The 56816-nt window shown below is 70.1% G+C and carries 52 protein-coding genes and 1 pseudogene (2 of these 53 only partly in view); 6 read left to right on the forward strand and 47 right to left on the reverse strand.

All coding sequences use genetic code 11. The features are described 5' to 3' along the window. From ACZ6A9_RS02990 to tsaB, 15 genes and pseudogenes are all read right to left on the reverse strand, one after another. On the reverse strand, positions 1 to 6526 hold the 5' portion of the coding sequence (locus ACZ6A9_RS02990; RefSeq protein ID WP_468977071.1) for an RHS repeat-associated core domain-containing protein. It extends 392 nt beyond the left edge of the window; 6526 of the gene's 6918 nt are visible here — the first part of the coding sequence; it begins with the start codon at positions 6524 to 6526; its stop codon lies beyond the left edge, outside the window. Between the two features lie 90 nt (positions 6527 to 6616). Next, entirely contained in the window at positions 6617 to 10273 is a 3657-nt protein-coding gene (locus tag ACZ6A9_RS02995; RefSeq protein ID WP_468977074.1) for a LamG domain-containing protein, read from the reverse strand. Between the two features lie 71 nt (positions 10274 to 10344). Continuing rightward, on the reverse strand, positions 10345 to 11877 hold the full coding sequence (locus ACZ6A9_RS03000; protein WP_468977076.1) for a VCBS repeat-containing protein: 1533 nt from the start codon (positions 11875 to 11877) through the stop codon (positions 10345 to 10347). Positions 11878 to 12132: 255 nt separating this feature from the next. Next, entirely contained in the window at positions 12133 to 12396 is a 264-nt protein-coding gene (locus ACZ6A9_RS03005) for a hypothetical protein (RefSeq protein ID WP_468977079.1), read from the reverse strand. Next, positions 12393 to 12686 (reverse strand): annotated as a pseudogene (locus tag ACZ6A9_RS03010) (tRNA (adenosine(37)-N6)-threonylcarbamoyltransferase complex transferase subunit TsaD); the annotation flags it as partial. The gene ACZ6A9_RS03005 and the pseudogene ACZ6A9_RS03010, both read right to left, overlap by 4 nt. Before the next feature lie 22 nt (positions 12687 to 12708). Beyond that, entirely contained in the window at positions 12709 to 14880 is a 2172-nt protein-coding gene (locus tag ACZ6A9_RS03015) for a GmrSD restriction endonuclease domain-containing protein (RefSeq protein WP_468977081.1), read from the reverse strand. A 63-nt stretch (positions 14881 to 14943) separates the two neighbouring features. Then, on the reverse strand, positions 14944 to 15135 hold the full coding sequence (locus ACZ6A9_RS03020; protein ID WP_468977083.1) for a hypothetical protein: 192 nt from the start codon (positions 15133 to 15135) through the stop codon (positions 14944 to 14946). Positions 15136 to 15145: 10 nt separating this feature from the next. After that, a complete protein-coding gene (locus ACZ6A9_RS03025; protein ID WP_386564322.1) occupies positions 15146 to 15997 on the reverse strand; it encodes a helix-turn-helix domain-containing protein in 852 nt (283 codons plus the stop codon). A 783-nt stretch (positions 15998 to 16780) separates the two neighbouring features. Next, positions 16781 to 18370, reverse strand: coding sequence for a type I restriction-modification system subunit M (locus tag ACZ6A9_RS03030; RefSeq protein ID WP_468977086.1), 1590 nt, complete (start codon positions 18368 to 18370; stop codon positions 16781 to 16783). After that, positions 18367 to 19809 carry a restriction endonuclease subunit S gene (locus ACZ6A9_RS03035; protein ID WP_468977088.1) on the reverse strand — a complete coding sequence of 481 codons (1443 nt, stop codon included), beginning with the start codon at positions 19807 to 19809 and terminating at the stop codon, positions 18367 to 18369. Before ACZ6A9_RS03035 ends, ACZ6A9_RS03030 begins: the two co-directional genes overlap by 4 nt. Continuing rightward, positions 19806 to 23393, reverse strand: coding sequence for a type I restriction endonuclease subunit R (locus ACZ6A9_RS03040; protein ID WP_468977091.1), 3588 nt, complete (start codon positions 23391 to 23393; stop codon positions 19806 to 19808). The genes ACZ6A9_RS03035 and ACZ6A9_RS03040 overlap by 4 nt, the downstream gene beginning before the upstream one ends. Before the next feature lie 176 nt (positions 23394 to 23569). After that, positions 23570 to 23833, reverse strand: coding sequence for a hypothetical protein (locus tag ACZ6A9_RS03045; RefSeq protein ID WP_468977093.1), 264 nt, complete (start codon positions 23831 to 23833; stop codon positions 23570 to 23572). Beyond that, positions 23830 to 24927 carry a tRNA (adenosine(37)-N6)-threonylcarbamoyltransferase complex transferase subunit TsaD gene (tsaD, locus tag ACZ6A9_RS03050; RefSeq protein ID WP_468977095.1) on the reverse strand — a complete coding sequence of 366 codons (1098 nt, stop codon included), beginning with the start codon at positions 24925 to 24927 and terminating at the stop codon, positions 23830 to 23832. The genes ACZ6A9_RS03045 and tsaD overlap by 4 nt, the downstream gene beginning before the upstream one ends. Continuing rightward, positions 24920 to 25480 carry a ribosomal protein S18-alanine N-acetyltransferase gene (gene rimI, locus ACZ6A9_RS03055; protein WP_468977097.1) on the reverse strand — a complete coding sequence of 187 codons (561 nt, stop codon included), beginning with the start codon at positions 25478 to 25480 and terminating at the stop codon, positions 24920 to 24922. The genes tsaD and rimI overlap by 8 nt, the downstream gene beginning before the upstream one ends. Beyond that, positions 25477 to 26130, reverse strand: a complete 654-nt coding sequence (gene tsaB, locus ACZ6A9_RS03060) for a tRNA (adenosine(37)-N6)-threonylcarbamoyltransferase complex dimerization subunit type 1 TsaB (protein ID WP_468977100.1) — start codon at positions 26128 to 26130, stop codon at positions 25477 to 25479. Before tsaB ends, rimI begins: the two co-directional genes overlap by 4 nt. 119 nt (positions 26131 to 26249) lie before the next feature. On the opposite strand from tsaB, the gene ACZ6A9_RS03065 reads away from it, so the two are divergent. Further along, on the forward strand, positions 26250 to 26798 hold the full coding sequence (locus tag ACZ6A9_RS03065; RefSeq protein WP_468977103.1) for a hypothetical protein: 549 nt from the start codon (positions 26250 to 26252) through the stop codon (positions 26796 to 26798). Between the two features lie 133 nt (positions 26799 to 26931). Beyond that, the gene (locus ACZ6A9_RS03070) at positions 26932 to 27054 is read left to right on the forward strand and encodes a hypothetical protein (RefSeq protein WP_468977105.1); all 123 of its coding nucleotides are present in this window, start codon (positions 26932 to 26934) and stop codon (positions 27052 to 27054) included. Between the two features lie 196 nt (positions 27055 to 27250). Here the strand turns inward: ACZ6A9_RS03070 and tsaE are convergent, their stop codons facing one another. The 4 genes from tsaE to ACZ6A9_RS03090 all read right to left on the reverse strand — a co-directional run bounded on the left by tsaE (position 27251) and on the right by ACZ6A9_RS03090 (position 31816). Next, entirely contained in the window at positions 27251 to 27781 is a 531-nt protein-coding gene (tsaE, locus tag ACZ6A9_RS03075) for a tRNA (adenosine(37)-N6)-threonylcarbamoyltransferase complex ATPase subunit type 1 TsaE (RefSeq protein WP_468977107.1), read from the reverse strand. Next, positions 27750 to 28979, reverse strand: coding sequence for an alpha/beta fold hydrolase (locus tag ACZ6A9_RS03080; RefSeq protein WP_468977111.1), 1230 nt, complete (start codon positions 28977 to 28979; stop codon positions 27750 to 27752). Before ACZ6A9_RS03080 ends, tsaE begins: the two co-directional genes overlap by 32 nt. After that, positions 28976 to 30172 carry an alanine racemase gene (gene alr / locus ACZ6A9_RS03085; protein ID WP_468977114.1) on the reverse strand — a complete coding sequence of 399 codons (1197 nt, stop codon included), beginning with the start codon at positions 30170 to 30172 and terminating at the stop codon, positions 28976 to 28978. Before alr ends, ACZ6A9_RS03080 begins: the two co-directional genes overlap by 4 nt. A 201-nt stretch (positions 30173 to 30373) precedes the next feature. Further along, the gene (locus ACZ6A9_RS03090) at positions 30374 to 31816 is read right to left on the reverse strand and encodes an NAD(P)H-hydrate dehydratase (RefSeq protein WP_468977118.1); all 1443 of its coding nucleotides are present in this window, start codon (positions 31814 to 31816) and stop codon (positions 30374 to 30376) included. Positions 31817 to 32026: 210 nt separating this feature from the next. On the opposite strand from ACZ6A9_RS03090, the gene ACZ6A9_RS03095 reads away from it, so the two are divergent. Further along, complete coding sequence (locus tag ACZ6A9_RS03095) at positions 32027 to 33232, forward strand: hypothetical protein (protein WP_468977120.1); 1206 nt, start codon at positions 32027 to 32029, stop codon at positions 33230 to 33232. 66 nt (positions 33233 to 33298) lie between these two features. Here the strand turns inward: ACZ6A9_RS03095 and ACZ6A9_RS03100 are convergent, their stop codons facing one another. The 5 genes from ACZ6A9_RS03100 to ACZ6A9_RS03120 all read right to left on the reverse strand — a co-directional run bounded on the left by ACZ6A9_RS03100 (position 33299) and on the right by ACZ6A9_RS03120 (position 37548). After that, the gene (locus tag ACZ6A9_RS03100; RefSeq protein ID WP_228967190.1) at positions 33299 to 34135 is read right to left on the reverse strand and encodes an RNA polymerase sigma factor SigF; all 837 of its coding nucleotides are present in this window, start codon (positions 34133 to 34135) and stop codon (positions 33299 to 33301) included. A gap of 120 nt (positions 34136 to 34255) precedes the next feature. Beyond that, positions 34256 to 34387, reverse strand: coding sequence for a hypothetical protein (locus ACZ6A9_RS03105; protein ID WP_468977123.1), 132 nt, complete (start codon positions 34385 to 34387; stop codon positions 34256 to 34258). Then, a complete protein-coding gene (locus tag ACZ6A9_RS03110) occupies positions 34384 to 34755 on the reverse strand; it encodes a holo-ACP synthase (RefSeq protein ID WP_228967135.1) in 372 nt (123 codons plus the stop codon). The genes ACZ6A9_RS03105 and ACZ6A9_RS03110 overlap by 4 nt, the downstream gene beginning before the upstream one ends. Positions 34756 to 34801: 46 nt before the next feature. Continuing rightward, positions 34802 to 36649, reverse strand: coding sequence for a glutamine--fructose-6-phosphate transaminase (isomerizing) (gene glmS / locus ACZ6A9_RS03115; RefSeq protein ID WP_468977131.1), 1848 nt, complete (start codon positions 36647 to 36649; stop codon positions 34802 to 34804). Positions 36650 to 36759: 110 nt separating this feature from the next. Further along, entirely contained in the window at positions 36760 to 37548 is a 789-nt protein-coding gene (locus ACZ6A9_RS03120; protein ID WP_468977135.1) for a hypothetical protein, read from the reverse strand. 207 nt (positions 37549 to 37755) lie between these two features. On the opposite strand from ACZ6A9_RS03120, the gene coaA reads away from it, so the two are divergent. Both coaA and ACZ6A9_RS03130 read left to right on the forward strand, forming a co-directional pair. Next, positions 37756 to 38724 carry a type I pantothenate kinase gene (gene coaA / locus ACZ6A9_RS03125; protein ID WP_468977138.1) on the forward strand — a complete coding sequence of 323 codons (969 nt, stop codon included), beginning with the start codon at positions 37756 to 37758 and terminating at the stop codon, positions 38722 to 38724. A 28-nt stretch (positions 38725 to 38752) separates the two neighbouring features. Continuing rightward, entirely contained in the window at positions 38753 to 39697 is a 945-nt protein-coding gene (locus ACZ6A9_RS03130) for a DUF389 domain-containing protein (RefSeq protein ID WP_468977141.1), read from the forward strand. A gap of 476 nt (positions 39698 to 40173) precedes the next feature. On the opposite strand, the gene glmM is transcribed toward ACZ6A9_RS03130, so the two are convergent. From glmM to ACZ6A9_RS03150, 4 genes are all read right to left on the reverse strand, one after another. After that, positions 40174 to 41532, reverse strand: coding sequence for a phosphoglucosamine mutase (gene glmM / locus ACZ6A9_RS03135; RefSeq protein WP_468977143.1), 1359 nt, complete (start codon positions 41530 to 41532; stop codon positions 40174 to 40176). Positions 41533 to 41853: 321 nt separating this feature from the next. Then, a complete protein-coding gene (rpsI, locus tag ACZ6A9_RS03140; protein WP_004927169.1) occupies positions 41854 to 42366 on the reverse strand; it encodes a 30S ribosomal protein S9 in 513 nt (170 codons plus the stop codon). Positions 42367 to 42408: 42 nt separating this feature from the next. Then, the gene (gene rplM, locus ACZ6A9_RS03145) at positions 42409 to 42852 is read right to left on the reverse strand and encodes a 50S ribosomal protein L13 (protein ID WP_019526965.1); all 444 of its coding nucleotides are present in this window, start codon (positions 42850 to 42852) and stop codon (positions 42409 to 42411) included. A gap of 244 nt (positions 42853 to 43096) precedes the next feature. Further along, positions 43097 to 44347 (reverse strand): glycosyltransferase family 87 protein, encoded by a 1251-nt coding sequence (locus ACZ6A9_RS03150; protein WP_468977147.1) that lies wholly within the window; start codon positions 44345 to 44347, stop codon positions 43097 to 43099. A 74-nt stretch (positions 44348 to 44421) separates the two neighbouring features. On the opposite strand from ACZ6A9_RS03150, the gene ACZ6A9_RS03155 reads away from it, so the two are divergent. After that, positions 44422 to 45303, forward strand: coding sequence for a hypothetical protein (locus tag ACZ6A9_RS03155; protein WP_468977149.1), 882 nt, complete (start codon positions 44422 to 44424; stop codon positions 45301 to 45303). Positions 45304 to 45321: 18 nt separating this feature from the next. Here the strand turns inward: ACZ6A9_RS03155 and truA are convergent, their stop codons facing one another. The 19 genes from truA to rplX form a co-directional block, all read right to left on the reverse strand. Continuing rightward, positions 45322 to 46179: a tRNA pseudouridine(38-40) synthase TruA gene (gene truA, locus ACZ6A9_RS03160; RefSeq protein ID WP_468977155.1), complete on the reverse strand. Its 858-nt coding sequence runs from the start codon at positions 46177 to 46179 to the stop codon at positions 45322 to 45324. A 147-nt stretch (positions 46180 to 46326) separates the two neighbouring features. Further along, entirely contained in the window at positions 46327 to 46833 is a 507-nt protein-coding gene (rplQ, locus tag ACZ6A9_RS03165) for a 50S ribosomal protein L17 (RefSeq protein WP_468977160.1), read from the reverse strand. 215 nt (positions 46834 to 47048) lie between these two features. Next, positions 47049 to 48071, reverse strand: coding sequence for a DNA-directed RNA polymerase subunit alpha (locus tag ACZ6A9_RS03170; protein ID WP_003966937.1), 1023 nt, complete (start codon positions 48069 to 48071; stop codon positions 47049 to 47051). 153 nt (positions 48072 to 48224) lie between these two features. Next, a complete protein-coding gene (gene rpsK / locus ACZ6A9_RS03175; protein ID WP_003956432.1) occupies positions 48225 to 48629 on the reverse strand; it encodes a 30S ribosomal protein S11 in 405 nt (134 codons plus the stop codon). A gap of 64 nt (positions 48630 to 48693) precedes the next feature. Beyond that, the gene (gene rpsM, locus ACZ6A9_RS03180; RefSeq protein ID WP_006140893.1) at positions 48694 to 49074 is read right to left on the reverse strand and encodes a 30S ribosomal protein S13; all 381 of its coding nucleotides are present in this window, start codon (positions 49072 to 49074) and stop codon (positions 48694 to 48696) included. Between the two features lie 192 nt (positions 49075 to 49266). Continuing rightward, positions 49267 to 49380 (reverse strand): 50S ribosomal protein L36, encoded by a 114-nt coding sequence (gene rpmJ, locus ACZ6A9_RS03185; RefSeq protein ID WP_003948619.1) that lies wholly within the window; start codon positions 49378 to 49380, stop codon positions 49267 to 49269. 59 nt (positions 49381 to 49439) lie between these two features. Further along, positions 49440 to 49661 (reverse strand): translation initiation factor IF-1, encoded by a 222-nt coding sequence (gene infA / locus ACZ6A9_RS03190; RefSeq protein ID WP_003948620.1) that lies wholly within the window; start codon positions 49659 to 49661, stop codon positions 49440 to 49442. Positions 49662 to 49939: 278 nt separating this feature from the next. Continuing rightward, the gene (map, locus tag ACZ6A9_RS03195) at positions 49940 to 50776 is read right to left on the reverse strand and encodes a type I methionyl aminopeptidase (RefSeq protein WP_468977173.1); all 837 of its coding nucleotides are present in this window, start codon (positions 50774 to 50776) and stop codon (positions 49940 to 49942) included. A gap of 149 nt (positions 50777 to 50925) precedes the next feature. Continuing rightward, entirely contained in the window at positions 50926 to 51579 is a 654-nt protein-coding gene (locus ACZ6A9_RS03200; RefSeq protein WP_468977180.1) for an adenylate kinase, read from the reverse strand. Then, complete coding sequence (gene secY, locus ACZ6A9_RS03205) at positions 51579 to 52892, reverse strand: preprotein translocase subunit SecY (protein ID WP_190098389.1); 1314 nt, start codon at positions 52890 to 52892, stop codon at positions 51579 to 51581. Before secY ends, ACZ6A9_RS03200 begins: the two co-directional genes overlap by 1 nt. Before the next feature lie 244 nt (positions 52893 to 53136). After that, entirely contained in the window at positions 53137 to 53592 is a 456-nt protein-coding gene (rplO, locus tag ACZ6A9_RS03210; protein ID WP_024883206.1) for a 50S ribosomal protein L15, read from the reverse strand. A 2-nt stretch (positions 53593 to 53594) separates the two neighbouring features. Then, on the reverse strand, positions 53595 to 53777 hold the full coding sequence (rpmD, locus tag ACZ6A9_RS03215) for a 50S ribosomal protein L30 (protein WP_003974250.1): 183 nt from the start codon (positions 53775 to 53777) through the stop codon (positions 53595 to 53597). 2 nt (positions 53778 to 53779) lie between these two features. Then, positions 53780 to 54385 (reverse strand): 30S ribosomal protein S5, encoded by a 606-nt coding sequence (gene rpsE / locus ACZ6A9_RS03220; RefSeq protein WP_004927232.1) that lies wholly within the window; start codon positions 54383 to 54385, stop codon positions 53780 to 53782. A 41-nt stretch (positions 54386 to 54426) separates the two neighbouring features. Then, complete coding sequence (gene rplR / locus ACZ6A9_RS03225; protein WP_190098388.1) at positions 54427 to 54810, reverse strand: 50S ribosomal protein L18; 384 nt, start codon at positions 54808 to 54810, stop codon at positions 54427 to 54429. A gap of 3 nt (positions 54811 to 54813) precedes the next feature. Next, positions 54814 to 55353, reverse strand: a complete 540-nt coding sequence (gene rplF, locus ACZ6A9_RS03230; RefSeq protein WP_189558417.1) for a 50S ribosomal protein L6 — start codon at positions 55351 to 55353, stop codon at positions 54814 to 54816. 24 nt (positions 55354 to 55377) lie between these two features. Then, on the reverse strand, positions 55378 to 55776 hold the full coding sequence (gene rpsH / locus ACZ6A9_RS03235) for a 30S ribosomal protein S8 (RefSeq protein ID WP_004927242.1): 399 nt from the start codon (positions 55774 to 55776) through the stop codon (positions 55378 to 55380). A gap of 234 nt (positions 55777 to 56010) precedes the next feature. Further along, the gene (locus ACZ6A9_RS03240) at positions 56011 to 56196 is read right to left on the reverse strand and encodes a type Z 30S ribosomal protein S14 (protein WP_003948630.1); all 186 of its coding nucleotides are present in this window, start codon (positions 56194 to 56196) and stop codon (positions 56011 to 56013) included. Positions 56197 to 56201: 5 nt separating this feature from the next. Then, positions 56202 to 56759 carry a 50S ribosomal protein L5 gene (rplE, locus tag ACZ6A9_RS03245; protein ID WP_006130773.1) on the reverse strand — a complete coding sequence of 186 codons (558 nt, stop codon included), beginning with the start codon at positions 56757 to 56759 and terminating at the stop codon, positions 56202 to 56204. Further along, positions 56759 to 56816 carry the 3' portion of a 50S ribosomal protein L24 gene (gene rplX / locus ACZ6A9_RS03250; protein ID WP_053674523.1) on the reverse strand. It continues 266 nt past the right edge of the window, so only the last 58 of its 324 coding nucleotides appear in the window; its start codon lies beyond the right edge, outside the window — the gene reads right to left on this strand; its stop codon occupies positions 56759 to 56761. Before rplX ends, rplE begins: the two co-directional genes overlap by 1 nt.

Raw genomic sequence — 56816 nt, forward strand, 5'->3', positions numbered from 1 at the left:
CCGTGAGGTCGTTCGTGCGCTGGCGCTGTTCGAAGTGGCGGAGGCCGGTGAGGGTGGCGGTGTCGCCGGACGGGGTGCGGAGGGTCATGCCCGGCTGGAGTTCACCGGCGTCGATCCACTGGTCCTCCGACTCGACCCAGAAGGGGTGGGTCGTGGTGGAGATCAGGGCCGCGGCGCCCTCGTCGGTGGCGACGGTGAGGTCGACGAAGTGCTTGTCGTCCTCGGTGACGATGGTGCCGACGACCTCGCGGACCGTGGTCTCACCCGTCTCCGGATCGGTGACGGTGACCTCGTCACCGAGCTCGACCTCCTCGATCGGCTTGCTGGTGCCGTCGGCGAGCAGGACCTCGGTGTCGGGCAGGAAACTGTGTTTCTTCTCAGCCGGACAGCTCGTGGCCTCTTCTTCCTTGCCCTTGCCCCGGTTCTTCTCCGCCTTCTTCTTGGCCGCCGCCAGTGCGTCGTCGGCCTCGTCGAGGGCTCCGGAGTCCTTCCACGTCCGTCGGGCCCCGCCGATCAGGTCGTCGAGGAGACCCCAGACCCTCTTGGCCAGCGCGGCACCCTTCTTCCAGTCCCAGGGAGCGCCGTACTTGACCAGCAGCTTGCCCACCACGCCTCCGGCGAAGGAGCCCGCCACGTTCAGCGCCGTCTCCCCGCATGAGCCAAGGTCGCCGCTGGAGAAGCAGTCCAGGGCCGCGTCGATGCCCAGTTCGTCCTTGGCTATCTTGACGAGCTCCTTGGCGGCCTGCTTCGTCTGCTGCTTCGCGGTGTTGTACCGCCGCTCCGCGCTGTTCTTCTTCTGCTGGGCCGCCTTCACGTCGTGGTAGGAGTTGCCGTACCTGGCGCGGGCGATCTGGCTGAACACCCAGGTGATCGCCTTGATGAGGCCGTAGAAGCCCACGAACAGGCCCGAGGGGTCGGAGAGGGTGACCGGGCTGTTGTTGGCGTAGGCGTAGCCGTTGATCTGCTGGGGCTGGGTGAAGTCGACGACGGGGTCGACGGAGATGAACTTGCCCAGCTTCGGGTCGTACTCGCGTGCCCCGATGCTCGTCAGGCCGGTCTGCGCGTCGAGGGTGCCGCCGACGAAGCCCTTCTCCCCCGGCCAGCTGCCGGTCGCCTTGCCCCGCTCCACACCGTAGGGGTCCTGGCGGCGCTGTCCGGTGATCGCGCCGGTGACCGCGTCGATGGCCAGCTCGCCCGTGCCGTGGTGATCGGCGGCCAGCCAGGACAGTCTGCCGTCATCGGTGCGGACGGCGACGGTCTGGTCGGCGAAGGAGTAGTAGCGGGTGGCCTCCACCTTGCCGCCCGCCTTGGGGAGGCGCAGTTCCATCCCGGGCAGGTAGACCGTGGTGGCGGTGGCGTCCTCGCGCATGACGCGGTTGCCGGTGGCGTCGTACACGTAGGTGGCCTCGCGGCCGTCCGCCTCGACCGTCTTCGTCAGCCGGCCCTCGGCGTTCCAGTCGAGCTTCTGGGTGTCGCCGCCCAGAACCCGCTCGGTGGTGTTGCCGGAGGCGTCGTAGGCGTAGGTGGACTGGGAGTCGCCGGTCGGGGTCTCCTCCACGACCTTGGTGACGGCGTGCGGTCCGGCGCCGTTCTCGCCGTAGGTGTAGGTGCGGGTGACGTCCTTGGCGGCGTCCAGACCGGTGTCGTGGACCACTTCCTTGAGCCGGTTGCCGAGGGCGTCGACGGTGTAGGACTTCCAGTACGGCGCCGGGCCGCCCAGTGCCTTCTCGCCCGGCGCACCGTCGCACGCGGCCGGCGCCGAGCCGTTCAGCCCTCCGCCGATCGTGCCGGAGCCCGTGGCCTGCCCGGCGGTGGCCGCCGGGGTCCAGGCGTCGGTCAGCCGCTGTCCGGTGTCGTAGGCGAAGCACTGCACGTCCGGAGCTGCGCCCGCGGTGTCGGAGATGGAGCGGACGTTGCCGGCCTGGTCGTAGGAGTAGTGCGCCTCCTTCAGCGGGGCGGTCGCGCCTTCGGTCCTGACCAGCGAGCGGGTCAGCCGGTCGGTGCCCTTCTCGTGGTCGAAGTTCTGCCAGGTCTTCTTGCCGCTGCCGGTGGAGAGTTCGAGCTGCTGGAGCAGGCTGGTGGTGGAGTAGCGGGTGCCGGTGACGTAGTCGGAGAGGGTGCTCTTCATCGACACCGGACGCTGCAGCTCGTCGTAGCCGAACTCGAAGGCCTCCGCCGCGAGTCCGCCCGCCGCGGGCATGCCCATGCCCCGAAGGGTGCCGTCCTGGTTGAAGGTGGAGGTGAAGACGTAGAGGCCGGCCAGGTCACCGGTCGAGGACGGCACCGAGTAGGCCGTCTGCAGCGGCTGGTAGAACTCGTCCACGGTCTGGACGACCGCGGCGAAGGACTGCCCGTCGCCGGTGTACCGGTAGGAACCGTAGGCGTGTCCCAGCCGGCCGGTCCGGTCGTACTTGGTCTCGGTGAGCTTGGTGCCGGTGTCCGGCTCGCCCTCCCAGGTGGTGGTGACCCGTCCCAGCTTGTCGTAGACGGTGGAGTGGACCGTGCCGCGCGCGTCGGTGCTCCGGACGGGCCGGTCCGCGGCGTCGTAGGCCGTGGTGGTGGTGCCGGTGTCCGGGTCGACGGTCTTCACCTGGCGGCCCTGCTGGTCGTACTCGTAGGCCCAGGCGTTGCCCTCGGCGTCGGTGACCGTCTTCGTCCTGCCGGCCGGGGTGTACGTGTACCGGGTGGCGTCGTAGCCGTTGCCGGGGCCCTCGGCACCGTCCGGGTTCGGGCTCTCGCCCTGGTAGTGGCGCAGCTCGGTCAGCCGCCCGGCCGCGTCGGTGATCGTGGTGACCGGGACTCCGCCCTTGGGCGGGTCGATGTGGGTGCGGTCGCCCTCGTGGACCGTGGTGGTGCGCCACTTCTCCAGGCCGGCCACCGCGAAGATCTCCGCCGTGACGCGGCTGAGACCGTCGTACTCGTACAGCGTCTGCGCGCCGACCTCGCCGTTGGTGACGGTCAGCAGCTCGTCCGACGGCGCCTGGGAGGCGTTGTACGTCGCGTTGGTCTTCCTGATGTCCCCGGTGCCGTCGTAGAAGGTGTCGGCGACCATGCGGGAGCCGTCCGGCCCTTCGGTCTGCTTCTGCCGCGGACGCAGGAGGCTGTCGTAGAGCTCGTACTCGATGCCGTAGGTGCCGCCGATCTCGATCTTCTCGGTGCTGACGGCGACCGTCTTGTCCTTGCGGACGTGGTAGCCGTACTTGATGCTCGGCGTCTGCGTCTTCCGCCGGTCCGGCAGCCAGACCGAGGTCAGCCGGCCCAGCGCGTCGTACGCCAGGTCCGTGCGCCGGCCGTTGGGGTCGGTCTGACCGGTCGCCTGGCCCCGGGCGGGGTCGTGGTCGGTGGTCGTGGAGTGGCCGAGCGCGTTGGTGACCTTGGTCCTGGAGATCAGCCCGTTGGCGTCGGTGTACGTGGTGCGGGTGGTGGCGCCGGCCGCGTCGGTCTGCAGGGTGGGGCGGCCGATGGCGTCGTACTCGGTGGTGCCGGTGACCTGGTAGGTGCCCTTGGTGCCGTCGTGGGAGGCCAGCCGCTCGGTCCTGGTGGCGTCGCCCCGGGTGGGCGCGGCCCCGAAGGCACCGCCGTCGTAGGAGGTGCGCTCGTCGGCGACGACCTGCGTACGGCGGTCGGGGGTGGCGGCGCAGTCGACCGAGACCGACTCGCTGCGGGAGGGCAGCTCGTAGATGTTCAGCGCCGGATTGTCGGCGTACCACATGCGGACGCAGCGGTCGTCCGCGTCCGTGGCGAGGTCGCCGAGTTCCTCGGTCCTGAGCAGCCGGCCCGTGGTGGTGTCGGTGTCGTAGGTGGACTCGGATTTCGTCTTCCGCCAGGTGCCGTCGGACAGCAGCTCGTATCCGCGGGTGGTCTTCAGCTGGACGACGGTGGCCTTGGTGGTGGCCCAGGACTTGGTCTGGGTGGCGGTGTCGTGCTTCCAGGGTTCGGTGAGGACCTTGGAGACGACCTTGCCGCCCGTCCCCTTGTCGTAGGTGGCGGCCTCCAGTTCGAAGCCGGCGAACTCCCTGTGGTCGGTGTGCTCCACGCCTGTGGAGTCGGTGACCTTCACCGAACGGGTGCCGCCGTCCGGGTCCTTGTCGCCGTGCATGCCCTGGAGGTAGGTGTAGTCGACGCGGGTCTCCGTCACCTCGCCGTTGCCCGCGGTGACGGTGACCTTGCCGTAGCCCTGCCACTGGCCCCAGGTGAGGTACTTCTCCTGGGTGATGCCGTCGGGTTCGGCGTGCCGCCAGGCCGCCGGTCCCTTGTACTCGTAGCGGGTGACCAGGTCCTCGCCGCCGCCGGTGCGGTCGGTCTGGGTGATCTGGGCCACGACGTACTTGTGGAACCAGTCGGTGATGGGGTCGATGTGGCCGGGCGGTGCCCATTTCACCGGGTAGCAGCGTTTGGTGGACCTACCCGGCTGGGGCAGCGTGTCCGCGGTGCACTCGGTGGGTGCGTAGGTGATGTCGAGCTGGGCGCCGGTCTCGCTGAGGACGCTGGTCAGACGGTAGCGGTGGAAGGCGTCGATGTTGTCGCCGTCCTTGTCCACCCGGTTCTCCAGCTGGACCCCCTGGAGGTCGACCGTCGGCAGCTGGATGTGGTCGTCGCCGGCCCGGCCCTCGTGCTGGATCTTCGACAGCCACAGCGTCTTGGAGTCGTCGCCGTTGTCGAGGAAGCGGTGGGTGAGGGTCCAGGCGTCGACGTCGTCGTAGCTGCTCGCGCCGGTGCGCATCTGGGTGGTGACGCCGGTCAGCCGTTTCGTGGTCCAGAAGGAGGGCGCCGCCTGTCCGGCCTTGCAGTGGGTGCCGGCCTTGCACTCCAGGTCGACGGGAACATCGGGCCAGTGGGCGGCGTTCGCGGTGGTGCGCTTGTCCTCGGCGCAGGTGAACGAGTCGGTGGGCAGGCAGCGTTCGGCGACGGTGAACTTCACCCGGGCCGGGGCGGCGGACGTGTGGACCTGCTCGTGGCGCTGGCCGTAGTCGATGCGCTCGAGGTGGCCGCCCCGGTGGTACGCGGTGCCGTTGACGTCCGTCTTGCCGTTCAGGGCGTAGTGGTTGGTCTCCGCCTCGTAGTAGTACGACATGACGTTGCCGTGGGTGTCCTTGACGTAGTCGAGGTTCCACCGCCAGGCCTGGTCGCAGTGCGCCTTGGTGAACGTGGCGTCGTGGCAGGGCTCGCCCGGGTCGTCGCCGAAGACGGGGACGGTCCAGGTGGAGTCGGTCTCCTCCTTGCCGGAGGTCCAGCCGGGCAGCCGGTCGAGGCCGAAGTGGTACTCGGTGCCGTCGGGGGTGGTCACCTTCCAGTGCTCACCGTTGTCGTCGCCGTTGGTGGCGCCGGTGAGCTGGTCGATCCGGGCGCCGCTCTCCCCGGTCATGTGCCACTTGCCGGTCTTGTCGTCCTTGATGAGCTGGGCCGAGTTGCCGTCCAGCAGGATGGTGGCGTTGTCGTACGCCCAGCACTGCTCGGCGGAGTCCTTGTGACCGTCGTCGGCGCAGGGCTTGTAGGCGCGTTCGATGTAGCCGGGCTCGTAGGCGAAGCCGTCACCGATCCAGGAGCCCTGGTTGTTGGTGACCGCGGTGCGTCCGTCGGCCGTCTGGGAGGAGTAGCCGAGCCCCATCGTCGGGGTCAGCCCGCCCGGGGTGGGCACCGTGCGGAGCGGATAGCTCCAGGAGAAACCGCCGGAGGAGTTGGCCACCGACCAGCTGGCCGACGGCGACAGCGAGGTCGCCTTGTAGTCGCCCTTGGCGGACTCGGTCCCCGCGACGAGGGCGATCAGCGTGGTCGCCTCGCCGGCCTGGGCGGACAGGCCCGCCTCTTCGGGCTCGGCGGTGACCCGCGCCGTGACCGTCCGCTCGGCCGTGTCGTTCTCCGCGGCCAGCGGTACCGGAAGCTCGGGGCACTCGGCGCTGCCCGGGGCGGCGGTGGCGGCGCAGCCGGGGAGCCGCACCAGGCGCAGCCGGGCTCCGTAGTCACCGCCGAAGCCCTCGGCGAACGCCGAGTAGTCGACGGAGAGTTCGACCGTTCCGGCCTGGTCCGCGCCGTCGGCCCTGCTGATCCCCAGCACCGCGGCGCTGTCCAGGTCCCGGGCCCGTTCGCGGTCCAGGGCGGTGACGCGCACCTTCGCCGGAGCGGCGGCCCGCCCTTCCGCCTTCCGGGCGCCGTCCTTCGTCCTCGCCGGCGATGCGGCCTCGCTGACCGTCACCGGCAGTCCGCCGACTTCGGACTCCGTGGCCTTTCCCGGGGCGCCGACGGTGATCTCGGCGCTGCCGGCCGACGGCCAGTTCGCCTTGTCCAGGGTCCTGACCGCGGCCTTCGCGTTGGGGTCCGCCGGCCGTGGGGCGGCCTTGGCGTCCCGTCCCTCGGCGGGGTCGGGTGACTCCTGGACTCCGGGGCGGCCTCCGCCGGCGTTCCGGTCGGCCGGCGGCACGGCCTCGGCCGTGGTGGTGACCAGGGCCAGGCTCAGGCCCAGCACGATGGCGCCGACGGCGCGTTGGGGTATGCGGCGGCTGAGCAGACGGCCTCTGAAGGGGTTCACCGGGGATTCTCTCCGCAGGTCCGAAGGCGGGTTCAGGTCAGGAGGCTCGGGGGGAGGGGGAGCCGGCCGGCGGCCGGCTCCCCGGGGCGGCTACAGGTCCGGGACGGCGGTGAGCTGACTCATCAGACGGACACCGGAGGCGTCGACCGCCCCGCTGTACACGCGCACCTCGTCGAGGGCGCCGGCGAAGTACTCGCTGCCGCCGTTGCGGGCGGAACGGCCGACCTGGAGTCCGCCGACGGCGGGCCACAGGGTGTCGTCCTCGCCGTACGCGGTGGCGGCCAGCTGACCCTCGACGTACAGGCGCAGCTCGTTGGCGAAGGCGTCGTAGACCACGGCCAGGTGCTGTCCCGCGCCACCGCTGACCGGCAGCTCCTGGTCGTTGGTGCGGACGACGGTGGGCGCTCCCGCCTCGTCCTGTCGCGCCACCTCCAGCTCCCACTGGCCGGTCGACGCCTGGTAGCGCACCACGACGCGGTCGGTGTTCCTCCCGGGCAGGGAGAACACGGTCTGCGACTGCTCGGAGTACTCGTTGGTGAGCTGGGCGCGGGCGGTGAGGGTGAAGCTGCCGTCACCGGTCACCGGCGGTGCGGCGGTGGCGGCCCAGTCGCCGTCGCCGTCCAGCACGAGGTGCCCCTCGCCGACCAGCGCGGGGACGTCCTCCAGCGGGTCGGCCGGCCGGTAGACGGACGCGTCACCGCCCAGGGCCAGTGGCTGGCCGTCCGGCTGGACGTTGCCGGAGCTGCCGGCGGCGGCGTCGTCCACCGGCCAGTAGCCCTTGCGCTCGGGCCTGACCGTGATCAGCTCGGCGACCTGGGCCGCGGGCAGCACCCGGTCGAAGACCCGGACGTCGGCGAGGTCGCCGGCGAAGTGGTCGCGGTAGCCGGACTTGGCCGTGGCCCGCCCGATCTGGAGCGGGCCGTGGGCGGTCCACGGCGAGCGCCGCTCGACGGTCTTCTTCAGCTGCTGGTTGACGTAGATGCTCATCCTCGGGCCGCCGGAGGCGTGCGCGTCGTACACGCCGGTGAGCAGCACCCACTGGTCCTTGAGGACCGTGACGCCCGCCGAGGCCTTCCAGTGGCCGAGGGTGTCGACGTCGTTCACCGGTGTCGAGAAGGCCCACGATCCGACCGCCGCGTCGTAGCCGAGGGTGAAGCCCGGCTCGCCGGTGCCGTCCTGGCTGACCACGACCATGTCCCGGTCGAGTGCGGTGGGCCGGACCCAGGCACTGACGCTGAAGCTGTCCCTGGTGTCGAGCACCCTCGCCCCGGCGTCCAGGTAGGCGTTCTCACTGCCGTCGAAGCGGGCGGCGGTGTCGGCCCCGCCACCGGGGCCGGCCACGCCGAACCGCACGCCGGAGCCGCCGGTCGCCGGGTAGCGGCCGGACTCGTCGTGGGCGTCGGCGGTGCCCTCCTCGTCCGCGAGGTTCCACTGTGCGGTGACCGGACGGCCGTCGGTGACCAGGAACTCGTACTGGGCGGGCACGCTGGAGTTCTTCGCCCGGTCGTACGCCTCGACGGTCACCCAGTGGGGCCCGGAGGACAGCGGTGTGAAGGGCACCGAGGCGGGACCGCCCGGGCTGTCGGCGGGGACCTGCTGCTTGGGCCCGCCGTCGAAGCTGTAGCGGTACTCCACGATGTCGCCGTCGGCGACGTCGTCGTTCGTGTTGGGGGCGAAGGTGAACGTGCCGACCGTGCCCACGCCGTGGTGCCACACGCCGTCGTCCGGGTACTGCTTGGATCCCACCGCGGGGGCTCCGGGCCGGGTCGGGTCGTAGACGATCTCGCAGCGCTGCGCGTCGCCGTCGTGGCTCCAGCCGCCCCAGTCGTCGCCGTCGTGGGCGCGGGCCGACCAGTAGATCACCGAGTTCTGCTGGAGGTCCTTGGTGACGTCGGCCTTCATGGTGTGGCTGAAGGTGGTGCCGACGTTGGGTGCCTTGTGGCCGGTGTCGTAGGTGTAGGAGCGGGCCGTTCCGTCCTTGGCGGTCCAGTCCACCTTGAACTGCACCTTCACCGTGTCCGTGTAGGACGAGGTGTGGTCAGGGTCGCGCGCCTCGGTGCGCAGTTGCGGCAGGATGTCGGTGTAGGGGCGGCCCGCTCCCCACACGCACTTGCCGCCGGGGCTGGTGGACATGTGGCCGGTGCTGATCTGCTTGGGCGGGTTGTTGTACCCGATCTTCAGGTAGGCGTTGCCGCAGATCCGCTTCCAGCCGCCGAATCCGCTCTCGTCCTTCGCCCGCAGGCCCAGCGTCATGGACGTCCAGCCGCCGGCGGCGGCGGCGCTCACCTCGTCGACCAGTTCGCCGCCCTCGAAGTGCAGGTTGGCCTGACTGGAGCACTTCGTCGGGGAGATCTTCTTGTCCACCGTCTGCAGGAAGTCGTCCCAGTGGTCCTTGGTGTTCGACCAGTCGCTGCCGGAGTTGACCGAGTAGTTCTTGCCGCCGATGCGGTAGAGGTCGATCGGTTCCGCGCGGGCGTCGGCCCAGTAGACGTGTTCGACCCGGGCGGAGAAGCTGACGTTCTTGATCTTCTTGTTGGTGTAGAAGGACATCGGCATCGTGAACAGCAGCCGCCGTACGCCGACGCCGTTGCAGGAGACCGGGTTGTAGTCCGTGGGGCACTTGCCCGCGCCCGCGCTGCCCGAGTACTTCCAGTCCTGCTCGCCCGGGATGCCGGACATCACGCCGGTCCAGGCGCTGCGGGACGTGGTGCGCTGGATCGGGTCGATGACCACCGGGTAGACGGTGTCCTCACCCGTCAGCAGTTCCTGGTCGGGGACGAGGACGAGCTTGTCCCCGGTCACCTCGACGTCGACCGGTGCGGTACGGCCGCCCGGGCCCGGGCCTTCGGCCGCCGCGCCGGCGGACGTCTCCCCGGCGGTACGGTCGGCCGTCACGGTGAACGCGGCCCGCTCGGCCCGGCCCGGGACGGTGGACCGCTCCTGATCCGGGCCCGCCGCGCCGGCGGCCGGGTCGGCGGAGTCCCACATGACCGGCTTCCCGGCCTCGAAGACCGTGCCGCCGACCGCCGTGTCCACGGCCTGGAGCGATCCGTCCGCGCTCTCGCGGACTTTCAGTCCTTCGGTCCGCAGACCGAACTCGATGCTCCGCAGTTCCGGGTCGGCGGCCGCCTCGGCCGTCTTGACGACCAGCAGGTGCGCCAGGCCGTCCACTTCGGCACGGGCCACCAGGTCGACCCCGGGGAGCACGTCGGGGTAGGTGGCGGAACCGCCCTCGACCCGCGGCTCGGGCAGCCGTCCGCCCGGCCAGCTCAGGGCGTACTCGCGGCCCGCCTTGCGCATCCGGGCGAACGGCCCGTCCCCGCCCCCGGAGAACTCCACTTCGACGGTGGCGGCCTTCGGCGACCAGGTGCCGTCCGCACGGCGCGCCAGGGTGGTGTCGACGTCGACCCACTTACCGCCGCGGACGGCGTGGACCGGCTCGGTGTACTCGTAGGCGGTGAAGGAGCCGTCGGGGTGGGCGAACACCTCGCGCCGCTCCTGACGCAGCCCGGCGACCTCCACCGGCTCGCCGTTCCCCTCCGCGGCGGCCCGGGCGAGGTCCTCCGTCTGCTGGACCCGCGCGTACGTCCCGGTCGCCGTCCGCACCGGGGCGGCGGACGCCGTGCGCACGGTGTCCCTGACCTCCTCGGTGCCGGGGGGCGCGGTGGGGCCGCTCACCAGCAGCACGGTGAACACGCCGGCGACGGTGGCGGTGCGGCGCGCACGACGCCTCGGCCGTGTCTCCATCACTTTCCTGTCCTCAGTTCTCTCGGGTCCGCCGATTCCGGCTGTCCTCGGCCTGTCAGCTCGTCGCACGGTCACTCGACCACCGCGCCGAAGGCACGTCCGCCGGCGGGTACGCCGTCCTGGCCGGGGCGCACGGTGTCCACCTGGCCGGGCTGACCGGACAGCAGACCCGACCACGGCACGCCGTGGACGCCCCGGTCGCTCTCCGGCCCGTACGGCACGCCGATGAGGAGCCGTTCCCGGTCGGCCGACAGGCCGGTGCCCAGGTACTCCCGCGGTCCGGGCACTCCCGGCAGCCCGGACTGGCCCTTCTCCAGCCAGACGTCCGAGCTGCCCGGTTCACCGACCATGGGGAAGACCTGGACGCCGCCGGCGTCCCGGGCCGCTTCGGCCTCGATGTCCTCTCCGGGGATGCCCACGGCCAGCAGGACGGTCCGGGCCGTACCGACCGAGCCGGGCGCGGTGTTCACGGCGGTGAGGTGCTGTCCGAAGTAGTCGCCGGCGTCACCGACGCCGGCGACGTCGGCGAAGGACTGGTGGATGTCGGCCACCTGGGTCACGTCACCGGCGGCGGTGACCCGCAGGGTGATCACCCGCCCTGCGTCCTCGCCGGTCGTGAGGTCCTCGCCCGGGATGCCCACGGCGAGCAGCGTCTCGTTGGCGGACGAGGCACCTGAAGGGCGGTACGGCACGGCGGCGAGCGCCGCGGCCAGCTGGTCGCCCGCTTCGGCCACGCCGTTGATGCCGGGGGCGTCCTGGTGGATGCCGGCCACCGGGGTGGGGATGCCGCCGGAGTCGAGCGTGTGCTTGAGGATCTGCAGGCCGCCGGAGAAGGCGTGTTCCCCGATGGCCTCGCCCGGGTTGCCGACGGCCACGTGGTGCGGCGAGGCCGCCACCGCGTACCCGAACCGGTCGTTCTCCTCGGCGTCCCCGGACACACCGGCGGTATTCTGGGTGAACCCGGTGTTCGTGCTGCCGCGCAGGTAGTGGGCCATGCCGGCGTCCACGACGGTGCCCACGTCCTCGCCCGGCACGCCGATCACCAGGTACGGCTCGCCGGAGGAGGTCGCTCCGGCGGCCAGGGCGTGGCCGAACCAGTCGCAGGCCTCCGCCGTGGTGCTGCCGATGGTGCCCGAACCGCTGCCCTGGAGGTATTCGCGCACCGCGGTTCCGGTGGCCAGACCGCCGGGCGCTCCGTACAGGATCTGCACGAGGCCGGCGTCGGCCTCGGCGTCCAGGTCCTCGTAGGGAATACCGACGGCCAGGTCGGTGCAGCCGTCCCGGTTGTGGTCGAAGGCCGCGAGAGCGTGACCGTAGCGGTCGCCCCGCTCGGCCGCGCCCGGGATCCCCGCCGTGTCCTGCGAGACCGTGGCGACGCCCTTGTCGCCGCCGTAGACGATGTGGACGGCTCCGGCCTCGTCCCGGCCCGAGACCGCGGCCTCCGGGTCGGCGATCGCGACGTCCCGTGTCCCGTCGCCGTCGAAGTCCGTTTCCTGGCCGGACGTGCATCCGGCCGCGGTCGCGGGCGTCGCGGTGAGCAGACCAGTCGGCAGCGACATCGCGGCCACCAGGGCCAGCCCGGTCATGCCCGTGCGGCTGCGCACCAACCCACTCCCCCCGTGAAGATCCTGCGACGTGTATGAAGCCGCGGTGATCTTTCCGAGGGGCGCGTGAACTCGTCAAGAACCTGACAAATTAGGGGCTGAAAATGATCGGCATATGGCCCCGTCCCGACCCCGGCGGACCGCCGTCACCTGTCGAGCGGCGCGCGGAAGCCCCTGTGGTCGGCCTGGCCGACCGGCCCGGGCCACCGCGCACGGCGTCGCGGACGCCGGCCCCTCACGCGCCGGGGGCAGGGCTCAGTGGGCCCCCAACGACTCGAACCGCCACCGGTGCACCGGACGGGTGGCCAGATCGCCGTCCGGCTCCGGGAGTTCGGGGAGATCGGCGTCGTACGGGGCGTCCCACCAGGTGATGACCAGGACGCGGTCCTGGGGGGCGCGGAAGGTCTCGCGGCGCAGGGGGCTCCGGGCGAGCTCCCGCGCCTGTTCCTCGGCCCAGGCCACCAGGTCCGCGCCCCGGCCGGGAACCGCGCGGGCCTCCCACATCAGCGCGACCGTCATGAGTACAGGTTCTCCCCGGCGGTCTCGTGCACGTGGTCGTGGGTGTGGGCGATGCCCGGCACGTGGGGCTCGGTGACCGGCAGGGAGGAGTCGGCCGACAGGTCCCAGTCGGACGCCGGGCGGCCCCGGGCGACCATCTCCGCGCCCAGCGCGGCCACCATCGCGCCGTTGTCCGTGCACAGCTTCGGGCGGGGCACGCGCAGCCGGATGCCGGCCGCCTCGCACCGCTCCTGGGCCAGGGCCCGCAGGCGGGAGTTGGCGGCGACACCACCGCCGATCATCAAGTGGTCGGCCAAGGGCATACGCCGGCCGTCAGACGAGCCCCTTCTCCAGCGCCTCACGCCTGACCTCGACGAGCCGTGGCTCCCGGTCGTCGAGCCTGGCACGCCAGAAGTTCCATCCGGGGCACGCCTTCGTCTGAAGGACGAATTCCCCGGCTGCGGACAGGGACCCGAAGCTCTCGCCGGAGGCCACCTGGATCCGGCCGTCATCGAGTACCCGGGCGTGGAACTCTTCGCTGCGGCGCCGCCCCACGAGCTGGACCCCCTTGGGAAGAAGACCCTTGGCGATGAGGTCACTGACCGCGACGTCGTATCGAGCCCGGGTCCGTGTACGAGAGCGGTCGGAACGCTGCGCGGGGACGACCGAAGCACCGAAGGAAGCCGCAGGGTTCCAGATGATCTCGCACAGCCGTCGGTAGAGGTCCTGTCGCGTGCGGATCGCTGCCTTGTCGAACTTGGGGAAGCCTCGGAGCGCCCGGTCGAGCTTGTGCTGCTTCACGAACTTGTTGAAGGGGGCGTTCCGCTCCCGGTGCTTGGGGTGCAGCGCGCCGGCGAGGTGGTTCTGCCGCTGGTAGTAGTCGAGCTTCTCCTCGTACGGAAGATCCTGGTAGCTGGCGTTGTCCGACTTCTGGAGCAGAAGCAGCGCGCCGAGGCGGTTGCGGTAGGAGTCGAACTCGGCGTGAGTGGGCGTCTCGGGCTGGTAGCGGTCGAAGTGGTTGGCCCAGATGTGCTCGATCTCGAAGGGCCGTCGGCTGTCGAGGTACCTGCTCATCTCATCGCCCCGTGCGCAGGCCGTCTCGACGTGGCCGGTGAGGCGGGCGAGGAGGTAGCGCACCTGGCGGCGGTTGTTGGAACGTAGGCCGTAGGTGTTCATGCCGGTGAAGTCGTAGTCCAGGGCGGCGACCTCGCGGGCGAGTACCTCCCGGAGTCTGTCGACGCCGACGCCGCCGCGCAGGAGACCGACGAGCCTGACGGCCTCGCGATCGAGGTCGGTACCCGAGGCGGGCAGGTCGTTGACGAGGCGGCGTACGAACACGAGGTCCAGGTAGTCGGCGATGAGCTTCGCCTTCGCCTTGAAGGTGGAGATCTCGTCGCTGGGACCGACCGCGGCCAGGATGGGGGCGGCTTGCATGGAGATGCCGTTGTAGGCGTTGAAGTAGACGCCGCCGAGCTCAGAAACGTAGTTGGTGGCTGCCGAAGCCAGTGTGAGGTACCTCTTGGCGTTCCCCGCCAGATCGTCGATCAGCCTGCGGTGATCCGACGAACGCGTCAGTTCCAGACGGGCCGCGTTGTCCTTGACCCAGGTGTGGAAGGGGCCGTTGATCTTCTCCACATCCTCGGAGAGTTCGTCCGAGTCCTTTCCTGTACCGACCTCCGCGTACCGGCCGATCAGGTAGGTCTTGATGAACTCGCTGGGGGCGTTCACGTCGACGCCGGCCAACTCGGAGATCATCTGACGCCAGACGTTCGCAGCACCGCCCGCGTGCTCGGCGTCGACCTCGGACAGCAGGAAGCTCTTCAGCAGGTCGATGGGGCCGAGTCGTACCCCTCGGTCGTTCATCGACTCGTACATCTCCCACCCCTGTTCCGAGGTGGCGGCCCGGATGCCCACCATGCAGACGCCGTCGAGGAGCCAGTCGACGAAGTAGGGCAGCGCGTCGCCGCGCAGGTCGTCCGGGAACTCCTCGCGGAAGACCCGGGACGCGTCCCACAGCCTGCGCAGGGCACCGGAGGCACCTTCGGGGAGTGCGTAGTCGTTGTCCTTGAAGACCTCGTCCAGGAACTGTCGGCGTTCCGGGATGTCGAGGGTGTGGACGGACTTCCCGAACTTACGGGTCTCGATGAGGCCGGCCAGCCTCGCCGCGTCGTGGTCGAGATCCTGGGCCCGCAGTAGTTCGCGGAGATAGACCAGCATCAGGTGCAGCGTCGTGATGCGCTGCTGTCCGTCCACGAGGTAGGTGACGGACGCGTCCACGTGGTAGACGTACGGGCCCATGAAGTAGGGCTGGTATCGAGCGACGTGTTCCCGGTCGTGTTCGAGCTTCCAGTTCTCCACGAACTTCTTGCGCAGGTCTTCGATGAGGCGGCGCACGTCGGTACGTCCCCAAGTGAAGTCACGCTGGTAGCTGTCCAACTGGTAGCGATGGCCGGTGAACACCTCCTCGATCGTCATTGCCTTGCTCTGGATCAGGTTCTCCAGCAACGCGCCCCCCGGGTTTTCGTGATCGTTCCCCACACCCAGCTTGCACCGGGCGGAACGTCGAGACTAGAGGAGGTGGTCGGCCTTGCCTGCCTTGATGTCCAGGATGAGCCGCGCGAGGGCTTCGCGGGTGTCGGTGAGGGGGTGGTCCTCCTGGCCGGCTATGGCGATGTAGGCGTTGCCTTCGGTGTCGGTGCCTAGGCGGAAGCAGTTGTTGCCTTCGCCGCAGAAGGGGGCTTCCCACTGGATGTCAGTCACGGTTACTCCCTCAGAGTTCCTGCGTAAGCTGCCTGATCAGGTCACGGGAATCGGGTGTCGGTAGCGAGGCCCCGTCCATCCACTCCAAATGGCTACGGTACTTGGCGAGCTGAGCCCCGGCATGCGTGAACTCGGGCCCATGGGCCGAGTCGAGCTGCACCGTGTCGAGCTGGGGCACGGGTCCTTCCGCGTAGAGCAGGGCGTGCCCGGCTCCGGGGAAGCCGCCCACCTTGAATGGAACGATTCTCACTTCGACGTTCTCGCGCTCGGACGCCTCGCACAGGCATTCCAGTTGCCGTCGCATCGTCGTGGGGCTCCCGAAGGGCATGCGCAAGGCAGCCTCATGGACATAGGCGATATAGGGCATCTTGCCGGGGATGTCGAGGACCTGTTGGCGCTCCATGCGGTGGGCCACGCGCAGCTCGATCTGGAGTCTGGTCAGCGGCGGCAGGACCGCATCGAAGACGGCTCGCGCGTATTCCTCGGTCTGCAGCAGTCCTGGCACGTGGACCACTTGGGTGGTGCGGATGCGCATGGCGTGCCACTCGAGTTCAGCGATGTCCAGCAGCCCGGCAGGCAGAGAACCTCGGTGTTGCTCCCACCAGCCACGTTCCTTGTTGGCGGCCATCACTGTCAGCGCCTCGATGTAAGGCTCGTCTGCGCAGGCGTAGTTGCAGGCCAGCGTGCGAACGCGGTCGGCAGAGAAGGGCCGGATACCGGACTCCATGTTGGACAGCCTGGTGCGATCGACCCCCAGGAGTCCTGCGGCGTATTCGGTCGTGCGCTCGGCAGCGAGCCGCAACTTCCGCATCTCGGCGCCGAGTCGCTTCTGCCTCTCGGTCGGCGTGGTTCTGGTCGACATGTCGTCCTTTGTGAGTTGAGGCACCCAGTGTGCCCGGTGCGTGACGCAGCCCTCAACTCCGCAGGGGGTAATTATCTCCGAAAGGTTGGACATAGTGACCCGCTGACTTCTACTGTCAGCAATGAAGCAGCAACAGCGCGCTACTGGAAGTGCATCGCGCGAGCCTGCCCACACGCTCCTGCCCTGGGAGGGGTGGGCCCGCGCCAGGGAGACAGGCCACCGATTGCGCGCGTCCCGACCCGCATCCACCCTCTGCTGTAAGGGGATCCGCCATGTCTGCGACGACAGCCTTCACCCTGTGTCCCATCTCGTCGGACGCACTTCCGGCGACCGAGCCCACGCCCGACACTCTCGCCTACAGCTTCACCCTCCCCGCCGCCCTGAGCAGCGCGGCGATGGTCAGGGCGGCGACTCGTACAGCCCTTGACCTGCACGAACTGAGTGACGTGACCGAGGCAGTGGTGCAGACAGTGAGCGAACTGACCGCTTGCGCCTGCCGTTTCAGCGCCGCCGATGACATCTACGTGTCCCTACGGCACCGTGACGGAACGGTCCGGGTGATCGTCTACGACGGTCACCCTCGCCACACCCATCCCCGTCTCTCCGCGGCGTGCGACGCCCGGCGTAAGGCGACTCTCCGTGTCCTCACAGCGGTCGTCCGCTCTTGCGGGGGTACCTGGGGGCTCGACGCGGCCCGGCAACCGGGCGGCGGTACGCGGATGTGGGCGGTCCTGCCCACATCCGGGGCACGGGCGTACGGGAAGAGGCGATGACCTCGCCGAGTTAGGCCAGCTCCGCCTCGTCCTCGATCACTTCACCGCCGAGTGCCTCGGCGATCGCCTTGAACTCGTCCAGGGCAGCTTGCAAGTCCTGGACGATTTCCTGGGCGATGACCTCCGGTTCGAGGTCGCTGTCCGCGTCCTCCAGCGCCGGGTCCTTCATCCAGGTGATGTCCAGGTTCACCTTGTCGCGCTTGATCAGCTCGTCGTAGGTGAAGACCTGCCAGGGGCCGTCCGGCGACTCGGAGGGCTTGCGGTTCTCAATGTCATCGGCGCGGTACGAGGTAACGAAGTCCTGAAGGTGCGCGCTGGTCAGCGGGCGCTGCTTCAGGGTGAAGTGCTGGCCGGTACGGAAGTCGTAGACCCACGTCTTGGTGGTCTGCGGCTTGCCGTCCGCCCGCGGGAGCTTCTTGTCGAAGAAGAGGACGTTGGCCTTGACGCCACCTGCGTAGAAGATGCCTGTGGGCAGGCGCAGGATCGTGTGCAGGTCGAACTCGTCCAGCAGGCGGCGGCGGATCTTCTCGCCGGCTCCACCCTCGAAGAGAATATTGTCGGGGAGGACGACTGCGGCTCGGCCGTCGACCGCTGTGAGCGACATGATGTGCTGCAGGAAGTTGAGCTGTTTGTTGGACGTGGTCGCCGTGAAGTCGTCGCGGTCGTATTCGACGTCCTCCTTTTCCACCGTTCCGTCCTGACCGATCACATTGATCGCGGACTTCCGGCCGAAGGGCGGGTTCGCAAGGACGAGGGTGGCGTGACGGCCGCTGGGCTTCTCTGCGAGGGCGTCTCCGACCGTGACGAGGCTGGGGCCGTCGCTGGTACCGATGCCGTGAAGCAGCATGTTCATCGCGGCGAGGCGGGCGGTCCCGGTGACGAGTTCGTTGCCGCGGATGTGGTCGCCTCGCTGGAGCGCGGTGCGCTTCTCCTTACTCAGGCCCTTCATTTGGTGCTTACGCAGGTAGGAGTGGGCGGCGATGAGGAAGCCGCCGGTGCCGCAGGCGGGGTCGGCGATGATGTCGTCCGGGGTCGGCCGGGTGACCTCGACGATGGCGTCGATCAGGGCGCGGGGGGTGAAGTACTGGCCTGCGCCGGTCTTCGTGTCGGAAGCACCTTTGTTGAGGAGACCTTCGTAGGCGTCGCCCTTGAGGTCCGTGCCCTGGATCGTCCACTGCTCGCGGCCGATCAGCTCGACGACGAGTTTTTCGAGGAGGGCGGGCTTGGTGATGCGGTTCTGGGCTTCGGCGAAGATCGTGCCGATGGTGGTGCCGGGGCGGCGGCCGAGTTCGTCCAGGACATCCCGGTAGTGGCGCTCCAGTTCCACGCCACGCTTGGTGACCAGTGACTTCCAGTCGTAATCCGGCGGCACGACCTGGGTGATCTCGTCATCTTCCCAGGCCTCCTCAGCCATCTCGTCGACCATCTTGAGGAAGAGGAGATAGGAGAGCTGCTCGACGTACTCGATGGTGGACATGCCGTTGTCGCGGAGGACATTGCAGTAGTTCCAGAGCTTGGCGACAAGGCTGTTCGTCTGCGCGGCCGCCTTGGCCCGCACCTCGGGCGCCGGTTCGGGGATGGTCTCTTCGACGGCGGTCACAGGGGGAACTCCCGCTGATTGGAGGTACGAGGGGTGCCGGTCGGCTTGGGGGCCGGGGCGGTCGCGGCGGCCTTGCGGGCGGCCGGGACCTTCCGCGTGCGCTTTGGTTTGGGCTGAGCGACCCGCTCCGCGCGGATACGGTCGAGTACGGCGGCGGCCGGCTCGTCGTCGGGGTTCTGGGGAACCAGGCGGCCTGAGAAAGCCTTGCGGAGTAGGCCGGAGCGCAAGTTGTCGCCGCGTCGGACGGCCACACTTAGTGGATTTTCGAGACGGGAAACTTGAGCCAGACGTTCCTGCGTCTCTTGAATGACCTTCTGCTGCACATCGAGCGGTGGAACAGGCATCTCTACCCCAGAGATCGTATCCTGGTCGATCTTGGGCATCGAGCCGGCGAGACCTTTCGCACGCACCTTGAAATACCTACGGGTTCGTCGACCTTGCAGTACAAGGGTTGCAAACTCCGGGAGGAGGCAGTCCGCTGTCCTCACCCTAATCAAGAGGTCAGGGTAGATGGCCCATTTTTCCGGACCGTTGAAGAGCGCAGCAGTACCCACGAGGTCAGGCGTATTCGAGCGCTGGATCAGGATGTCTCCGGGCTCCAGCCAAAGGTTGCTGACCTTCGCGGGATCTGCGTCTGTCACCTTGGTGTGATTATTATCAAAGTCGTTCAGGGTAACGGCGGTCAGGGTGAGGGTGCGGATCCCATCTTCCCTTTCTGTAGCTCTGGCCGAGTGGCCATTCCGGAGTGGCTCACGGAGCAGGTCACCAAGGGGTGAGGTGGGATAGGCCGCGCATGCCGAAAGTGCCTCTTGTGTAATTGCGGAACGGAGGGCCTGGAGCTTGGTCGTACTCTTGAGGGCCAAGTCACTCGCTGCAGAGAGATGCGATAGCTGGACTTCCAGAGCCTCGACGATCCGGGCCTGTTCGGCAATGGGCGGAAGCATCAACGGCGTATCCCTCAAAGCTCCCTGCGAAATGTTCCGCATGGAGTCCTTCGTGCCCGAGGCCTTCTCTTCGATATAGGACCGCACCTGAGCGGATCGCAGGGCATAGACGAGCCACCGCTTGTCCACGGCACGGTTCGGGATAAGGCGAAGGCTCTTGTCCGAGAGCAGTAGACGAGGTCGGCAGTCGCCGACCAGCACGGGTGCTCCCACGTAAGCCTTCGTGTTGGCGCGGCTGACAAGAACGTCGCCCGGGGAGATTTCGTACGCCGGATTAACTGCGACTCCCGCCGGAACCGCCTTGTTCTCAGCCTCGTCGAAGCGCCCGTAGGTCATCGCACTGACCTTGACGATGCCCCACGCTCCAGGTTCCGCGGGCCTCGGTTCACACGTGAAGGACTTACCGGCCTCAATGGCGTCGAGAACGTCTCCAAGGCGAACCCGAGCCCACCCCTCCGGAAGCCCAGCCCTCTCGGAAAATTCCGTCCTACTCAAGCCAGTTCCCGATTCAGTTCGCCCAACAGTTCCTGCGCCCTCGTCCTGCCGCCGAACGTGGCTGCGAACCCGCCGCGGCCGCCCTGGGCGGTGAACGGCTCGATGTTCAGCTCGGGTGACTCGATGCCCACGTCGTCCGCGATCACGTCGCGTATCCGTTCCAGCCACCACATCTGTTCGTCGGTGAACTCCACGCCCGCCTGCTTCTGACGCAGCAGCCAGCCCTGGAAGCGCTCCTCGACAACGTTACGGTATGGCTGAAGATGATCATCCGCTCCGAGCTCGTAGCGGATCAGTGCCATCAGGTCACCGAGGCCCGCCTCGCTGCCTGGATGCGCGGCGGCGCGGCCCAGCTGTTCGTAGTGGCCCCACAGTATGGACGGCGTCCACGCCCGAGGCCCGCTCTTGATCTTGCCCTCAAGCTCACGCAGTGCCGCCCGTTTCTCCGCGACCGAACGGTTGCCGCTGCCGGAGCCCAGGGCGACCTGGATGGCGGCGTGACGGTCCCGCTCGGCCTTGGTCAGCACCTCGTGCCAGTCCTTCAGCTCCTTACGGGCACGCTCGGCGCGGTCCACCTCGACCACCTCGGTGACGGCCACGGCCGTGGTTTCGTCGTACGTTAGGTCCTGCTGGTGCCGGATGTCGACGATCAGCCTGCGCAGCTCAGGGTTGCCGGTGAGCGGTGCGATGGCGTCCGTGACGAGCTTGCGCATCGCCTGCTCACCGCCTGTCCTCAGTGCCGCGTCCTGGCGGTCGACGTCGACGGCGTCGGCGAGGCGGCGGGCCAGGGACGTCAACGTGGTGCCGTCGCCCGCGACCTCCTCGATGCGGCGACGCTCGTCGTCGGTGAGCTGGCGGTCGACGCGGGCGAGGCGGCGGGCCAGGGTCTCGGCCTCGTCCGAGCTCAGGGCCAGTGTGCCCGTCTTGTCCAGGAGCTTCTTCAGGGAGACCTGTCGGTCGCCGGCTGGGATCAGGGGCCGGGCGTCGACGAGGGGCGAGTCCGTGACACCGACCGCGTCCACCAGGACGAACCTGTCCTTGGCCAGGTCCCTCGCGGCTTCCGGGGTGACCGCACGCAGTTCGTCCGGGTCGATGGAACGGGCGCCGCGGCCCTTCATCTGCTCGAACAGCACCGGGCTGCGCACGGAGCGGAGGAAGATCACGCATTCCAACGCCTTCACATCCGTGCCGGTGGCGATCATGTCGACCGTGACGGCGACCCGGAGGCTCGGGGAGTTACGGAGGGCGTTGATGAGCTCGTCGGGGTCCTCACCGTTCTGCCGGGACTTGTAGGTGATCTTCTTGGCGAACGCGTCGCCCCGTCCGAAGACCTCCTTGACCTGCTTGAGGACCTCCTCGGCGTGGTCCTCGCCCACGGCGAAGACCAGCGTCTTCGGTACCTCGGCGCGGCCGGGGAACCAGCGGGGCCAGGTGTTCTTGTAGAGGGTGAGGACCTGGCGGATCTCGTCCTCGTTGATCACCGAGCGGCCGAGCTCCCGGGTGCTGTACTCGAAGTCGTCCTCAAGCTCCTCGTACCGCTGGGCGCGGGTCTTCCGGTCGCGGATGCGGACGGTCGTGCCGGCCTCGATGGTGGCGCCGCCGTCGTCCCGCAGATTCGTGTGGACGCGGGCGATGTCGAAGTCGACGTTGACACCGTCGGCGACCGCCTGCTCGAAGGTGTACTCGGATACCAGGTTGTTGTCGAAGAATCCACGGGTCTGTGGGGTGGGGGTGGCGGTGAGGCCGACGAGGTGGGCGTCGAAGTACTCCAGGACGGCACGCCACAGGCCGTAAATCGAGCGGTGGCACTCGTCGACGACGATCACGTCGAAGGACTCGATGGGCACACTCGGCTGGTACTCGACCGACGCGGGGTGGTCCAGCGCGTACGCCTTGTCGCGGTCCTGTTCGGCCTGCTCGTCCTGGGCGTCCGCCGTCGCGTCGTCGTCCGTAAGCGGCTCACCCTTGAGAAGGCTGTACATCTTCTGAATCGTGCAGACGACCACCGCGGACGTCTGCTGGACCCCGGCGGAGCCCAGCCGGTCCACGTTGTAGAGATCGGTAAAGGTACGGCCCTCGTCCGGTGTCCTGTAGCGGCGGAACTCGCCGAGGGCCTGGCGCCCGAGGTTGTTCCGGTCGACGAGGAACAGAACACGCTTGGCGCCCGCGTGCCGCAGCAGCCGGTGCGTGGCGGTCACGGCCGTGAACGTCTTTCCGGCGCCGGTCGCCATCTGGATCAGTGCACGCGGGTGGTCCTGGGCGAGCGACGCCTCCAGCCTGTTGATCGCCTCGAACTGGGCTTCCCGCAGACCGTGCCGCTCCAGCTCCGGTATCCACTCACGCAGCGCCGCGCGGAATGTCACGCCCTCCACTTCCGCGTTCTCGGCGCGACGCATCCACTCGGCGATCGTCTCGGGCCGGTGGAAGGCGAACACCGCGCGGGAACGGGCTTCCGGGTCAAGGCGGTTGACGAAGTAGGTCTCGGTGCCGGTGGTGGCGTACCGGAACGCGAACGGCTCGTCCCGGCGCCACACGCTGAGCGCGTAGTCCCGGTGCACGCCGCGCGCGTACCGTTCGTTCTGTGAGAGTGCACTGCTGAGAGGCGTGCCCTCGCGCTTGGCCTCGATGACGCCGACGATCCTCTGGTCGATGTACAGGACGTAGTCGGCGCGGCCGGTCGCCAGCGTGAACTCCCTTACGGCGACTCCCCGTCCGGCCAGTGGGTTGAGCTGATCGCGGTCCTGGACGACCCAGCCGGCGGCCTCTAGGAGCGCGTCGATACGGACGCGGGCCTGCACCTCGTTGAGCGGCGTCGGACGCTGCGCCCGCTCGACGATCGCTTGCCGGGCGGACACGGCGACCTTGCGGGGCCGCTGTCGCTCCTTCTCGTAATCGGCCTGCTGGGCCTTGCGCAGCTCATCGATCTGCGACTGGAGCTGCTGCAACTGCTCGGCCAGCGCGGCCTGCGACTGCTGCGCGCTGACCATCAGCGCCTGGGCTTCTTCCCGAGCCCTGCGCTCCGCCTCCAGGCGGTTCTCCGTCTCGCTGAGCCGGACGCGCGACTCCGCGAGCGTCGCCCGGTGCCTGTCCAGCGCCTCCCTCAGCGCCCGCGCCTCGGCCGGATCGGTCAGGTCCTGGGGCATGGCGGGCGGCACGAAGGCCCGCACGGTGCGGGAGCCGGTCAGGGCCCGGTCGAAGAAGACACCCAGGTCCCAGCAGAGCCGGACGTTGGCGAGGGCGGCAGTCGTGTCGAAGACATGGGCGTGGACGGCCTGATTGCCGCTTCGGCGCAGCGTGTCGAACGCCTCGCGCACGGGGGCGGTGAGTGCGCCGATGTTGGTCAGTGCGCGCAGGCGGTCGATCTGATGCGTACCGGTGACGCGGATGCCCGTGCGCCGCACCAGCTCCTCGGCCAGTACCTCACCGAACTGGCGCGCGCTGACGGAGGCCGCGTTGGGGTTGGTGAAGACGTTCAGCTCGGCCTGCGAGCCGTAGAGCGCGAGCAGCGGCTCATGCCCGTACAGCATCCCGAAGTTCGGTGAGGCCTTCGCCAACTCGTGCAGGCGGCGGAGCTGTTCGTCCATGCGCGCGTGTCCCCCCGGACTCGACGTGGTCGGCACCGATGACGGCGAACGCCCAGCTTAACTACGTCAGGCCGACTGGACTACGGAACTCCGGCCCTGCCAAAGCCATCGGCACCATCGGATCCCAAGAGCACGCCATGTGATCGATCCGGCGACGGAACGTCGAGTGATTCGAGTCAGACCCCGCCGAGCGACTCGAACCGCCACCGGTGCACCGGACGGGTGATCAGGTCGCCGTCCGGTTCCGGGAGTTCGGGGAGGTCGGCGTCGTACGGGGCGTCCCACCAGGTGATGACCAGGACGCGGTCCTGGGGGGCGCGGAAGGATTCGCGGCGCAGGGGGCTCCGGGCGAGCTCCCGCGCCTGTTCCTCGGCCCAGGCCACCAGGTCCGCGCCCCGGCCGGGAACCGCGCGGGCCTCCCACATCAGCGCGACCGTCATGAGTACAGGTTCTCCCCGGCGGTCTCGTGCACGTGGTCGTGGGTGTGCGTGAGGCCCGGCACGTGGGGCTCGGTGACCGGCAGGGAGGAGTCGGCCGACAGGTCCCAGTCGGACGCCGGACGGTTACGGGCGACCATCTCCGCGCCCAGCGCGGCCACCATCGCGCCGTTGTCCGTGCACAGCTTGGGGCGGGGCACCCGCAGCCGGATGCCGGCCGCCTCGCAGCGCTCCTCGGCGAGGGCCCGCAGGCGGGAGTTGGCGGCCACACCGCCGCCGATCATCAGGTGGTCGACGCCCTCGTCCTTGCAGGCCCGGACGGCCTTGCGGGTGAGGACGTCGACGACCGCCTCCTGGAAGGACGCCGACACGTCGCGCACCGGGACCTCCTCGCCCGCCGCCCGCTTGGCCTCGATCCAGCGGGCCACGGCCGTCTTCAGGCCGGAGAAGGAGAAGTCGTAGGCCGGGTCGCGGGGGCCGGTCAGTCCGCGCGGGAAGGCGATGGCGGCCGGGTCTCCCTCGCGGGCGTAGCGGTCGATGACCGGGCCGCCGGGGAAGCCCAGGTTCAGCACCCGGGCGATCTTGTCGAAGGCCTCGCCGGCCGCGTCGTCGATGGTCGCGCCGAGGGGGCGGACGTCGGAGGTGATGTCGGTGGACAGCAGGAGCGAGGAGTGGCCGCCGGAGACCAGCAGGGCCATCGTCGGCTCGGGCAGCGCCCCGTGTTCCAGCTGGTCGACGCAGATGTGCGAGGCGAGGTGGTTGACCCCGTACAGGGGTTTGCCGAGGGCGTAGGCGTACGCCTTGGCCGCCGAGACGCCGACCAGGAGCGCGCCGGCGAGTCCGGGGCCGGCGGTGACGGCGATGCCGTCGAGGTCGCGGGCGCTCACGCCCGCCTCCTTCAGCGCGCGCTCGATGGTGGGGACCATCGCCTCCAGGTGGGCGCGGGAGGCGACCTCCGGGACGACACCGCCGAAGCGGGCGTGCTCGTCGACGCTGGAGGCGACGGCGTCCGCCAGCAGGGTGGTCCCGCGCACGACGCCGACGCCGGTCTCGTCGCAGGAGGTCTCGATCCCCAGCACCAGGGGTTCGTCAGCCATGGGTCTCGGTTCCTTGTACGCCGTTCCCGGTCTTGTCCGGGTTCACGGAGGTGGACGGGTCGGTCAGCCGCATCACCAGCGCGTCCACGTTCCCCGGCTGGTAGTAGCCGGGGCGGACGCCGATGATCTCGAAGCCGAAGCGCTCGTAGAGCTTCTGGGCGCGCACGTTGTCGACCCGGCACTCCAGCATCACTTCGGTGCACTCGAACGCGGTCGCCGCGTGCAGCAGCTCGGTCAGCAGCCGGGAGCCGAGGCCGGTGCCCCAGTGGTCCCGGGTGACGGCGATGGTCTGGATGTCGGCGGCCGCGGTGGGGCCGCCCTCCTCGGACTCCGCGCCGGAGGTGGTCAGGCCCGCGTAGCCGACGATCCGGCCGTCCTCCTCGGCGACGAAGTAGCGCCGGGTCGCCCCGGGGCCGCGCGCATGGGCCAGCTCGGACCAGAACATCCCGCGCGACCAGGCGTCCTCGGGGAACAGGTCCCGTTCCAGCTCCAGTACGGAGTCGATGTCCCACCAGCGCATCTCGCGCAGCACGGCCGTCTCGCATCCCGTCACTTGGGGGTGACCACCTTGTAGTTCTTGGGGACCTGGGCATCGGGCCGGCGCAGGTACAGCGGCCGGGGCGCGGACAGTTCCCCGCCCGCCGCGAGGCGCTCCGCGGCCAGCCGGGCCAGGGCGGCGGCGCTGACGTGCTCGGGCTCGTGCGCCTGGGGGAAGGTGTCCGGGTAGAGCAGCGCGCCGGCGCCGACGGCGGGCAGACCCGCGACCTGCTCGGCGATGTCGGCGGGCCGGTCCACGGCGGGCTCGGTGAGGCGGGTGCGGGAGTCGGCGTAGCGCGCCCAGTAGACCTCCTTGCGGCGGGCGTCGGTCGCCACGACGAAGGGGCCCTCCAGGTCGGCCGCGTAGGCGAGGCCGTCCAGCGTGCACACACCGTGCACGGGGACGCCGAGCGCCAGTCCGAAGGTGTCCGCGGTCATCAGGCCGACGCGCAGCCCGGTGTAGGGGCCGGGTCCGGTGCCGACGACGATGCCGGTGACGGCGTCCAGCCGCAGGCCTGCCTCGGCGAGCACCCGGTCGACCGCCGGAAGCAGCAGCTCGCCGTGACGGCGGGCGTCGACCTGGCTGGACGAGGCGATGACGTCGTCGCCGTCGTGCAGTGCGACGGTGACGGCGGGGGTGGCGGTATCCAGAGCGAGCAAGAGCACGCAAACAGCCTACGGCTCCCGCGCCCCGGCCACGGCCGCACCGGCCGGTCGGTCACGTACTGCTACGGTCGCGACGGCATATGTACATAACGGAGCGGATCGGGACAGAGGTGACGGCGGTGTCAGGCAGCAGCTCGATGGCCGTGGCGGGGCTGACCGCGGCGGCCCTGGCGACGGTCGGCTTCCTCGGGCACCAGGCGGCGGCGAACGTGCCGCCGGAGCTGCGCCGGCCGGCCGCCGGAGCGGCGGGGGCCGTGCGCAAGGCGCTCCCGGACGCGAACCACCCCGCCGCGCTGCCCGACCCTTCGGGAGCGGGCAGGCGGGTCGTGTACTCGCTGAAGGCCGACCGCGTGTGGCTGGTTGAGGAGAGCGGCAAGGTGCGGCGCACCTTCGGGGTCAGCCCCAGCACGGTGGACCCGGCGCCGGGCTCCTACCGGGTCACGTCCCGCTCCAAGGAGGTCACCGGATCGGACGGCGTGCCGATCGAGCACGTCGTGCGCTTCACCGGCGTCGACGGCACGGCGATCGGGTTCAGCGCGGCGAAGGACGGTTCGGCGCCGGTGCTCGACCCGGGGGAGCGCACGGGCGGCATCCGCGAGACGCGCGCGGACGGCGCGGCGATGTGGGAGTTCGCGACGGTCGGACGGACGGTCGTCGTCGTCCCGTGAGACGGACCCGCCACGCGGCGTCCGTCCTCACGGGACCGGCTGCGCGGCCTCGTGGTGCTCCCGGACCGGCTACGCGGCTGCGCGGTGCTCCCGGACCGGCCCGGAGCGCTGGGGCTCGGGAGCACGGGGCGGGGTGGACACCGCGGCCGCCGCGGCACAGGCGGCCAGCAGGTCACGCATGGGCACCCCGGAGAGCGAACGCGGCTGGGCCGTGGACTCACGAGAGCTGTGGGTGGCCGGCATGGACGCCTCCTGAGGGGCCGGGGGCCGGACGTAGTTAGGTACACCTAACTACGCACTGGATACCATGTGACCACGTCGGAGACTCCGAACGCAACACTTTGCCGACACCATGTCGGAACGATCCCCGGAGCGCGCCGGAAGGCCCCCAGGACGCACGCGGCAACGCGCACGGGAACGCGGAACCCGCACGGGAACAGGTACGGATCCGCTCAGGCCGACAGCACGCTCAGCGCCGCCCCGGCCCACCGCCCGCCCAGGCCCGACACGGTCACGTGCCGCACCTCGTCCGTGGTGTCACCGACCGCCCGGTGGATGACGACGCGCAGCCGGTCGTCGGTCAGCTCCTCGACCTTGCCCTCGCCCCACTCCACGACGATCACCGACTCGGGCAGCGAGACGTCGAGGTCCAGGTCCTCCATCTCGTCCAGCCCGCCGGCCAGCCGGTACGCGTCGACGTGCACCAGCGGCGGACCGTCCCCCAGCGACGGGTGCACCCGGGCGATCACGAACGTCGGCGAGGTGACCGCGCCCCGTACGCCGAGCCCTTCACCGAGCCCCCGGGTGAGGGTCGTCTTGCCCGCGCCGAGCTCACCCGAGAGCAGGACGAGGTCGCCGGCGCGCAACAGCTTGGCGAGCCTACGCCCCAGTTCGCGCATCTGTTCGGGGGAGGTGACGGTCAGCTCGACGGAGTTCACGGCCGGCCCCGTCTCATCCGGGGTGTGCGGTGCTGCTGCTTCCATAACCACCCACCGTAGTCCCCGCCGGCACCGCGCCCACCCGGACGAGCAGATCGGCGAGACGGTCGGTGACCACCTCCGGGTGCTCCAGCAGCACCAGGTGCCCGGCGTCGGGGACCAGAACCAGTTCGGCGTCGGGCAGCAGGTCGGCTATCGCCTCGCTGTGCTCGCTGGGCGTCACCAGGTCCTGGATCCCGGCCAGCACGAGCACCGGCAGCCCGGCGAAGTGGGCGAGGGCCTCGGTCTTGTCGTGGTCGTGGAACGCCGGGTAGTACTCGGCGACCACGTCGATGGGCGTGCCCTCGATCATCCGCTCGGCGAACCGGGCGACGGCCGGATCCACGTCCCGCGACGCGAACGAGTACCGCTTGATGATCCCCGCGAACAGGTCCGCGGTGGCCCGGCGTCCCCGCTCCACCAGCTCGGCGCGCTGCCCCAGCACGTTCAGCACGCCCGGCAGCACCCGCCGCACCGCGTTGACACCGGCCACCGGCAGCCCGAAGTTGACCTCGCCGAGCCGCCCCGACGACGTGCCGACCAGGACGACACCGGCGCACCGCTCCCGGATCAGCTCCGGGTACTGGTCGGCGAGGGCCATCACCGTCATCCCGCCCATGGAGTGACCGGCGAGCACGACGGGCCCCTCGGGTGCCGCCGCGTCGATGACGGCCTTCAGATCGCGCCCCAGCTGCTCGATGGTGACCGGCTCGCCCCGCTCCGCCTGCGCCGCGCCGCGCGCCGAGCGGCCGTGGCTGCGCTGGTCCCAGTACACGGTCCGTACGACGCCCCTGAGCGCGGCCCGCTGGAAGTGCCAGGAGTCCTGGTTGAGGCAGTAGCCGTGGCTGAAGACGACGGTGACCGGGGCCGGGGGCCGGCGGCCGAACAGCCGGCGCCGCCGGGCGGGCGTGGCGTCCGGGTCGGGGTCGACGTCGTCGACCTCGTAGTACAGCTCGGTGCCGTCGTCGGCGTACGCCCTGCCGGGTGTGCCGCGCAGCGAGCCGTAGGGTCCGGTGGAGTCGAGAGCGAGCCTGGCCTTCTTCCGCATGCCCCGGCCGACCGTCATCCGTTCTATGGCGACACCCGCGGCGGCCCCCGTGGCGAGCACGCCTATCGCTACGCCCGCGACACCGGTGGCCCGGCGCCAGCCCCCGCGGGAGACCTCGGCCGCGGCGGCCGCCGCCTCCGCGATGCCCTCGCTCACCTGCCGCTCCCCTCCTCCGGGTCGTTCCCCTCGTTCACATGGACGCGCGGGACGCGGTGTCCGATCCGGGTGACGATCTCGTACGCGATGGTCCCGGCCGCCTGCGCCCAGTCCTCGGCGGTGGGCTCACCGCGGTCGCCCGGGCCGAACAGGACGGCCTCGGCGCCCGGCCCCGGATCGTCCCCGCCCAGGTCGACGACGAACTGGTCCATCGCGACCCGCCCCGCGACCGTGCGCCACTTGCCCTCGACCAGCACGGGCCCGGCGGCGGAGGCGTGCCGCGGGATGCCGTCCGCGTAGCCGAGCGGGACCAGGCCCAGGGTGGTCGCGCCGGGGGTGACGTAGTGGTGGCCGTAGCTGACGCCGTGGCCGCCGGGGACGTGCTTCACCAGGGCCAGTGAGGCGGACAGGGTCATCACCGGCCGCAGGCCGAAGTCTGCGGAGGTGCCGATCTCGGGGCTGGGCGAGACGCCGTACAGCGCTATGCCGGTCCGGACCAGGTCGAAGTGGCTCTCGGGGAGGGTGAGCGTGGCCGGCGAGTTGGCGATGTGCCGCACCTCCGGGTCGACCCCCTGGCCCTCCGCGTACGCCACCATCTCCCGGAACCGGGAGAGCTGGGCGGCGATGGAGGGGTGCCCGGGCTCGTCGGCGCAGGCCAAGTGGGACCACAGGCCGGTGATCCGCAGCAGCCCCTCGGCCTCGGCGCGCAGGGCGCCCGCGACCAGCCCGGCCCAGTCCGCGGGCTGGCAGCCGCCGCGTCCCAGACCGGTGTCGGCCTTGAGCTGCACCCGCGCGGGCCGTCCGGCGAGACGGGCGGCCCGGGTGACCTCGTCCAGGGCCCACGTCCCGCTCAGGGAGACGTCGACACCGGCCTCGATCGCCTCCCGCCAGGGCCCGCCGGGCGTCCACAGCCAGCACATGACCCGTACGTGGTCCGGCACCCCGGACTCCGGTGCGCGCAGCGCGAGCGCCTCCTGCGGGGTGGCGGTGCCCAGCCAGGTCGCCCCGGCCTCGACTGCGGCCCGGGCGCAGGCGGCCGCACCGTGCCCGTAGGCGTCCGCCTTGACGACGGCCATGAGGGCGGCGCCGGGCGCGCGCTCGCGCAGGGTCCGCACATTGGCCCGCAGGGCGGCGAGGTCGATCTCGGCACGGGCCCGCAGCTCCGCGCCGGACGGGGCGACTGTCTCTTTCATCCCGCACAGTCTCTCAGAGCGCCGCAGCCGGTCCGTCCGGCACTTGGACCTGGCCCGCTCCGGGCCCGGAGGGGGTGCCGAGGCCACCGGCCCGCGGGGACGGCGGCGGGACGTCCGCCTCCTGGGACCGGCGGGACGTCCGCCTCCTGGGACCGGCGGCGCAGGCGCGAACCCCGCCCGCGCCCCCGCCCCCGCCCGTACTCACCCCCGCACCACGCTCCGCCACGCCCCCGCGATCCCCTCCGCCACGTCCTGGGCCCCCACCGGCGCACCGTCCGCCGCGAACCGCCCGGCCAGCCCGTGCAGGTACGCCGCCGCACTGCCCGCGTCCACCGCCGACAGCCCCGCCGCCAGCAACGAGCCCGCCAGCCCCGACAGCACGTCCCCGCTGCCCGCGGTGGCCAGCCACGGCGTTCCCGTCGGGTTCACCCGCACCGGCCCCTCACCGCCCGCGCCCGCGACCAGCGTCGTCGACCCCTTCAGCAGCACCGCCGCCCCGTACCGCGCCGCGAGCTCCCGCACCGCGCCCAGCCGGCCCCCCTCGACCTCCTCCCGGTCGACACCGAGCAGTGCCGCCGCCTCCCCCGCGTGCGGGGTCAGCAGCGTCGGCGCCCGCCGGGCCCGGACCGCCGACGCCTCCGCCAGCCGCAGCCCGTCCGCGTCGATCAGCACCGGCACGTCCGCCGCCAGCACCTCCGCGACCGTCGCCGCGTCGTCCCCGGCCCCCGGCCCGACCACCCACGCCTGCACCCGCCCCGCGTGCTCGGGCCCCCGGTCCGACACCAGCGTCTCGGGGAAACGGGCGATCACGGCCTGCCCGGCGGGACCGACGTACCGCACGGCCCCCGCCCCGCCCCGCAGCGCGCCCGCCACCGCGAGCACCGCGGCCCCCGGGTAGCGGCCGGACCCGGCCGCGACGCCGACGACACCCCTGCGGTACTTGTCGCTCTCGGCGGCCGGCACCGGCAGCAGCCGCGCCACGTCGGTGTGCTGCGGCGCCTCCAGTTCCGGCTCGTCGGGCAGCGACAGCCCGATGTCGGCCAGGCGCACCGTCCCCGCGTACTCCCGGGCCGGGTCGATCAGCAGTCCCGGCTTGTGGGTCCCGAACGTCACCGTGAGGTCGGCACGCAGCGCCCTGCCCCGCACCTCGCCGGTGTCGGCGTCGACCCCGCTGGGGAGGTCGACCGCGACGAGCACCGCCCGGGACCGCTCGGCGGCCTCGGCGAGCGGCACGGCGTCCGGGCGCAGCCCGCCCGTGCCGCCGATCCCGACGATGCCGTCGAGGACGAGATCCGCGCCCTCGATCAGCTCCTCCACGCCGTCCGCCCCGGCCGCCCGGACCCGGCCCCCCGCCCGGCGCAGCGCGGCGAGCCCTCCGGCGTGGGCGCGCTCCGGCGCGAGCAGCACCGCGCTCACGCCCGCCCCGCGCCGGGCCAGCCGGGCTCCGGCGTACAGCGCGTCGCCCCCGTTGTCGCCGCTGCCGACCAGCAGCACGACCCTGCTGCCGTACACCCGCCCCAGCACATCCGCGCAGGCCGCGGCGAGCCCGGCGGCGGCGCGCTGCATCAGCGCGCCCTCCGGCAGCCGTGCCATCAGTTCCCGCTCCGCCGTCCTGACCGTCTCCACGCTGTACGCAGTCCGCATGCGTCCGAGTCTCCCGCAGGAACGCGGCCCGCTCCCGTAACCGGCGACTCCCGCAGGAACGCGGCCGACTGCGGCAACCGGCGACTCCCGGATCCGGGCGGGCCCCCGCTTGACTCCCTGCCATGCCCTTGCCAAACTCTCCGGCCCCCACCGCATGAATCGATTCAGTCGAATCGTTTCGACGACACTGACGACAGAGACAGAGGACCCATGCGACGCAGAGCCGCACTTCTCGCAGCCGCCGGCGCCACCGCACTCCTCACCACCGTCGCCACCATGACGGCCCCGGCCACCGCGGCGACGACCACCGCGACCGGCGCATCCACCCCCGCGTCCGGCCCCACCTCCGCCCCGGCCCGCGCCGCCGCCTGCGGCGACGGTTCCTACCAGGCCGAGGCCGTCCTGAACGGCAGTACCTGGACCGCCCGCCGCGGCAGCGGCACGGTCTACACCGGCACCGACATGCGCGCGGCCGTCCAGGCGGCGATCAGCAGCCTGTCCGCCGGCCGTACCAGCAAGGAGCGGGTCGTCGTCCGCGGCTCGGGCTCGATCTCGGCCGGTTCCCGCATCTCCCTGCCGAGCTACACGGTCCTCGACGTCTGCGGCACCATCAACGTGACCGGCAGCGGCACCGGCGACCAGGCCCCGGTCTACTCCCGCGGCACCCGCGACATCGAGGTGCAGCACCTCTACGTCACCGGCGGCCCGCTCTACGGCGTCTTCCTGCGCAACGTGCAGAACGTGGTCCTGGGCCAGATCGACATGCGCCTGACGCGCGGCCTGGGCGTCCGCATCGACAACCGCGGCGACACCAGCCAGTGGACGCGCAACGTGCGCATCGACAACGTGTACGTCTCCGGCGCGTCCAGCCACGCCGTGGAGACCTACGGCGTCGACGGCCTGACCGTCGGCACGGTGACCGCCCGTAACGTCGGCGAGTCCGGCCTGCTGCTGAACCAGACCGTCAACGCCACGGTCGCCAGGGTGGACGCGGAGAACGCGGGCACCGGCACCGGGTACGCGGCCTTCCGCATGGCCAACCGCAACGGCCGCGTCGGCAGTTCGTACGCCACCAACATCCGGGTGGGCGAGGTCGTGGCGCGCGGCGGCGGACGCGGCGTGTTCTGCGTCTCGGAGAGCGGCGGCGCGACGATCGACCGGATCACGCTCTCGGACACCGGCAACAACGCGATCCTGATCGAGAACTGCTACAACGTGAACCTGGCCGCCCAGAGCGGCACGGTCACCGGTGGCGGCGAGATCCGCCTGGCCGCCCGCGCGGAGTTCGCCAACAACCGGGACATCACGGTGCAGAACCTCACGGTGACGAACTCCTCGATCCGCGAGAGTCCCTGCGGCGAGAACACGACCTTCCGCAACAACCGCCTGGTGAACAGCAGCCAGTCGATCTGCTGACGCACGACCGCGGGGTGCGGCTCACCGAGCCGCACCCCGCACCATGTCCGTTCCGCCGCGATCGCCTCAGCTGGTGCTGAGCATGCCCGCCCGCAGCTTCTTCAGCGTCCGGGACAGCAGCCGCGAGACGTGCATCTGGGAGCAGCCGAGCCGCTCACCGATCTCCGCCTGCGTCAGCTCCTCCACGAACCGCCAGTGCACGATCTTCCGCTCGCGCTCGTCGAGGTCGGCGATCATCGGGGCGAGCGCGTGGAAGTCCTCGACCAGTTCGAGGGCCGCGTCCTCGGCGCCGATGAAGTCGGCGAGCACGCTCTCGCCGTCCGGCTCGCTGCCGATGGTGGCGTCCAGCGAGGAGGAGTTGTAGCCGTTGGAGGCGATCCTGGCCTCGTTGACCTCGGCCTCGGTCAGGCTCATCAGCTGGGCGAGCTCGGCGGTCGTGGGCGTACGGCCCAGCCGGCTGCGCAGTTCCTCGGTGGCGCGGGCGAGCTGCACCCGGGCCTCCTGGAGACGCCGCGGGACGTGCACGGACCAGGAGGTGTCCCGGAAGAACCGCTTGATCTCACCGACGATGTAGGGGATCGCGAAGGAGGTGAACTCCACCTCGCGGGACAGCTCGAACCGGTCGATCGCCTTGATCAGACCGATCATGCCGACCTGGACGATGTCCTCCATCTCCTCCGGCCCGCGGCTGCGGAACCGGCCGGCCGCGTAGCGGACCAGGGACATGTTCATCTCGATCAGCGTGTTGCGCGCGTACTGGTACTCGTGCGTGCCCTCCTCCAGCTCCGTGAGCCGGCGGAAGAACTGCTTGGACAGTTCGCGTGCGTCCTGGGGCGCGACCTGGCCGGGATCGACGACCTCCGGCAGCTCGGTCACGCGCTGAGCTCGGTCCGTCCGCGCCATCGTCGACGTCACAGTTAGCCCTCCCAAATCGATCGGCTCCCGGTTCCGGGCGCCGGCTTCCCGCGTGTACCCCCGTTCAGGCGAAGCACGCATCTCTTCTCCGGAACAACCGTACGGGATTCACCGGCGGTGCCTGCGGAGCAGCCGCACGAGGGCGGAGACGACGGTGAGCACGGCGGCGACGGCGAGGAAGACCTCAGCCCACACCGGCAGGCCGACCCCGGTCCCCGGGAACGCGAGCGACGCCCTCACCCCTCGGCGACGACGACCGCCGAGGCGACCCCGGCGTCATGGCTGAGGGACACGTGCCAGGCCCGTACGCCGAGTTCCGCGGCCCGCGCCGCCACGGTCCCCGTCACCCGCAGCCGCGGCTGTCCGCTGTCCTCGCACCACACCTCGGCGTCGGTCCAGTACAACCCGGCCGGCGCCCCGAGCGCCTTGGCCAGCGCCTCCTTGGCGGCGAACCGCGCCGCGAGGGAGGCGACGCCCCGCCGCTCCCCGCTGGGCAGCAGCAGTTCGCTCTCCCGGAAGAGCCGCTGGGCCAGGGCGGGCGTCCGCTCCAGCGAGGCCGCGAAACGGTCGATCTCGGCCACGTCGATCCCGACTCCGATGATGCTCATACGGGCACCCTACGGCGGACCGGAGCCCGCCCCGAGGTGTCGGCGCCTACTCCACCGTCACCGACTTGGCGAGGTTGCGCGGCTGGTCCACCTCGTTGCCCCGGGCGGTCGCCAGCTCGCACGCGAACACCTGGAGGGGGACGGTCGCCACCAGCGGCTGGAGGAGCGTGGGGGTCACCGGGATCCGGATCAGGTGGTCGGCGTACGGCACCACCGCCTCGTCGCCCTCCTCCGCGATGACGATGGTGCGCGCACCGCGCGCCCGGATCTCCTGGATGTTGGAGACGATCTTGTCGTGCAGGACCGACCGGCCCCGCGGCGACGGGACGACGACCACCACCGGCAGGTCGTCCTCGATGAGCGCGATCGGCCCGTGCTTCAACTCGCCCGCCGCGAAGCCCTCCGCGTGCATGTAGGCGAGCTCCTTCAGCTTCAGGGCCCCCTCCAGCGCCACCGGGTAGCCCACGTGCCGTCCGAGGAATAGCACCGTGTTCTTCTCCGCCAGCGACCGGGCCAGCTCCCGTACCGGCTCCATGGTCTCCAGGACCCGGTCCACCGCGCCGGAGACCGAGGACAGGTCCCGCACCACCGCGCGGATCTCGTCGGCCCACTTGGTGCCCCGCACCTGACCCAGGTACAGCGCGACCAGGTAGCAGGCGACCAGCTGCGTCAGGAACGCCTTCGTCGAGGCGACGGCGACCTCCGGTCCGGCGTGCGTGTACAGCACCGCGTCCGACTCGCGCGGGATCGTCGAGCCGTTGGTGTTGCAGATCGCCAGGACCTTGGCGCCCTGCTCGCGGGCGTGCCGCAGCGCCATCAGCGTGTCCATGGTCTCGCCGGACTGGGAGATGGCGATGACCAGCGTCTGCTGGTCGAGGATCGGGTCCCGGTAGCGGAACTCGCTCGCCAGCTCCACCTCGCACGGGATGCGCGTCCAGTGCTCGATGGCGTACTTGGCGATGAGCCCCGCGTGGAAGGCCGTGCCGCAGGCGACGATGACGACCTTGTCGACCTCGCGCAGCGCGTTCGCCGGGATGCGGACCTCGTCCAGGGTGAGCGAGCCCGCGCCGTCGATGCGGCCCAGCAGGGTGTCGGCGACGGCCTTCGGCTGCTCGGCGATCTCCTTGAGCATGAAGTAGTCGTAGCCGCCCTTCTCGGCGGCGGAGGCGTCCCAGTCGACGTGGTACGCCCGGACGTCGGCCGCGCCGCCGTCGAAGTCGGTGACGGTCACCGAGTCCCGGCGCAGCTCCACCACCTGGTCCTGCCCCAGCTCGACGGCCTCCCGCGTGTGCGCGATGAAGGCGGCCACGTCGGAGGCGAGGAAGGCCTCCCCCTCCCCCACGCCCACCACCAGCGGGGAGTTGCGCCGCGCGCCCACCACCACGTCCGGCTCGTCCGCGTGGACGGCCACCAGGGTGAACGCCCCCTCCAGGCGGCGGCACACCAGCCGCATCGCCTCCGCGAGGTCCGCGCAGCCGGAGAACTCCTCGGCGAGCAGATGGGCGACGACCTCGGTGTCCGTCTCGGAGCCGAGCTCGTGCCCGCGCTCGGTCAGCTCCTCCCGCAGGGCGGCGAAGTTCTCGATGATGCCGTTGTGGACGACGGCGACACGGCCCGCGTTGTCGAGGTGCGGGTGGGCGTTGGCGTCGGTCGGACCGCCGTGCGTGGCCCAGCGGGTGTGGCCGATCGCGGTCGTCCCGGCCGGCAGCGGCCGGCCGGCCAGCTCCTTCTCCAGGTTGACCAGCTTTCCGGCCTTCTTGGCCGTGGCCAGTCCGCCGTCGGCCTGCACGGCGACACCCGCCGAGTCGTAGCCCCGGTACTCCAGTCGCTTCAGTCCGGCCGTCACGACGTCCAGCGCCGACTGCGGCCCCACGTAACCCACGATTCCGCACATGCCCGGCAGCCTACGGTCCGTCAGCCGGCGAAAAGGGCCGCTCCGTGCCCGAAATCGGAAATTCCCACCGGTGCACGAAGCGCCGGTGGGAATACGAACGCGGGAGTGCGTCAGGCGAGCTTGCCGAGCTGCGCGTCGGAGACCGCCGTCGGGAACTCGAAGTCCTCGCCGGTGGCGGCGGAGGCGAAGTTGGTGACGGTGAAGGAGGCGACGGTGGCGCCCTTGCGGGCGACGACCAGCTTCATCGGCGCCTTCACGCCCTCCTCCGCGGCCAGCAGCGCCGTGATCGCGACCGCCTCGTCGCCGCCGCCGGGCGCCTCGGTCTTCTCGACCGACTCGATCGTGAGCGCCTCACCCATGGCGTCGTAGGCGAAGCCACCGGCGCACGTGCCGGCGGCGGCCTCGACGTCCTTGATGACCTGCTCGGCGCCACCGTCCTCGTAGGAGGCGAGCGTGACGACCATCTGTTCCACGTCGAGACCGGCGAGCAGGGCCTCCTCGGGGCCGGCGTCCGCGGCCGGCTTCTCCGGCTGGCTCGCCCAGGACCGCTTCACCGTGGCCGCCGGCGAGCCCGCGGGCACGCCCATCTGCAGCTGGGCGAGCGGCTGGCAGGCCGCGTCCTTCGACTTCACCTTGTCGGCGGTGGCGTCGTCCTCGGCGGGCACCTCCGTCACCTTGCCGTCCTTGACGTCCGCCTGCGCCAGCACGGCCTTCTCCAGCTCGGCGGCGGTGAGCGCCTTGGCCGCCGGAGCGGCGGAGGCGGAGGCGGCCGTGTCGGCCTTGCCCTTGCTGTCGCCGGCCTTGTCCTCGTCGCCGGAGCCACCGCAGGCGGTGACGAGCAGGGCGAGCGCGGCGGCGGAAGCGGCGAGCACGGTACGGCGGACGGGGCTGGTTGTCACGAAGGAACTCTTTCTCGAAAGTGTGGAGAAGATCCACAGCACAAAGCCGCACCCTAAACACAGCAGGCACACAGGTGATCACCGATGACTCAGTTGCGTCCCGACTGTGATCACCACGTGACAGGGGCACGCCGAGCGTGACACAGCCCACCTGTCGTCCCGTTCAAACTCCGTTAACAATGGACTGTGATCTCTCCGGTCCCCTCGATGCCCCGGAGCGCCCACCGGCAGCGGCCGGAGGCGACTCCCTACGTCGACCTCACCCGCGCCGAGTGGAGCGCGCTGCGCGACAAGACGCCGCTGCCGCTGTCGGCCGCGGAGGTAGAGCAGCTGCGCGGGCTCGGTGACGTCATCGACCTCGACGAGGTGCGCGACATCTACCTCCCGCTGTCCCGGCTGCTCAATCTCTACGTCGGCGCCACGGACGGGCTGCGGAGCGCGCTCAACACCTTCCTCGGCGAGCAGGGCTCCCAGTCGGGCACGCCCTTCGTCATAGGGGTCGCCGGTTCCGTCGCCGTCGGCAAGTCCACGGTGGCCCGGCTGCTGCGCGCGCTGCTGTCCCGCTGGCCGGAGCATCCGCGCGTGGAGCTGGTCACCACGGACGGTTTCCTGCTGCCGACCGAAGAGCTCCAGAAGCGGGGGCTGATGTCGCGGAAAGGTTTCCCCGAGTCCTACGACCGCCGTGCGCTGACCCGCTTCGTCGCCGACATCAAGGCGGGCAAGAGCGAGGTCACCGCGCCCGTCTACTCCCACCTCATCTACGACATCGTCCCCGGCGAGAAGCTCACCGTGCGCCGCCCGGACATCCTGATCGTCGAAGGACTCAACGTCCTGCAGCCCGCACTGCCCGGCAAGGACGGCCGCACACGCGTCGGTCTGGCCGACTACTTCGACTTCAGCGTGTACGTCGACGCCCGCACGGAGGACATCGAGCGCTGGTACCTCCACCGGTTCAAGCGGCTGCGGGAGACCGCGTTCCAGGATCCGTCGTCGTACTTCCGCACGTACACCCAGGTGTCCGAGGAGGAGGCCCTCGACTACGCGCGCACGATGTGGCGCACCATCAACAGGCCGAACCTGGTCGAGAACATCGCCCCCACCCGGGGCCGGGCCACCCTGATCCTGCGCAAGGGACCCGACCACAAGGTCCAACGCCTCAGACTGCGCAAGCTGTGAACCGGACCACGGCGGCTACGCTGCCGCCATGCTGCACCTGCGCCTGATCACACCCGCCGGGCAGACCGATGAGGTGGTCCGGCTGATCGAGGGGACGATCGGGACGGCGCACCTGTGCGTACTGCCGGGTGCCGCCCGCGACCCCGCCGGGGACGTCGTGCTGTGCGACGTGGCCCGGGAGGCCGGCGACGACCTGCTCAGCGGGTTGCGGCGGCTCGGACTGGACGCGACCGGTTCCATCGCCGTGGAGAACGTCGACCTGTCGCTGTCGCAGCGCGCGGCCGAGGCGGAGAAGGAGGCGCCGGGCGAGAGCGCGGACGCGGTGCTGTGGGAGCACCTGACCGACGCCACCCACGAGGAGTCGACCCTCTCGGTCACCTACCTCGCGTTCCTCACGCTGGCGACCATGATCGCGGCGTGCGGAGTCGTCCTGGACAACGCGGTCCTGATCGTGGGCGCGATGGCGGTGGGTCCGGAGTTCGGCCCGCTGGCCGGCATCTCCACGGCGGTGGTGCGGCGCCGGCCGCGCCTCGCGGCCCGTTCGCTGGTCGCGCTGCTGGTGGGGTTCGCGGTGGCGATGGCGCTGACGGTGGGCTTCAGCCTCTTCATGGACACGGTCGGACTGTTCACCGAGGAGAAGCTGGAGGGCGATCGGCCGCAGACCGGCTTCGTGTACGCGCCCGACTGGTTCTCCTTCGTCGTGGCGGTACTGGCCGGAGCGGCCGGCACGCTGTCGCTGACGTCCGCGAAGTCGGGTGCGCTGGTGGGGGTCGCGATCTCGGTGACGACGGTTCCGGCCGCTGCGAACGCCGCCGTGGCGCTGAGTTACGGGGACACGGTGCAGACGTGGGGTTCTTCCCAGCAGTTGCTGCTCAACCTGCTGGGGATCACCCTCGCCGGGACACTGACCCTGCTGACGCAGAAGGCCCTCTGGTCCAGGCAGCACCAACGCCTGCGCAGACGGCCCGCTTGACGGGGGCGCCGCCCGGCGTCCCCCGCGCCGGTACGGGCCGGGGGGACTGCGCAGCCCGGCGCCTGCGGGGTGCCGTCGCGCCCGCCCTCCCCCATCGCCCCAGCGGCACGACTGCCCGCGGAGAGCGGAGGCGACGGGGTGGCGGGGCGACTGCCCGCGGACGAGCGACGGCGGGTGGGGGCGTGGTCGCACGCGGCGGGGAAGGGACGGGGCGGGGGTGGCCGCCCGCAGTGGCCGGCGCGTCCGCACCCTCACCACCACCGGGCGACACCCTCGCGCCGGCCCGAGGACGGACACCCCCGACGCGGCCCCGCACCACCCACGCACCGCAGGCGCTACCCAAGCCCCCGCCGAAGGGACAGCGGCGCCGCAGGCATCCACCCACCACGCCGCACACGGCACTCCACCCGCACCCCGCCACACCACGCCGCAGGCAACCCGCAGGCGACCCGCAGGCGTAGCCCACCCCTCGTCGGCTACCCCAGCGCCGACTTCACCACGTCGGCCAGACGTCCCGCCACCGACCGCGCCTGGTCGATGTCCGCGGCCTCGACCATGACCCGGACCAGGGGCTCCGTCCCCGAGGACCGCAGCAGCACGCGCCCCGTCTCACCGAGTTCCCGCTCCGCCTCACCCACCGCGGCAGCGAGCTCCGCGGAGGTCTTCACCCGGGACTTGTCCACGTCCGGAACATTGATCAGCACCTGCGGCAGCCGCTCCATCACCGACGCCAGCTCCCGCAGCGGCCGCCCGCTCCCCGCGACCCGCGCGGCGAGCAGCAGCCCGGTCAGGGTGCCGTCGCCGGTCGTCGCGTGGTCGAGGACGATGACGTGCCCGGACTGCTCGCCCCCGAGGGCGTAGCCCTGCTTCTTCATCTCCTCCAGCACGTACCGGTCGCCGACGGCGGTCTGCACCAGCCGGATGCCCTCCCGCTCCATCGCCAGCTTGAACCCGAGGTTCGACATCACCGTCGCGACGACGGTGTCGGACCGCAGCGCGGACCGCTCCCGCATGGCCAGTGCCAGCACCGCGAGGATCTGGTCGCCGTCGACCTCCTCACCGGTGTGGTCGACGGCCAGGCACCGGTCGGCGTCGCCGTCGTGCGCGATGCCCAGCGCGGCCCCGTGCTCGACGACCGCGGCCTTCAGCTGGTCGAGGTGCGTCGACCCGCAGCCGTCGTTGATGTTGAGCCCGTCCGGCTCCGCGCCGATGGTGACGACCTCGGCCCCGGCCCGCGTGAACGCCTCCGGGGAGACCGCGGCGGCGGCGCCGTGCGCCTCGTCGAGGACGATCCGCAGACCGTCCAGCCGGTTGGGGAGAACGCCGACGAGGTGGGCGACGTACGTCTCCAGGCCCTCCTCGTAGTCCCGTACGCGACCGACACCGGCGCCGGTCGGACGGTTCCACGGCGCGCCGGTGCGGTGTTCCTCGTACACGGACTCGATGCGGTCCTCCAGCTCGTCGGCGAGCTTGTGACCGCCGCGGGCGAAGAACTTGATGCCGTTGTCCGGCATGGCGTTGTGGCTCGCGGAGAGCATGACGCCGAGGTCGGCGCCGAGGGCGCCGGTGAGGTGTGCCACGGCCGGTGTGGGCAGCACGCCGACGCGCAGGACGTCCACGCCCGCACTGGCGAGGCCGGCGACCACGGCGGCCTCCAGGAACTCCCCGGACGCGCGCGGGTCACGTCCGACCACGGCGGTGGGCCGGTGGCCTTCGAACGTGCCGGCTTCCGCCAGTACGTGCGCGGCGGCGACGGACAGACCGAGCGCCATTTCCGCGGTCAGGTCCGCGTTGGCGACACCGCGCACGCCGTCCGTGCCGAAGAGTCGTCCCACTTGTCCTCCTGATGATGCGTCAGTACCGATAGCCGAACCAGGGCCCCGCCTCCCACGTCCTGCCGAGGCGTAGGACCGTCCGTACGGCCGACGGTTGTGCCACTGACCAAGCTTGTGAAGTGTTCGACGGCCGTGAGGCGAGTGCGGCTCCACACCTCCGGGCGCGCACCGCAACGGTCACACCCGACGCCCGACCATCCGATCACATTAGCGTTTGAGCGCCTTGTGCCGTTATACGCCCACGGCGCTGAATAAACGAACGCCCCGGCGGCACTGTGGCGTGCCGCCGGGGCGTTCGGAGTACGCGCGAGCGCCCTGTGTTTAGCGCTTGCTGTACTGCGGGGCCTTGCGGGCCTTCTTCAGACCGGCCTTCTTGCGCTCGACCGCACGGTCGTCGCGCTTGAGGAAGCCGGCCTTCTTCAGCGGGCCGCGGTTGTTGTCGACGTCCGCCTCGTTCAGCGCACGGGCGACACCGAGACGGAGCGCACCGGCCTGACCGGAGACACCGCCACCCGCGATGCGGGCGATGACGTCGTAGCGGCCTTCGAGCTCGAGCACCTTGAAGGGCTCGTTGACTTCCTGCTGGTGCACCTTGTTCGGGAAGTAGTCCTCGAGGGTGCGCCCGTTGATCTTCCACTTGCCGGTGCCCGGGACGATCCGGACGCGGGCGATGGCGTTCTTGCGACGGCCCAGGCCGGCGGCCGGCTGGGGCTCACCGAAGCGGGACGCCATGGACTCCGACGTGTACTCGCCCTCGACGGGCACCTCGGACTCGGTGGTGTAGCTGTCGATGTCAAGCTCTTCGAGCGGCTGCTCGGCAGTGGTCTCGGCCACGATGCTCCTCAGATTCTGTTCAGTCTTAGGGGGTGGCCGGACTTACTGCGCGACCTGGGTGATCTCGAACGGCACCGGCTGCTGGGCAGCGTGCGGGTGCTGGTCGCCCGAGTAGACCTTCAGCTTCGAGAGCATCTGACGGCCCAGGGTGTTCTTGGGGAGCATGCCCTTGACGGCCTTCTCGATGGCCTTCTCGGGGTTCTTCGCCAGCAGCTCGTCGTAGCGGACGGAGCGCAGACCACCCGGGTAACCCGAGTGGCGGTACGCCATCTTCTGGGTCCGCTTGTTGCCGGAGAGGTGCACCTTGTCCGCGTTGATGATGATGACGAAGTCACCGGTGTCGACGTGGGGCGCGTAGATCGGCTTGTGCTTGCCGCGCAGGATGGAGGCCGCAGTGGAGGCCAGACGACCCAGGACGACGTCCTGAGCGTCGATGACGTGCCACTGGCGCGTCACATCGCCGGGCTTGGGGCTGTACGTACGCACGGTTCGTAGCCTTCGCTTCTTCAGTGAATGGTCCTGACAAGGTCACCGAAGACGATCACGACAGCCCTGACCGCACTGCGGTGACGCAAACCGCGTGCCGGTCGCTGGTCATCGGTCCGGTGGACCGGTGTAAGGGCCCCTCACGTGAGAATGAGCAAGCCACTACACACAACGAACATGCAGAATACCCATGCTCGGCCGGACGGGTCAAAACGAGACCGCCGTCGGTGACGTCGCCGATGAACTACACAGATTCTACAGCGGGTCCCCGCCCCTCGGACGCCCCCCGCGCCCCGTCCACGTCACCCACCTCGCCGGCCCCGCCAGCCCCGCCCGCTCCGCCCGCCCGGCCGGCCCCGCCCGCCCCGCGCACACCGTGGTACGCGACGGTCACCGCCAGCACGCACAGCGTGACCGAGTCCCGGAACGCGCGCCGTCTCCCCGACTCCAGCCACGGCCAGGTCACCCCCGGCAGCTGGGGCACCAGCGCGAGCCAGAACCAGGGACGCCGGGTGACCGACCCCGCGTGGGGCAGTCCGGCGAGCAGCAGCGGCAGCACGACGAGGAGGTAGTGGTTGTAGGAGGGCCGCGACACGAGGAACGCCGAGAGCATCAGCCCCGCCGACGTCTCCGCCAGCCGCAGCGCCACCGGCCCCGGCCCCCGCCAGCGCCGGTACGCGCACGCCACCCCCACGGCGGCCGCGAGCACCGCCAGCAGCGTCGCCGGGGCCTGGGGCACACCGAGCCGGGGCAGCACGGCGGCGGGCCCCGCCTCGTAGAGGCGCAGGAAGGGGTCGTCGCCGGTCAGCAGGAAGGGCAGGGTGCGGGTGAGGAAGCCCGCGGGGTCGGGCAGGAACAGCGCCGCCACCACCGACGTCACGGCCGGCAGCAGGATCACCAGGGCCAGCGCCCTCCACCGGCGGGCGAAGAGGAACAGCAGCGCCATCGGCGCGAGCAGCGGCTTCACCGCCACCGCGACCCCGATGACCGCACCGGCCGCGACCCACCGGCCCCGGCCGGCCAGCAGCAGGCACAGCGGGAGCGCCAGTACGGCCGTCACCGTCCAGTTGCCCAGCCGCACCAGTTGCCCGAACGGAGCGAACCCGGCCGCCAGGGCGACGAGCCCGAGGACGGCGAGCCGGCTGCGCAGCGGCACCCGGTGCAGCCGCAGCGCGCAGGCCCAGCCCAGGGCGAGCGCGAGGGTCACCGCCACCGGCACCAGTACGTCGAGCACGGAGCGCGGCAGCAGCGCCTGCGGGACGGCGGCCATGACCGCGCTCGGAAAATAGAGGAAGTGCCGGTCGTCGTAGGGCGATCCACCCTCCAGCCAGGTTCGCGCGGCGTCCACGACGATGCGGTTGTCCATGCCTCCGTCCGAGGTCACCAGCATCGTATGGACCGTCAGCGCGCCCAGCACGGCCACGAGTCCGGCCCACCACCAGCCACCCGCAGGACGCACCAACCACCCGGAGATGTCGCTTTTGCCCGTCGCCATGCGCGCAACGCTAGGGCCTGTCGCGCCCGTTGAGGCGGACCAGCACACCCCTTGCCCCGTCTAAGATGCGCCCCATGAGTTTTGGGCAGGGGGGACCCTCACAGCAGTGGGATCCCTGGAAACCGAATTCCCAGCAGCCCTGGAGCAGCGGCGGCGCCGGCCAGTCGCCCGACTGGGCCGCGCTCGCCGACGCGTCCGAGGCCCGCGCCAAGCGCCGCCGACTGCTGTTCATAGGCGGTGGCGCCCTCGCCACCGTCGCGATAGGCACGGCCGTGGCGGTCGCCGTCGTCTCGGCGAACGGCGGCGACCAGGCCTCGCCGGGCGCCTCCTCCCAGCTGCCCGCGGCCTCCGACCTGCCGAGCCCGACGGGCACCGTCCCCTCGTTCGCCCCGACGAGCGCCCCGCCGCCGCTGGACCCGAACGACTTCATCGCCAGCGCGGTGAAGGACAAGGCCCCGCTCAGCCCCGACATCCTCTTCCCGGGCACGCAGCTGACCATGGGTGAGACGGTGTACAAGAAGGGCCCGACGGCGGACACCGAGAACTGCGCCTCGGCCGCGAAGGCGACGCTCCCCAAGGCGCTCACCGACAACCGGTGCACGCGCCTGATCCGGGTCACCTACACCAAGGACAACATGGCGGTGACGGTCGGTGTGGCCGTCTTCGACACCCGGGCCCAGGCTGCCAAGGCCCGGCAGCAGGCCGACAAGAAGAGCATCATCAAGTCGCTGTCGGGCGGCGGCGTCAAGGACTTCTGCTCCGGCGCGGTCTGCCGCTCCACCACCAACACCGTCGGCCGCTACGCCTACTTCACCCTGGCGGGCTTCACGGACGGCAAGAACGTGACGGAGAAGGACAAGGCCGTCTTCGCCACGGGCGACGACCTCCAGGAGTTCACGTTCCGTCAGATCCGCCGCAGGGGCGAGGCCCAGGCGTCGGCGGCGGCGAACGAGTAGCACCGCCGCGGGCGGGGTTCAGCAGCAGCCGCCCGCCGGCAGCGACCGCTTGTTGCGGGCCTCCTTGCTGCGGGCGGCCAGCAGGTCGTCGGCGGGGTAGCCGACCTCCTCCAGGGTCAGCCCGTGCGGGCGTACGACGTGGACGGCCGAGTCCCTCACGCCCGCGGCGAGCACCTTGCCCGGCCAGTTGGCCGGACGGTGACCGTCACCGACGAACAGCAGCGCGCCGATCAGCGAGCGCACCATGTTGTGGCAGAAGGCGTCCGCGCGGACCGTGGCGGTGATAATCCCGTCCTCCCCCCGCACCAGGCTCAGCTCCTGGAGCGTCCGGATGGTCGTCGCGCCCTCGCGCCGCTTGCAGTACGCGGCGAAGTCGTGCTCCCCGAGCAGCCCGCGTGCCGCGTCGTTCATCGCGTCGACGTCCAACGGCCAGTCGTGCCACAGCACATGTCCGCGCAGCAGCGGGTCCACCCCGCCCGGGTTGTCGGTGACCCGGTAGGCGTAACGCCGCCAGATCGCGGAGAACCGCGCGTTGAACCCGGCGGGCGCCTCCCGGAGCGCCCACACCCGTACGTCCCTCGGCAGCCGCCCGGCGAGCCGCTTGAGCAGCTTGGTGTGGTGCTCGGCCCACACCTCCCGGGGCAGATCGACGTGCGCGACCTGGCCCCGCGCGTGGACACCGGCGTCCGTCCGCCCCGCGACGGTCAGCTCGTACGCCGTCCCGCCGGACCGCGTCACGGTCCGCAGCGCGTCCTCGATCTCCCCCTGTACGGTCCGCCGCCCGCCGGCCTGCTTGGCCCACCCGGAGAACTCGGCCCCGTCGTAGGAAAGATCCAGCCGCACCCGCACGAACCCCGGCCGCACTTCGTCACTCACACCAAAGATCCTCTCACCCATGCAAAAAAAGCGGGCCCGCTCCTCGAAAGGAACGGGCCCGCGGTAGCGCCCCAGAGGGGCGCGGGGAACTGCGCGACCAGCCACGGCACAGCCGCAGCCACGATCCCGCAGCGCCCCACCGGACGCTTACGCGTCCTTCGACTCCTCGGCCGGAGCCTCGGCGGCCTCGTCCTTGGACAGGTCCGCCTTCACCTCAGCGGCCTCGGCGCCCTCGGCGTCCTTCGCGGAACGCTTGGTCGCGGCCTCCGCCTCGCCGACAGCGGTCTGCTGCACGGTCAGCGCCTCGACCAGCTCGATGACGGCCATGGGCGCGTTGTCGCCACGGCGGTTACCGATCTTGGTGATGCGGGTGTAGCCACCGGGACGGTTCTCGTACCGCGGGCCGATCTCGGTGAAGAGCGTGTGGACGATGCTCTTGTCCGTGATGACCTGGAGCACCTGACGGCGGTTGTGAAGGTCGCCCTTCTTCGCCTTGGTGACCAGACGCTCGGCGTACGGACGCAGCTTGCGCGCCTTCGCCTCGGTGGTGGTGATGCGGCCGTGCTCGAAGAGCGACTTCGCGAGGTTCGCGAGCAGGAGCTTCTCGTGCGCGGCGCTGCCGCCCAGACGGGCACCCTTGGTGGGCTTCGGCATGGTGTTTCTCCTAGGTGTCTGCCCCGGCCGTATCAGGTACCGGGGTCAGTATCCGAGCGGGCGGTTGCCCGTCGGAGATCCGGGCGCCTTCGCAGACGCCCGGAGGGTCCGCGCCCCCAAGGGGCGCGGGACGGTGTCGACATGCGACTCCGTCGCGTGGGCGCGACTGGCCGCAACGGGCCCGCAGCCGCGGGACCGGCCTCCTCGCGAAGCGCTCAGTACTGCTCGGTCTCCACGAAGCCCGCGTCCGCGTCGTCGTCCGCGCCGAACGCGTCGGCGGCGGCGGTCGGGTCGAACCCGGGGGGCGAGTCCTTCAGCGCGAGGCCCATACCGGCCAGCTTCGCCTTGACCTCGTCGATCGACTTCGCACCGAAGTTGCGGATGTCGAGCAGGTCCGCCTCGCTGCGCGCGACGAGTTCACCCACGGAGTGGATGCCCTCACGCTTGAGGCAGTTGTACGACCGAACGGTGAGCTCCAGCTCCTCGATCGGCAGCGCCAGGTCGGCGGCGAGGGCGGCGTCCGTGGGGGACGGGCCCATGTCGATGCCCTCGGCGTCGATGTTCAGCTCGCGGGCGAGACCGAACAGCTCGACCAGGGTCTTGCCCGCGGAGGCCATGGCGTCACGCGGACGCATCGCCTGCTTGGTCTCGACGTCGACGATCAGCTTGTCGAAGTCGGTGCGCTGCTCGACACGGGTCGCCTCGACCTTGTAGGTGACCTTGAGAACCGGCGAGTAGATCGAGTCGACCGGGATGCGCCCGATCTCCTGACCGACCTGCTTGTTCTGCACGGCGGAGACGTAGCCGCGGCCGCGCTCGACCGTCAGCTCCATCTCCAGCTTGCCCTTGCCGTTGAGCGTGGCGAGGACGAGGTCGGGGTTGTGCACCTCGACACCGGCCGGCGGCGCGATGTCGGCGGCGGTGACCAGACCCGGGCCCTGCTTGCGCAGGTACATCACGACCGGCTCGTCGTGCTCCGAGGAGACGACCAGCTGCTTGATGTTGAGGATCAGGTCGGTGACGTCCTCCTTGACGCCCGGCACGGTGGTGAACTCGTGCAGGACGCCGTCGATGCGGATGCTGGTGACGGCGGCACCGGGGATCGACGACAGGAGGGTACGGCGCAGGGAGTTGCCGAGGGTGTAGCCGAAGCCCGGCTCCAGCGGCTCGATCACGAACCGGGAGCGGAATTCGTCGACGACCTCTTCGGTCAACGAGGGACGCTGAGCGATCAGCATGTGTGGATCAGATCCTTCTTTCGTGGACGCCCGCTATTTGACGCCCGACGGACCGCACCCGGTGAGAAGTGCGGGTACTGCAAGGGTACGGGCGGCACGGCCCTTGCGAGCCGTACCGCCCGGAAACCGGAGCCGAACGAAGCGGCAGGCGTCTCAGACGCGGCGGCGCTTCGGCGGACGGCAGCCGTTGTGCGGGGTCGGGGTGACGTCCTGGATGGAGCCGACCTCGAGGCCCGTGGCCTGCAGGGAGCGGATCGCGGTCTCACGACCGGAGCCCGGGCCCTTGACGAACACGTCGACCTTGCGCATGCCGTGCTCCTGGGCGCGGCGGGCAGCCGACTCGGCGGCCATCTGCGCGGCGAACGGCGTGGACTTCCGGGAGCCCTTGAAGCCGACGTGGCCGGCGGAGGCCCAGGAGATCACGTTGCCGGAGGGGTCCGTGATCGACACGATGGTGTTGTTGAACGTGCTCTTGATGTGCGCGTGGCCGTGAGCGACGTTCTTCTTTTCCTTGCGGCGCACCTTCTTGGCAGCGCCCTGACGACCCTTGGGGGGCATCTATAACTCCTACGGGAGGTGGTCGGTCCTGCAGCAAGACCGCTGGATGAGCGTCCGCTGAGGACTACTTCTTGCCCGGCTTCTTCTTGCCGGCGATGGCGCGACGCGGGCCCTTGCGGGTACGCGCGTTGGTGCTGGTGCGCTGACCGCGGACAGGCAGACCGCGACGGTGACGCAGACCCTGGTAGGTACCGATCTCGACCTTGCGGCGGATGTCGGCCTGGATCTCGCGACGGAGGTCACCCTCGGTCTTGATGTTGTTGTCCACGAACTCACGGATCGCGACGAGCTGCTCCTCGGAGAGGTCGCGAACGCGGGTGTTCGGGTCGACGCCGGTGGCGGCCAGCGTCTGCTGCGAAAGGGTTCGGCCGATGCCGAACACGTAGGTGAGGGCGATCTCCACGCGCTTTTCGCGCGGGATGTCAACACCGGAAACGCGTGCCATTCAATGGCTCCAGTTAGTTGTCGGAGGTCTTCCACAGGACCGGATCCCTGCCCGCCGTACGAGGTACGGGCCGGGTCCCCGGCCTCCGAGCCGGGGGTGTCGAGCCGTGCGGCTCGGGACCTGCGTATGAACGTGTACTGCTCGCGTCGCGCGAAGTTCTGCGGAAAGTCGCAGAGGGTCGATCGGCTGTGGTCAGCCCTGGCGCTGCTTGTGGCGCGGGTTGTCACAGATGATCATGACCCGGCCGTGACGGCGGATCACCCTGCACTTGTCGCAGATCTTCTTGACGCTCGGCTTGACCTTCATGGGTGTGAGGTTCTCCGGGTCAGTGCCATCACCCCGGCGGGCCGGGGAGCGGGCAAGATCTACTTGTACCGGTAGACGATCCGGCCACGCGTCAGGTCGTACGGGGAGAGCTCCACCACGACCCGGTCGTCAGGGAGGATGCGGATGTAGTGCATGCGCATCTTGCCGCTGATGTGTGCCAGGACCTGGTGGCCGTTCTGGAGCTCGACCTTGAACATGGCGTTCGGAAGAGACTCGACGACAGTGCCCTCGATCTCGATGGCACCTTGCTTCTTGGCCACGCTTCGCCCTTCGAATCGACTACCTTGATCGACTCCGACGCGCACCACGCGGGACATGCAGACATGCGGGTGCACAAGAGCCGACGAGTCAGTCTACGTCAGCGCACCCGGAAACACGAATCGAGAAATCCTGCCCCACCGGGGAGATCCTTAACCCGGGGAACCCCGGAGTCGGCCCGGGACGCCTCACGGGCGCGGGCCGCGGGCGCGGCGCCGCAGCGCCACCGGCGTCGAGCGGCGGCGCCGGTCTCAGCCCGGCGCCGCGGCCCGGGACCGGGTCAGGCCAGCGGGTCGGGTGCCGCGGTGACGCCCAGTTCCGCCAGCTTGGCCTTGCCGCCGTCGGGCGCCGTCAGGACCAGCGGGCCCTGCTCGGTGAGGGCGACGGAGTGCTCCCAGTGGGAGGACCAGGTGCCGTCCGTGGTGATGACGGTCCAGTCGTCGGAGAGGACCTCCGTCTTCGGGGTGCCCAGGGAGACCATCGGCTCGATGGCGAGGCAGAAGCCCGGGACCAGCTTGGGGCCCTTGCCCCGCTTGCGGTCGACGTAGTTCAGCAGGTGCGGGTCCATGTGCATCTCGGTGCCGATGCCGTGGCCGCCGTAGTCCTCGATGATCCCGTACTTGCCGCCGCCCGGCTTCGGCTGGCGGCGGATGTACGTCTCCACGGCCCGGGAGATGTCCACCAGCCGGTTGCCCTGCTTCATGGCCGCGATGCCGGCCCACATCGACTCCTCGGTCACCCGGGACAGCTCGACCAGCTCCGGCGAGTGCCCGGACCCGACGAACGCGGTGTAGGCCGCGTCGCCGTGCCAGCCGTCGATGATCGCACCGCAGTCGATGGAGATGACGTCCCCGTCCTTGAGGACGACGTCGTCGGAGGGGATGCCGTGGACGACGACCTCGTTCACCGAGGTGCAGATGGTGGCGGGGAAGCCGCCGTAACCGAGGAAGTTCGGCTTGGCGCCGTGTTCGGCGAGGACCTTGCGCGCGACCTGGTCCAGATCCTTGGTCGTGGCCCCGGGCACGGCCGCCTCACGGGTGGCCGCGTGGATGGCCGCGACGACCAGCCCCGCCTCACGCATCTTGGCGATCTGCTCAGGGCTCTTGATCTGCACCATGGGGACGAGGACCTCTCGTGGATCAGGTAGGCGAACACTTCCAACGATACGGGCGCCCGAACACCCTCGGCCCCGCGGGCGGCCACCCCCGGCCATGCGACAGCCGCGGCCCCGCACGGGGGACCGCGGCTGTGACGGACGGCATGGGACTACTCGGCGCTCTTCAGCGCCTCCAGAGCCCGCCCGGTGACCTCGTCCACGGGACCCATCGCCGAGATCGTCACGACCAGGCCCTGCGCCCGGTAGTAATCGATGATCGGCTCGGTCTGCGTGTGGTAGACCTCCAGCCGCGTCCGCACCGTCGACTCCGAGTCGTCGTCCCGCTGGTACAGCTCGCCGCCGCAGGTGTCACAGACACCCTCCTGCCGCGGCGGGCTGTACGTCACGTGGAACACGTGCGCCGAGTCCTTGCGGCAGACCCGCCGCCCGGCGATCCGCTTGACGACCTCGTCCTCGGGGGCCTCGAGATCGAGCACCGCGTCCAGCTTGATGCCCTCGGTCTGCAGCAGCTCGTCCAGCGCCTCGGCCTGCGACACGTTGCGCGGGAAGCCGTCCAGCAGGAAGCCGCCCTCGGCGTCGGGCTGCTCCATGCGGTCCTTGGCCATGGCGATGGTGACCTCGTCGGGGACGAGGTTGCCGGCGTCCATGTAGGACTTCGCGAGTTTGCCCAGCTCCGTCTGCCGGCTGATGTTGGCGCGGAACAGGTCACCCGTGGAGATGTGCGGGATGCGCAGTTTCTCGGCAAGGCGGGTGGCCTGCGTACCCTTTCCGGCACCCGGCGGCCCGACGAGGACGATTCGCATCAGCGGAGGAACCCTTCGTAATTGCGCTGCTGGAGCTGGCTCTCGATCTGCTTCACGGTCTCGAGACCGACACCCACGATGATCAGGATGCTGGTCCCGCCGAACGGGAAGTTCTGGTTTGCCCCGAAACCAGCCAACGCCATTGTCGGCACGAGAGAGATCAGGCCCAGATACAGCGAACCCGGCCAGGTGATCCGGTTGAGTACGTAGCTCAGGTACTCAGCGGTCGGTCGGCCAGCCCGGATGCCCGGGATGAAGCCACCATACTTCTTCATGTTGTCGGCGACTTCTTCGGGGTTGAAGGTGATCGCCACGTAGAAGAAGGCGAAGAAGACGATCAACAGGAAGTACAGGATGATGTGGAACGTCGCGCCGGTGTCCGCGAGGTTCTTCGTGATCCAGGCCGCCCAGCCCGCGTTGGAGTTCGAGAACTGCACGATCAGCGCGGGAATGTAGAGCAGCGACGAGGCGAAGATGACGGGAATGACACCCGCCTGGTTCACCTTCAGCGGGATGTAGGTGGACGTGCCGCCGTAGGAACGCCGGCCGATCATGCGCTTGGCGTACTGCACCGGGATCCGGCGCTGGGCCTGCTCGACGAAGACGACCAGGGCGACCATGACGAAGCCGACGACCATGACGGTGCCGAACTCGATCCAGCCGTCCGCCAGGCTGCCCTGCTCCTTGATGGCCCACAGGGCGGAGGGGAAGGTCGCGGCGATCGAGATGAACATCAGGATCGACATGCCGTTGCCGATGCCGCGGTCGGTGATGAGCTCACCGAGCCACATCACGGCGGCCGTACCGGCGGTCATGGTGATGACCATGGTCACGGTCACGAAGATCGACTGGTCGGGGACGATCTGCCCGGCGACGGGGCAGCCCGGGAAGAGGGAGCCGCTGCGGGCGGTGGCCACCAGGCCGGTTCCCTGGAGGATGGCCAGCGCGACCGTCAGGTAACGGGTGTACTGCGTGATCTTCGCCGTACCGGCCTGGCCCTCCTTCTTCAGGGCTTCCAGGCGCGGGATCACGACGGTCAGCAGCTGCAGGATGATGCTCGCCGTGATGTACGGCATGATGCCCAGCGCGAAGATCGTGATCTGGAGCAGCGCGCCGCCGCTGAACATGTTGACCAGACCCAGCAGGCCCTGGCCGGCCTCAGCGTTGTCGATACAGGCCTGGACGTTGCGGTAGTCGACACCCGGGATCGGGACGTTCGTACCGATGCGGTACACGACGATGATGCCGAGCGTGAAGAGCAGCTTCTTGCGCAGGTCGGGCGTCTTGAACGCCCGGGCGAACGCGGTGAGCACGGTGCCTCCTGCGACCCCCCGCGCAACTGCGTCAAGGGTGACGGTCTTGAGATTCCGACTAAGGACGATTACGTAACGGTCAACTGCCGCGGTGAGTGCCCCGTATGGGGCTCCCGAGGTCAATGGGCAGCGCAGGCCACCTTACCGGCGACACCGCCACCCTAGGAACGACCAACCGGGGATACCCCATTTGTGGGGTATCCCCGGTCGGGATCGCTCTACGTCATCGAGACACCTGACGGGGTCAGACGAGCTCGGTGACGGTACCGCCGGCGGCGGTGATCTTCTCCTTGGCGGAGCCGGAGACGGCGTCGACCGTCACCTGCAGCGCCACGGAGATCTCGCCCTGGCCCAGGACCTTGACGAGGCTGTTCTTGCGCACGGCGCCCTTGGCGACCAGGTCCTCGACCGTGACCTCTCCGCCCTCGGGGTAGAGGGAGGCGAGCTTGTCCAGGTTGACGACCTGGAACTCGGTCTTGAACGGGTTCTTGAAGCCCTTCAGCTTCGGGAGACGCATGTGGAGCGGCATCTGGCCACCCTCGAAGCGCTCCGGAACCTGGTAACGGGCCTTGGTGCCCTTGGTACCACGACCGGCCGTCTTACCCTTCGACGCCTCACCACGACCGACACGGGTCTTCGCGGTCTTGGCGCCGGGGGCGGGACGGAGGTTGTGGATCTTGAGCGGGTTGTTCTCCGCCATGATCAGTCGACCTCCTCGACCGTCACGAGGTGGCGGACGGTGTGCACCATTCCGCGGAACTCGGGGCGGTCCTCCTTGACGACCTGCGTGTTGATGCCCTTGAGACCAAGGGAGCGCAGGGTGTCACGGTGGTTCTGCTTGCTGCCGATGTAGGACTTGACCTGCGTAATCTTGAGCTGCGCCATGATTACGCACCCGCCCCGGCACGCGCACGGAGAAGAGCCGCGGGGGCGACGTCCTCGAGGGGCAGACCACGGCGGGCCGCGATCTCCTCGGGACGCTGCAGACCCTTGAGGGCCTCCACGGTCGCGTGCACGATGTTGATCTGGTTGTCGGAGCCGAGCGACTTCGACAGCACGTCGTGGATACCGGCGCACTCGAGCACGGCGCGCACCGGACCACCGGCGATCACACCGGTACCGGGCGACGCGGGCTTGAGCAGCACGACGCCGGCAGCCTTCTCACCCTGGATGGGGTGCGGGATGGTGCCCTGGATGCGGGGGACCTTGAAGAAGTGCTTCTTGGCCTCCTCAACGCCCTTGGCGATGGCGGCCGGCACCTCCTTGGCCTTGCCGTATCCGACACCCACGGTGCCGTCACCGTCGCCCACCACGACCAGCGCGGTGAAGCTGAAGCGACGACCACCCTTCACAACCTTGGCGACACGGTTGATCGCTACGACGCGCTCAACGTATGCGGTCTTCTCGGCGGCAGCTGCGCCGCCGTCACGGCCCTTCCGGTCCCGCCGCTCGCCGCCACCGGCACCGCCACCGCGGCGCTGGGGTCCAGCCATTGGAATTACCTCTCTCTGTTTCCGCTAGCTACGGAACCGACTCAGAACTTGAGTCCGGCTTCGCGGGCGGCGTCCGCCAGGGCGGCGATGCGCCCCGCGTACCTGTTGCCACCGCGGTCGAACACGACAGCCTCGACACCGGCGGCCTTGGCGCGCTCCGCGACCAGGGCACCGACCTGCTGGGCCTGCGAGGACTTGTCGGCCTCGCCACCGCGGATCGACGCGTCCAGCGTGGACGCCGAAGCCAGCGTGTGACCCTTCAGGTCGTCGATCACCTGCGCCACGATGTGGCGGTTGGAACGAGTCACGACCAGGCGAGGACGCTCGGCAGTACCAGAGACGTTCTTGCGGATCCGGATGTGACGACGCTTGATAGCAGCACGCTTGTAGGCGTCGCCCTTGAGGATCTTCTGCCCGTATGCCATGGCTTACTTACCCGCCTTTCCGACCTTGCGGCGGATGACTTCGCCCTCGTACTTGACGCCCTTGGCCTTGTACGGGTCGGGCTTGCGCAGCTTGCGGATGTTCGCCGCAACCTCGCCGACCTTCTGCTTGTCGATGCCCTCGACCGAGAAGCGGGTGGGGGCCTCCACCTTGAAGGTGATGCCCTCGGGCGCCTCGATCGTGATCGGGTGGCTGTAGCCCAGGGAGAACTCCAGGTTGGAACCCTTGGCGACAACGCGGTAACCGACACCGCTGATCTCGAGCTTCTTCACGTAACCCTGGGTCACGCCGGTGATCATGTTCGCCACCAGCGTGCGGGACAGGCCGTGCAGGGCCTTGTTCTGACGCTCGTCGTTGGGGCGGGTGACGTTCAGGACGCCGTCCTCACCCTTGGCGATCTCGATCGGCGACACGACGGTGTGGTTCAGCGTGCCCTTGGGGCCCTTCACCGTGACCGTCTGGCCGTCGATGGTGACGTCCACGCCGGCGGGAACCGCGATGGGGAGCTTGCCGATGCGCGACATAGCTGTTTCCTCCGTTCCCTTCCGCTACCAGACGTAGGCGAGGACTTCCCCACCCACGCCCTTCTTGCCGGCCTGCTTGTCGGTGAGGAGCCCGTGCGACGTGGAGATGATCGCCACGCCGAGGCCGCCGAGCACCTTCGGCAGGTTGGTGGACTTCGCGTACACCCGGAGACCGGGCTTGGAGATCCGCTTGATGCCCGCGATGGAGCGCTCACGGTTGGGACCGAACTTCAGGTCCAGGACGAGGTTCTTGCCGACTTCGGCGTCCTCGACCTTCCAGCCCGTGATGAAGCCCTCCTGCTGGAGGATCTCCGCGATGTGCGACTTGATCTTCGAGTGCGGCATCGCCACGGTGTCGTGGTACGCCGAGTTCGCGTTCCGCAGACGCGTAAGCATGTCTGCGATCGGATCAGTCATGGTCATGAATTGGCCTTCGGCCTCTCTCGCCGGGGTTTCCTGGTGCGCCATCCCTCTCCCCGATCCGAGACGGGACGGGTGCGGCGCGGTGGACCTACGGCGTAGTAAGCAAACATGAGCGGGCAAAGCCCGCGTATGGGCACGGCAGGCGCCCAACCCCACAAGCCTAAGCCATGCGGGGTGGGCCTCCCGCCGTTCCCACTGCTTACCGAGAGCCCTGGGAGCCGGGGATTACCCGGACTACCAGGAGCTCTTGGTCACGCCCGGCAGCTCGCCACGGTGAGCCATCTCACGAAGGCACACGCGGCAGAGGCCGAACTTGCGGTACACGGAGTGCGGACGACCGCAGCGCTGGCAGCGGGTGTAGCCGCGCACTCCGAACTTGGGCTTGCGAGCAGCCTTCGCGATGAGAGCCTTCTTCGCCATCTCGCTCACGCCTCCTTGAACGGGAAGCCGAGGTGACGGAGAAGGGCGCGGCCCTCTTCGTCGTTGGTCGCCGTGGTCACCACGGTGATGTCCATACCCCGGACACGGTCGATCTTGTCCTGGTCGATCTCGTGGAACATGACCTGCTCCGTGAGACCGAAGGTGTAGTTGCCACGGCCGTCGAACTGCTTGGGGGACAGGCCGCGGAAGTCGCGGATGCGCGGGAGCGCGAGCGACAGGGTGCGGTCCAGGAACTCCCACATGCGGTCGCCACGGAGCGTGACGTGGGCACCGATCGGCTGGCCCTCACGCAGCTTGAACTGCGCGATGGACTTGCGGGCCTTGGTGACGGCCGGCTTCTGACCGGTGATCGTGGTGAGGTCGCGGATGGCGCCCTCGATCAGCTTGGAGTCGCGGGCGGCGTCGCCCACACCCATGTTGACCACGATCTTGACGAGGCCGGGAACCTGCATGACGTTCTCGTAGGAGAACTGCTCGCGCAGCTTGCCCGCGATCTCCTCGCGGTACTTCGTCTTCAGACGCGGAGTGGTGGTGGTCGTCATCAGATGTCCTCACCCGTCCGCTTGGCAACGCGGATCTTGTTGCCTTCGTCGTCGAAG

Source organism: Streptomyces sp. NPDC041124, from assembly GCF_055592385.1.

What these genes read in the sequence shown, in the direction of transcription:
- rplE (WP_006130773.1), bottom strand. Translation starts at nt 56,759, where the DNA reads ATGACGACCACCACCACTCCGCGTCTGAAGACGAAGTACCGCGAGGAG.
- rpsK (WP_003956432.1), bottom strand. Translation starts at nt 48,629, where the DNA reads ATGCCCCCCAAGGGTCGTCAGGGCGCTGCCAAGAAGGTGCGCCGCAAG.
- ACZ6A9_RS02995 (WP_468977074.1), bottom strand. Translation starts at nt 10,273, where the DNA reads ATGGAGACACGGCCGAGGCGTCGTGCGCGCCGCACCGCCACCGTCGCC.
- ACZ6A9_RS03100 (WP_228967190.1), bottom strand. Translation starts at nt 34,135, where the DNA reads ATGGCGCGGACGGACCGAGCTCAGCGCGTGACCGAGCTGCCGGAGGTC.
- ACZ6A9_RS03130 (WP_468977141.1), top strand. Translation starts at nt 38,753, where the DNA reads ATGCTGCACCTGCGCCTGATCACACCCGCCGGGCAGACCGATGAGGTG.
- ACZ6A9_RS03040 (WP_468977091.1), bottom strand. Translation starts at nt 23,393, where the DNA reads ATGGACGAACAGCTCCGCCGCCTGCACGAGTTGGCGAAGGCCTCACCG.
- rpmJ (WP_003948619.1), bottom strand. Translation starts at nt 49,380, where the DNA reads ATGAAGGTCAAGCCGAGCGTCAAGAAGATCTGCGACAAGTGCAGGGTG.
- tsaE (WP_468977107.1), bottom strand. Translation starts at nt 27,781, where the DNA reads ATGGAAGCAGCAGCACCGCACACCCCGGATGAGACGGGGCCGGCCGTG.
- ACZ6A9_RS03110 (WP_228967135.1), bottom strand. Translation starts at nt 34,755, where the DNA reads ATGAGCATCATCGGAGTCGGGATCGACGTGGCCGAGATCGACCGTTTC.
- ACZ6A9_RS03095 (WP_468977120.1), top strand. Translation starts at nt 32,027, where the DNA reads ATGCGACGCAGAGCCGCACTTCTCGCAGCCGCCGGCGCCACCGCACTC.
- ACZ6A9_RS03150 (WP_468977147.1), bottom strand. Translation starts at nt 44,347, where the DNA reads ATGGCGACGGGCAAAAGCGACATCTCCGGGTGGTTGGTGCGTCCTGCG.
- rplO (WP_024883206.1), bottom strand. Translation starts at nt 53,592, where the DNA reads ATGGCGGAGAACAACCCGCTCAAGATCCACAACCTCCGTCCCGCCCCC.
- rpsH (WP_004927242.1), bottom strand. Translation starts at nt 55,776, where the DNA reads ATGACCATGACTGATCCGATCGCAGACATGCTTACGCGTCTGCGGAAC.
- rplR (WP_190098388.1), bottom strand. Translation starts at nt 54,810, where the DNA reads ATGGCATACGGGCAGAAGATCCTCAAGGGCGACGCCTACAAGCGTGCT.
- ACZ6A9_RS03155 (WP_468977149.1), top strand. Translation starts at nt 44,422, where the DNA reads ATGAGTTTTGGGCAGGGGGGACCCTCACAGCAGTGGGATCCCTGGAAA.
- coaA (WP_468977138.1), top strand. Translation starts at nt 37,756, where the DNA reads ATGCCCCGGAGCGCCCACCGGCAGCGGCCGGAGGCGACTCCCTACGTC.
- alr (WP_468977114.1), bottom strand. Translation starts at nt 30,172, where the DNA reads ATGAAAGAGACAGTCGCCCCGTCCGGCGCGGAGCTGCGGGCCCGTGCC.
- ACZ6A9_RS03045 (WP_468977093.1), bottom strand. Translation starts at nt 23,833, where the DNA reads ATGACGGTCGCGCTGATGTGGGAGGCCCGCGCGGTTCCCGGCCGGGGC.
- tsaD (WP_468977095.1), bottom strand. Translation starts at nt 24,927, where the DNA reads ATGGCTGACGAACCCCTGGTGCTGGGGATCGAGACCTCCTGCGACGAG.
- ACZ6A9_RS03170 (WP_003966937.1), bottom strand. Translation starts at nt 48,071, where the DNA reads ATGCTGATCGCTCAGCGTCCCTCGTTGACCGAAGAGGTCGTCGACGAA.
- rpsE (WP_004927232.1), bottom strand. Translation starts at nt 54,385, where the DNA reads ATGGCTGGACCCCAGCGCCGCGGTGGCGGTGCCGGTGGCGGCGAGCGG.
- ACZ6A9_RS03005 (WP_468977079.1), bottom strand. Translation starts at nt 12,396, where the DNA reads ATGACGGTCGCGCTGATGTGGGAGGCCCGCGCGGTTCCCGGCCGGGGC.
- ACZ6A9_RS03090 (WP_468977118.1), bottom strand. Translation starts at nt 31,816, where the DNA reads ATGCGGACTGCGTACAGCGTGGAGACGGTCAGGACGGCGGAGCGGGAA.
- ACZ6A9_RS03025 (WP_386564322.1), bottom strand. Translation starts at nt 15,997, where the DNA reads ATGTCGACCAGAACCACGCCGACCGAGAGGCAGAAGCGACTCGGCGCC.
- rpsM (WP_006140893.1), bottom strand. Translation starts at nt 49,074, where the DNA reads ATGGCACGCGTTTCCGGTGTTGACATCCCGCGCGAAAAGCGCGTGGAG.
- map (WP_468977173.1), bottom strand. Translation starts at nt 50,776, where the DNA reads ATGGTGCAGATCAAGAGCCCTGAGCAGATCGCCAAGATGCGTGAGGCG.
- rpmD (WP_003974250.1), bottom strand. Translation starts at nt 53,777, where the DNA reads ATGGCGCAGCTCAAGATTACGCAGGTCAAGTCCTACATCGGCAGCAAG.
- ACZ6A9_RS03240 (WP_003948630.1), bottom strand. Translation starts at nt 56,196, where the DNA reads ATGGCGAAGAAGGCTCTCATCGCGAAGGCTGCTCGCAAGCCCAAGTTC.
- ACZ6A9_RS03200 (WP_468977180.1), bottom strand. Translation starts at nt 51,579, where the DNA reads ATGCGAATCGTCCTCGTCGGGCCGCCGGGTGCCGGAAAGGGTACGCAG.
- rplQ (WP_468977160.1), bottom strand. Translation starts at nt 46,833, where the DNA reads ATGCCGAAGCCCACCAAGGGTGCCCGTCTGGGCGGCAGCGCCGCGCAC.
- rplF (WP_189558417.1), bottom strand. Translation starts at nt 55,353, where the DNA reads ATGTCGCGCATCGGCAAGCTCCCCATCGCGGTTCCCGCCGGCGTGGAC.
- glmS (WP_468977131.1), bottom strand. Translation starts at nt 36,649, where the DNA reads ATGTGCGGAATCGTGGGTTACGTGGGGCCGCAGTCGGCGCTGGACGTC.